Source organism: Pannonibacter indicus, from assembly GCF_001418225.1.
Classification (GTDB): domain Bacteria; phylum Pseudomonadota; class Alphaproteobacteria; order Rhizobiales; family Stappiaceae; genus Pannonibacter; species Pannonibacter indicus.
Genome location: NZ_LIPT01000004.1, coordinates 229323 through 272729, shown reverse-complemented (window position 1 = coordinate 272729; position 43407 = coordinate 229323). Strand labels below are relative to the sequence as shown.

At 63.4% G+C, this 43407-nt stretch carries 39 protein-coding genes and 1 riboswitch (1 of these 40 cut by a window edge); of the genes, 21 read left to right on the top strand and 18 right to left on the bottom strand.

What is annotated here, in order from left to right:
* Nucleotides 1-325, bottom strand: a 325-nt coding sequence (locus ASC48_RS09520) for a transposase (protein WP_072242578.1), incomplete at its 3' end; no start/stop codon positions are given.
* Between the two features lie 243 nt (nucleotides 326-568).
* On the opposite strand from ASC48_RS09520, the gene ASC48_RS09515 reads away from it, so the two are divergent.
* Nucleotides 569-949, top strand: coding sequence for a type 2 periplasmic-binding domain-containing protein (locus tag ASC48_RS09515; protein WP_244270035.1), 381 nt, complete (start codon nucleotides 569-571; stop codon nucleotides 947-949).
* Here the strand turns inward: ASC48_RS09515 and ASC48_RS09510 are convergent.
* Together ASC48_RS09510 and ndk are read right to left on the bottom strand one after the other, a co-directional pair.
* Nucleotides 930-1478: a GNAT family N-acetyltransferase gene (locus ASC48_RS09510; RefSeq protein WP_055455498.1), complete on the bottom strand. Its 549-nt coding sequence runs from the start codon at nucleotides 1476-1478 to the stop codon at nucleotides 930-932. The genes ASC48_RS09515 and ASC48_RS09510 overlap by 20 nt on opposite strands.
* 200 nt (nucleotides 1479-1678) lie before the next feature.
* Nucleotides 1679-2101 carry a nucleoside-diphosphate kinase gene (ndk, locus tag ASC48_RS09505; protein WP_055455497.1) on the bottom strand — a complete coding sequence of 141 codons (423 nt, stop codon included), beginning with the start codon at nucleotides 2099-2101 and terminating at the stop codon, nucleotides 1679-1681.
* 249 nt (nucleotides 2102-2350) lie between these two features.
* On the opposite strand from ndk, the gene ASC48_RS09500 reads away from it, so the two are divergent.
* The gene (locus tag ASC48_RS09500) at nucleotides 2351-4222 is read left to right on the top strand and encodes an ABC-F family ATP-binding cassette domain-containing protein (RefSeq protein WP_055455496.1); all 1872 of its coding nucleotides are present in this window, start codon (nucleotides 2351-2353) and stop codon (nucleotides 4220-4222) included.
* 319 nt (nucleotides 4223-4541) lie between these two features.
* On the opposite strand, the gene ASC48_RS09495 is transcribed toward ASC48_RS09500, so the two are convergent.
* A complete protein-coding gene (locus tag ASC48_RS09495) occupies nucleotides 4542-5486 on the bottom strand; it encodes an AEC family transporter (RefSeq protein ID WP_055455495.1) in 945 nt (314 codons plus the stop codon).
* A gap of 241 nt (nucleotides 5487-5727) precedes the next feature.
* Between ASC48_RS09495 and ASC48_RS09490 the strand changes: the two genes are divergently transcribed.
* The 3 genes from ASC48_RS09490 to hspQ all read left to right on the top strand — a co-directional run bounded on the left by ASC48_RS09490 (nucleotide 5728) and on the right by hspQ (nucleotide 8176).
* Entirely contained in the window at nucleotides 5728-6612 is an 885-nt protein-coding gene (locus tag ASC48_RS09490; RefSeq protein WP_055455538.1) for a lysophospholipid acyltransferase family protein, read from the top strand.
* A gap of 90 nt (nucleotides 6613-6702) precedes the next feature.
* Nucleotides 6703-7749 carry an HpcH/HpaI aldolase/citrate lyase family protein gene (locus ASC48_RS09485; RefSeq protein WP_055455494.1) on the top strand — a complete coding sequence of 349 codons (1047 nt, stop codon included), beginning with the start codon at nucleotides 6703-6705 and terminating at the stop codon, nucleotides 7747-7749.
* Nucleotides 7750-7852: 103 nt separating this feature from the next.
* Nucleotides 7853-8176, top strand: coding sequence for a heat shock protein HspQ (gene hspQ, locus ASC48_RS09480; protein ID WP_055455493.1), 324 nt, complete (start codon nucleotides 7853-7855; stop codon nucleotides 8174-8176).
* 112 nt (nucleotides 8177-8288) lie between these two features.
* Here the strand turns inward: hspQ and ASC48_RS09475 are convergent, their stop codons facing one another.
* Entirely contained in the window at nucleotides 8289-8912 is a 624-nt protein-coding gene (locus ASC48_RS09475; RefSeq protein WP_055455492.1) for an invasion associated locus B family protein, read from the bottom strand.
* A 461-nt stretch (nucleotides 8913-9373) separates the two neighbouring features.
* Here ASC48_RS09475 and ASC48_RS09470 point away from each other — a divergent pair, with 461 nt between their 5' ends.
* From ASC48_RS09470 to ASC48_RS09455, 4 genes are all read left to right on the top strand, one after another.
* The gene (locus ASC48_RS09470; RefSeq protein ID WP_244270034.1) at nucleotides 9374-11101 is read left to right on the top strand and encodes an extracellular solute-binding protein; all 1728 of its coding nucleotides are present in this window, start codon (nucleotides 9374-9376) and stop codon (nucleotides 11099-11101) included.
* A gap of 22 nt (nucleotides 11102-11123) precedes the next feature.
* The gene (locus ASC48_RS09465) at nucleotides 11124-12755 is read left to right on the top strand and encodes an AMP-binding protein (RefSeq protein WP_055455490.1); all 1632 of its coding nucleotides are present in this window, start codon (nucleotides 11124-11126) and stop codon (nucleotides 12753-12755) included.
* Between the two features lie 3 nt (nucleotides 12756-12758).
* Nucleotides 12759-13931, top strand: coding sequence for a PleD family two-component system response regulator (locus ASC48_RS09460; RefSeq protein WP_055455489.1), 1173 nt, complete (start codon nucleotides 12759-12761; stop codon nucleotides 13929-13931).
* Between the two features lie 93 nt (nucleotides 13932-14024).
* Nucleotides 14025-14699 (top strand): DsbA family oxidoreductase, encoded by a 675-nt coding sequence (locus ASC48_RS09455; RefSeq protein ID WP_050471475.1) that lies wholly within the window; start codon nucleotides 14025-14027, stop codon nucleotides 14697-14699.
* Nucleotides 14700-14732: 33 nt separating this feature from the next.
* Here the strand turns inward: ASC48_RS09455 and ASC48_RS09450 are convergent, their stop codons facing one another.
* The 4 genes from ASC48_RS09450 to ASC48_RS09435 all read right to left on the bottom strand — a co-directional run bounded on the left by ASC48_RS09450 (nucleotide 14733) and on the right by ASC48_RS09435 (nucleotide 20313).
* Nucleotides 14733-16262 carry a Ppx/GppA phosphatase family protein gene (locus tag ASC48_RS09450; RefSeq protein WP_055455488.1) on the bottom strand — a complete coding sequence of 510 codons (1530 nt, stop codon included), beginning with the start codon at nucleotides 16260-16262 and terminating at the stop codon, nucleotides 14733-14735.
* Nucleotides 16255-18387 (bottom strand): RNA degradosome polyphosphate kinase, encoded by a 2133-nt coding sequence (locus tag ASC48_RS09445; RefSeq protein WP_055455537.1) that lies wholly within the window; start codon nucleotides 18385-18387, stop codon nucleotides 16255-16257. The genes ASC48_RS09450 and ASC48_RS09445 overlap by 8 nt, the downstream gene beginning before the upstream one ends.
* A gap of 133 nt (nucleotides 18388-18520) precedes the next feature.
* Complete coding sequence (locus ASC48_RS09440; protein ID WP_055455487.1) at nucleotides 18521-19201, bottom strand: P-loop NTPase family protein; 681 nt, start codon at nucleotides 19199-19201, stop codon at nucleotides 18521-18523.
* 20 nt (nucleotides 19202-19221) lie between these two features.
* Nucleotides 19222-20313, bottom strand: coding sequence for an AI-2E family transporter (locus tag ASC48_RS09435; RefSeq protein ID WP_055455486.1), 1092 nt, complete (start codon nucleotides 20311-20313; stop codon nucleotides 19222-19224).
* 231 nt (nucleotides 20314-20544) lie between these two features.
* On the opposite strand from ASC48_RS09435, the gene purM reads away from it, so the two are divergent.
* The gene (gene purM / locus ASC48_RS09430; protein WP_055455485.1) at nucleotides 20545-21633 is read left to right on the top strand and encodes a phosphoribosylformylglycinamidine cyclo-ligase; all 1089 of its coding nucleotides are present in this window, start codon (nucleotides 20545-20547) and stop codon (nucleotides 21631-21633) included.
* The gene (gene purN / locus ASC48_RS09425; protein WP_055455484.1) at nucleotides 21630-22292 is read left to right on the top strand and encodes a phosphoribosylglycinamide formyltransferase; all 663 of its coding nucleotides are present in this window, start codon (nucleotides 21630-21632) and stop codon (nucleotides 22290-22292) included. Before purM ends, purN begins: the two co-directional genes overlap by 4 nt.
* Nucleotides 22293-22301: 9 nt before the next feature.
* Here the strand turns inward: purN and ASC48_RS09420 are convergent, their stop codons facing one another.
* Nucleotides 22302-23726 carry an amidase gene (locus tag ASC48_RS09420; protein WP_055455483.1) on the bottom strand — a complete coding sequence of 475 codons (1425 nt, stop codon included), beginning with the start codon at nucleotides 23724-23726 and terminating at the stop codon, nucleotides 22302-22304.
* Between the two features lie 368 nt (nucleotides 23727-24094).
* On the opposite strand from ASC48_RS09420, the gene ASC48_RS09415 reads away from it, so the two are divergent.
* The 4 genes from ASC48_RS09415 to ASC48_RS09400 are packed head-to-tail and all read left to right on the top strand — an operon-like array spanning nucleotide 24095 to nucleotide 25519.
* Nucleotides 24095-24436 (top strand): NHLP leader peptide family RiPP precursor, encoded by a 342-nt coding sequence (locus ASC48_RS09415; RefSeq protein WP_055455482.1) that lies wholly within the window; start codon nucleotides 24095-24097, stop codon nucleotides 24434-24436.
* 26 nt (nucleotides 24437-24462) lie between these two features.
* Nucleotides 24463-24798: an NHLP leader peptide family RiPP precursor gene (locus ASC48_RS09410; protein WP_055455481.1), complete on the top strand. Its 336-nt coding sequence runs from the start codon at nucleotides 24463-24465 to the stop codon at nucleotides 24796-24798.
* Nucleotides 24799-24830: 32 nt separating this feature from the next.
* Entirely contained in the window at nucleotides 24831-25163 is a 333-nt protein-coding gene (locus tag ASC48_RS09405) for a hypothetical protein (RefSeq protein ID WP_055455536.1), read from the top strand.
* A gap of 14 nt (nucleotides 25164-25177) precedes the next feature.
* Entirely contained in the window at nucleotides 25178-25519 is a 342-nt protein-coding gene (locus tag ASC48_RS09400; RefSeq protein WP_055455535.1) for a hypothetical protein, read from the top strand.
* 56 nt (nucleotides 25520-25575) lie between these two features.
* On the opposite strand, the gene ASC48_RS09395 is transcribed toward ASC48_RS09400, so the two are convergent.
* Complete coding sequence (locus ASC48_RS09395) at nucleotides 25576-26256, bottom strand: energy-coupling factor ABC transporter permease (protein ID WP_055455480.1); 681 nt, start codon at nucleotides 26254-26256, stop codon at nucleotides 25576-25578.
* Between the two features lie 47 nt (nucleotides 26257-26303).
* A riboswitch (cobalamin riboswitch) is annotated at nucleotides 26304-26525 on the bottom strand.
* 270 nt (nucleotides 26526-26795) lie between these two features.
* Here ASC48_RS09395 and ASC48_RS09390 point away from each other — a divergent pair.
* Nucleotides 26796-27956, top strand: coding sequence for a hypothetical protein (locus tag ASC48_RS09390; RefSeq protein ID WP_055455479.1), 1161 nt, complete (start codon nucleotides 26796-26798; stop codon nucleotides 27954-27956).
* 138 nt (nucleotides 27957-28094) lie between these two features.
* A complete protein-coding gene (locus ASC48_RS09385) occupies nucleotides 28095-30257 on the top strand; it encodes a hypothetical protein (RefSeq protein ID WP_141658914.1) in 2163 nt (720 codons plus the stop codon).
* A 153-nt stretch (nucleotides 30258-30410) separates the two neighbouring features.
* Here the strand turns inward: ASC48_RS09385 and ASC48_RS09380 are convergent, their stop codons facing one another.
* On the bottom strand, nucleotides 30411-32183 hold the full coding sequence (locus ASC48_RS09380; protein WP_055455477.1) for an ABC transporter ATP-binding protein: 1773 nt from the start codon (nucleotides 32181-32183) through the stop codon (nucleotides 30411-30413).
* Between the two features lie 98 nt (nucleotides 32184-32281).
* Nucleotides 32282-34063: an aspartate--tRNA ligase gene (aspS, locus tag ASC48_RS09375; RefSeq protein ID WP_055455534.1), complete on the bottom strand. Its 1782-nt coding sequence runs from the start codon at nucleotides 34061-34063 to the stop codon at nucleotides 32282-32284.
* Nucleotides 34064-34433: 370 nt separating this feature from the next.
* On the opposite strand from aspS, the gene ASC48_RS09370 reads away from it, so the two are divergent.
* A complete protein-coding gene (locus ASC48_RS09370) occupies nucleotides 34434-35672 on the top strand; it encodes an MFS transporter (protein WP_055455476.1) in 1239 nt (412 codons plus the stop codon).
* 21 nt (nucleotides 35673-35693) lie between these two features.
* On the opposite strand, the gene ASC48_RS09365 is transcribed toward ASC48_RS09370, so the two are convergent.
* Nucleotides 35694-36311, bottom strand: a complete 618-nt coding sequence (locus ASC48_RS09365) for a ParA family protein (protein ID WP_055455475.1) — start codon at nucleotides 36309-36311, stop codon at nucleotides 35694-35696.
* A 129-nt stretch (nucleotides 36312-36440) separates the two neighbouring features.
* On the opposite strand from ASC48_RS09365, the gene rnd reads away from it, so the two are divergent.
* Nucleotides 36441-37616 carry a ribonuclease D gene (rnd, locus tag ASC48_RS09360; protein WP_055455474.1) on the top strand — a complete coding sequence of 392 codons (1176 nt, stop codon included), beginning with the start codon at nucleotides 36441-36443 and terminating at the stop codon, nucleotides 37614-37616.
* A gap of 131 nt (nucleotides 37617-37747) precedes the next feature.
* Here the strand turns inward: rnd and eno are convergent, their stop codons facing one another.
* Entirely contained in the window at nucleotides 37748-39022 is a 1275-nt protein-coding gene (gene eno, locus ASC48_RS09355; protein ID WP_055455473.1) for a phosphopyruvate hydratase, read from the bottom strand.
* 112 nt (nucleotides 39023-39134) lie between these two features.
* On the bottom strand, nucleotides 39135-39977 hold the full coding sequence (kdsA, locus tag ASC48_RS09350; RefSeq protein WP_055455472.1) for a 3-deoxy-8-phosphooctulonate synthase: 843 nt from the start codon (nucleotides 39975-39977) through the stop codon (nucleotides 39135-39137).
* 221 nt (nucleotides 39978-40198) lie between these two features.
* Here kdsA and galU point away from each other — a divergent pair, with 221 nt between their 5' ends.
* Nucleotides 40199-41092: a UTP--glucose-1-phosphate uridylyltransferase GalU gene (gene galU / locus ASC48_RS09345; RefSeq protein WP_055455471.1), complete on the top strand. Its 894-nt coding sequence runs from the start codon at nucleotides 40199-40201 to the stop codon at nucleotides 41090-41092.
* 157 nt (nucleotides 41093-41249) lie between these two features.
* Nucleotides 41250-41723 carry a DUF4864 domain-containing protein gene (locus ASC48_RS09340; RefSeq protein WP_208975631.1) on the top strand — a complete coding sequence of 158 codons (474 nt, stop codon included), beginning with the start codon at nucleotides 41250-41252 and terminating at the stop codon, nucleotides 41721-41723.
* A gap of 231 nt (nucleotides 41724-41954) precedes the next feature.
* Here ASC48_RS09340 and tgt read toward each other — a convergent pair whose 3' ends face one another.
* Both tgt and queA read right to left on the bottom strand, forming a co-directional pair.
* Nucleotides 41955-43106, bottom strand: coding sequence for a tRNA guanosine(34) transglycosylase Tgt (gene tgt, locus ASC48_RS09335; RefSeq protein ID WP_055455470.1), 1152 nt, complete (start codon nucleotides 43104-43106; stop codon nucleotides 41955-41957).
* Nucleotides 43103-43407: the 3' end of a tRNA preQ1(34) S-adenosylmethionine ribosyltransferase-isomerase QueA gene (gene queA, locus ASC48_RS09330; RefSeq protein ID WP_055455469.1), read on the bottom strand. 814 nt of this gene lie beyond the right edge of the window; the window shows 305 of its 1119 coding nt (coding positions 815-1119); the start codon falls outside the window, past its right edge; the stop codon is at nucleotides 43103-43105. The genes tgt and queA overlap by 4 nt, the downstream gene beginning before the upstream one ends.

The window sequence follows — 43407 nt, the reverse complement described above, 5'->3', positions numbered from 1 at the left end:
CAACCGAATGCCGCCCTTTCTTGGGCAGAGCCGTATCGTCGATGATCAGCCAGGCATCGTCGCCACCAACCAGTCGGTCCGCCTCGGCAAGCAACGCCGCCTCAAGCGGTGCTTCGTCCCAGACCCCGCTGCCGGCAAAGTGATGAAGCCGGTCGTAGCTGACATCGTCGTCCCGTGCAGCCATGGGCTGAACACTCTTGCGATCACCCGGCCCGATCAGCCCCGAAATGTAGGCCGGGCACATCCGGCGCCGCGTCTTGTTCCGTAGCGCGGCGGCAAACGGCGCAAGCCATGCCTCCAGTTCGTTCCGCCAACCCGTTTCCATCACCAGCCTCCTTGAAAGCTGGCTCCCTATGAAGCAGCGATTTTACGCCTTGGGAATCCCAAAAATCACTCTTCTGCCAAAGTAGTGCTAGGAACGCTGCCTGACGGTGGAGGTGATCGTCGACAATTCCCGCGTGCTGATCGAATCCTTCGAAAATGGTGCGCTGGATGCGGTGATCGCCCGCAGCGATGATGGCCGCCGCGATGGCGAGGTGCTGGGGCCCGAGCATTTCGGCTGGTATGCGTGCCCGCCTTCGAGCATCACGCGGGCGAGCCCTTGCGGATTGCCAGCCATCCCTCGGTCTGCACAGTCCGCGAAGTGGCGGTGCATCTGCTCGACGGGGCGGGCACTCCCTGGGTGAAGGTCTTTGCCGGCGGCACCACGGCCGTCATTGCGGCGCTGTCTGCCGGGCTGGCGGTGGCCGCCTTTCCTTGCCGTCTGGTGACGGCTGACATGGTGGAAGTGAGTGAGGCCCTGAACCTGCCGCCGATCCCCTCGCAGTCCATCGTGCTGCATTCGTCGCTGACAGATGCCATGACCCGCGAAACCCTTCGCGCCATCACGGCGGTGTTCAGCGAACACCGCCGCAACAGCAACCGGCAGATCAGCCTTCCGGCAGCGTGAGGCCTTTCACCCATTCCTTGCGCAGCAGGGCGAACTGGAACGTGTTCTCATAGACCGGATCGCCCGCCGCATCATTGCGGAAGCTGATGCAGTCCAGAAACAGGCCTTCCTTGCGCATGCCCAGCCTTTCGCACAGGCGCTGCGAGGCCCTGTTGTGGTCTTCCACATAGGCATAGACCCGGCGGGCCATGCAGGTGGTGAAGAGATGGGTGAAGAGCGCCCGCGCCGCTTCCAGCGCATGGCCTGCGCCGCCATAGGCGGGATTGAAGTTCCAGCCCACGGACCAGGTGTCCTCTTGCTGCATGGCGAAGACATCGCCGATCAGTGCGCCCGTGTCCTTCAGGGTAACCGCGAGATACTCGTCATCCAGGCCGCGTTTTCCGGCCTCCGCTTCGGCGGCCTCAAGGCTCTCCAGCCGCATCGACAGGAAGCAGCTCGCCACAGGTTCGTGCAGATAGGCATAGAGCCCTTCGCCATCGCTGCTGCGGAAATTGCGGATGATCAACCGGGCCGTTTCAACCGGCTGCATGAAAACTCCATGGTCAAACGTCTGTCCGGTGCCGCTGTGCCCGGCCGGGCCAGTGCAGCACCGCCCCGCAGGTGGGGCTTTGTCCGGGAAGTTCAATGACAAGAATGCCGCCAGCGCAGCTATTTGCCTGTATGAACAAGCAAAAAGGCCAGCCCCTTGCGAGGCCGGCCTTTGCTCAGTTTCCGGAAATGTCTGGCTGATCAGCCGACGATTTCGTGACCAGCGAACCAGAAGGCGATTTCTTCGGCAGCGGTTTCCGGAGCGTCGGAGCCGTGCACGGAGTTTTCGCCGATGGACAGGGCGAAGAGCTTGCGGATGGTGCCTTCTTCAGCGTTGGCCGGGTTGGTGGCGCCCATCACTTCGCGGTTCTTGGCAATGGCGTTCTCGCCTTCCAGAACCTGCACGACGGTCGGGCCGGAGGACATGAACTCGGTCAGTTCGCCGAAGAACGGACGGTCCTTGTGGACGGCGTAGAAGGCTTCAGCCTGACGCTGGCTCATCCAAACGCGCTTGGAAGCAACGACGCGCAGGCCGGCTTCCTCGAGCTTGGCGGTGATGGCGCCGGTCAGGTTGCGCTTGGTGGCGTCCGGCTTGATCATGGAGAAAGTGCGTTCGATGGCCATTGGTCTCATCCTTCAGAAATATGGGTGCCGCGCATGCGGCGGTGAAGTGTTTGAAGGCCGCCCTTTCGGAGCGGCCCGCGTTGCGCTGCGCCACATCAACTGACGGGCGCGGAAACTTGGCCGTTCCTATAGCTTTGCCTCGTGCGCCCCGCAAGGGGGCGGTGTGAAAGACATGGGGCCTTTGCGCAAAGGCCCCGGCGTGCAAGAGGCCTCTTGCAATGCGCGGCAAGCTCCCCCAAAGATCCGCCCATGTTGCAGATTTCAGACCTCACCTATCGCATCGGCGGCCGTCTTCTCATCGACAATGCCAGCGTCACCCTGCCCTCCCGCAGCAAGACCGGCCTTGTGGGCCGCAATGGCGCGGGAAAGTCCACGCTGTTCAAGCTGATCACCGGCGATCTGACGAGCGAAAGCGGTTCTGTCAGCGTGCCGCGTCTTGCCCGCATCGGCCAGGTGGCGCAGGAGGCGCCGGGAACGGAGCAAAGCCTGATCGAGGTGGTGCTGGCCGCAGACACAGAACGCGCCTCCCTGATGGCTGAGGCGGAAACGGCGAAGGATCCGGAACGGATCGCCGCCATTCACACCCGGCTTGCCGATATTTCCGCCCACACGGCAGAGGCCCGCGCCGCCGCCATTCTGCACGGCCTTGGCTTTGATGCGGAGGCGCAGAAGCAGCCCTGCTCGGCCTTTTCCGGCGGCTGGCGCATGCGCGTGGCGCTGGCGGCGGTACTTTTCTCCGAGCCGGATCTGCTGCTGCTGGACGAGCCGACCAACTATCTCGATCTGGAAGGCACGCTGTGGCTGGAAAGCTATGTGGCGCGTTATCCGCATCAGGTGCTGCTGATTTCGCACGACCGCGACCTCCTCAACAAGGCGGTTGATTCCATCGTGCATCTGGACCGGGGCAAGCTGACATTCTACCGCGGCGGCTATGACAGTTTCGACCGGCAGCGGCGCGAAACCATGATGCTGCAGCAGAAGGCCAGGGAAAAGCAGGACGCGCAGCGCAAGCACATGCAGGCCTTCGTCGACCGGTTCCGCGCCAAGGCCACCAAGGCCCGGCAGGCCCAGTCCCGCCTGAAGATGCTGGAGAAGATGGAGCCCATCGCCGCGCTGACCGAGGAGAGCGGCCGGCCGATCCATTTCCCCGATCCGCAGGGGCGCCTGTCGCCGCCGATCCTGAAGCTGGAAAATGTCTCGGTGGGCTATGACGGCAAGCCGGTGCTGTCGCGCCTGACGCTCAACATCGACACCGATGACCGTATCGCCCTGCTCGGCTCCAACGGCAACGGCAAGTCCACTTTCGCCAAGCTGATTTCGGGCCGTCTGGCTGCGCTGTCCGGCGAGGTGACCTGCGCCACCAAGCTGAAGATCGCCTTTTTCGCCCAGCATCAGCTGGATGAGCTGCGCCCGAACGAAAGCGCCGTCCAGCATGTGCGCATGCTGATGCCGCAGGCGGCCGAAGCACAGGTGCGCGCCCGCGTGGCCCGCTTCGGCCTGCCGACGGACCGGATGGAAACGCCGGCCAAGGATCTCTCGGGCGGTGAAAAGGCGCGGCTGCTGCTCGGCCTTGCCACTTTCGATGGGCCGAACCTGATCATCCTCGACGAACCGACCAACCACCTCGACATCGACAGCCGCGAGGCGCTGGTACAGGCGCTGAACGAGTTTCAGGGCGCCGTGGTGCTGATCTCGCACGACCGGCATCTGGTGGAAGCCTGCGCCGACCGGCTGTGGCTGGTGGCCGATGGCAAGGTCAGCACCTTCGACGGCGACATGGAAGACTACCGCCGCTATATCCTGCAAGGGCCGGATGCGGTGAAGAAAGCCCGCGAGGACGAAGCCAAGGCGTCCTCCGCCACGGACAAGCGGCGCGAGGCCGCCGAACGGCGCGCCCGCGAGGCCCCCTTGCGCAAGAAGATCGAGGCGGCGGAAAAGGAAATGGCGCGGCTCTCCGACAAGATCGTCATGCTGGACGCCACCATGTCCGAGCCGGATTTCTTCACTCGCGATCCCGAGCGGGCGGCCAAATTCGCCAAGGAGCGGGCCTATATCGAAAAGAAGCTCGTCACCACGGAAGAGGAATGGCTGCTGCTGTCAGCGGAACTGGAAGAAGGGTAAGTCGCGGTCCTGCGGCAGGCACCGTGCCTGCCGCACAGGCTCAGGTCCAATGTTGAGATTTGAGGCTGGGGCGGATTGGCCAAACGGTGCTGAAAGCAGTCCACTCCGCAGCTTCTCACCATGTCATCCCCGCGAAAGGCGGGGATCCAGTACCCCCGGTATTTGCCATCTCATGCGCCGGGGCTACTGGATCCCGGTCTTGCCGCTCCGCGCCAAACCGGGATGACACCGGATAGGCTATTCCCGCCTTACCGGCTTTGCCTCAGCGGCCCTGGATTGCGCAGGCGCGTCCTGAATGACACTGGAGAGTAACGCTCCCCTACAGCCACCCATGCTGGATGGCCCAGATCACGGCGGTCACCGTCACCACGGATGCCATGGTGCCGATCATGACGAGGCTGGAGGCGCGGTTGACGTAGACCTGATACTGCTGCGCAATGACGAAGACATTCGTGGCTGGCGGCAGGCAGGCCATCAGAACGGCGGTGGCGATCCAGACCGGATCAAAGCCGCCGGCCCAGGTCAGCATCAGATAGACCAGCACCGGGTGCAGGATCAGCTTCACCGCCAGAATGACCGGCAGTTCCAGCGGCACCCTTTCAATCGGGCGCTGCGCCACCGTCACGCCCATGGCAAAGAGCGCGCAAGGGGCTGCCGCGCCGCTGAGGAATTTCAACATGGTATCAAGCCCCTGCGGCGGCTTGAAGCCGATGAAGGCTGCGCCGACACCCGCGATCGTCGCCAGAATGAAGGGATGGGTGAAGACACGCACCGCCACCTTCTTCATGGTCTGCGACAGATGCTCCTTTTCCGTTCCGGCCATGGCCATCATCAGCGGCGCCAGAATGAACATCAGCGTGTTGTCGAAGCACAGCACGAAAGCGGTCGGCACGGTGGCGGCAGGCCCCAGCACCGCCATGGTCAGGCCCGGCCCCATGTAGCCGACGTTGGAATAGGAGCCGCCGATGGCCATGATGGTGGATTCGGGGATGCTGCCCTTCGTCGCCAGCACGCCGATGCAGAAGCAGATGGCAAAGACCGTGTAGGTGACAAAGGTGGTCGCGGCCACATAGCTGAGGTCGGTCAGCTGTTCCACCGGCGTCTCAGACAGGAGGCGGAAGAACAGCGCGGGCAGCGCAATATAGATGATGAAGAAATTCATCCACGCCATGCCGGACGGCGGAATCTTGCTGAGCTTGCCCGCTCCGAAGCCCAGAAAGATCAGGCCGAAGAAGGGAAAGGCGAGCGCGATGACATCTTGCATGGCAGGATCCGGGACCTTTGGCCAAGACTTCGGGGCCAAGACGTGAGGGGCCAAGACAGGGTGAGGAATGCGCAGCGTCAGAGGATCTGCCGCTTGCAACCTGCATGTGGCTTGGGTAATCCACGCCTAACCTGTTCGCGCCAGACGGTCAATGAACCCTCTGGCTATGTGACGCACCGGCCGGACACATGTGCCATACGTGCATGCCCTGCCGGCCATGATCCGGATCAGACTGCTGCCCATGACACCGCGCTCCCCGTTCCGCACTCTCGCACTGAAGGCTGAATGGGCCGTGCTGGCAGCTGTTGTGTTCCTGTTCCGCCTCGTGCCGGTGGACCGGGCGTCGGCTGCCATGGGCTTTCTGTGGCGCAAGCTTGCCCCCCTCAACAAGCGCCACAAGCGGGCGCTGAAGCATCTGGAACTGGCCATGCCGGAGCTGACGGCTTCAGAGCGCCGCCAGATCATCGACGGCATGTGGGACAATCTCGGCCGGGTGACCGCCGAAACCTTCCACATCGACCGGATGATCCGCGACGAAAGCCGTTTCGAGCTGCAGGTGGACGCGCGGACCGATGCCATTCTCAACGGCGCTGGCCCTTGCGTCTTCGTGTCGATGCATTCGGCCTGCTGGGAGCTTTGCGTGACGCCCGCCTTCCAGCGCGGCCTGCCGATGGCCGGCGTCTATCAGGCGCTGAAGAACCCCTATTCCGACGCCTTGCTGCGCAGCCTGCGCGGCACGCTCTATCCGCTCGGGCTCTATTCCAAGGGGCATCAGACGGCGCGCAAGCTGCTGTCCATCCTGCGCTCCGGCGGCGTCTTTGCGCTGATGGCGGACCTGCGCGAGCGGCGCGGCGTCAAGGTGCCGTTCTTCGGGCGGGAGGCCTATGCGACGCCGGTGCCCGCCACCCTCGCCCGCGCCTGTGGCGTGCCGATCGTCATTGGCCGCGTGGTGCGTCTGGAAGGCGCCCGCTTCCGCATCGAGGGAATCTGCATCGATCCTGCCTCGGATGGAGACAAGGAGGCCGATATTCTGGCGACGACTGCCGCCATCCATGCCCAGTTCGAGGCCTGGATCCGCGAAGTGCCGGAGCAATGGATGTGGATCCACCGCAAGTGGGAGGATTGATCCGCTGCTCCCGCTTCCGTCTTTCGGTGAATTGCTGCTCCGCACCATGATGCTATAGCTGTGGGTCATGAGGACCGGAGGAGCCGCAGCATGACGAAGACACCACGCGCCTTTTATGCCCCGCTCGCCATTGGCGCGCCGGCGCCCTTCCGCGACCTGCCGGTGCGGCTGGAGCGCATGATCCATTTCGTGCCGCCGCATCTGGAAAAGATCCGTGCCAGGATCCCGGATCTGATCTCCCAGGTGGATGTGATCCTCGGCAATCTGGAAGACGCCATCCCCGCCGATGCCAAGACGGCAGCCCGGCATGGCTTCATCGAAATGGCCAGGGCGAATGACTTCGGCAGCACGGGCTTGTGGACCCGCGTCAACTGCCTCAACAGCCCCTGGTTTCTCGACGACATGCTGGAGATCATTCCGGCGGTGGGCCACAAGCTCGACGTGGTGATGCTGCCCAAGGTCGAAGGCCCCTGGGACATCCATTATCTTGACCAGCTGCTGGCCCAGCTTGAAGCCCGCGCGGGCCTGACGAAGCCGATCCTCATTCATGCCATTCTGGAAACGGCTGAGGGGGTGAAGAATGTGGAGGCCATTGCCACGGCTTCTCCGCGCATGCATGGCATGAGCCTCGGACCGGCGGACCTTGCCGCCTCGCGCGGCATGAAAACGACCCGTGTCGGCGGCGGCCATCCCGGCTATGCGGTGCTGGCGGATGAGGACGGCAGCGGTGCCCCCCGCGCCCGTATGCAGCAGGATCCATGGCACTATACGGTGGCCCGCATGGTCGATGCCTGCATGTCCGCCGGCCTCAAGGCTTTCTATGGCCCCTTCGGCGACTTTTCCGATCCGGCGGCCTGCGAGGCCCAGTTCCGCAATGCCTTCCTGATGGGCTGCCTTGGCGCCTGGTCGCTGCATCCGTCTCAGGTGGACATCGCCAAGGCCGTGTTTAGCCCGGACCCGGCGGAAGTCGCCTTTGCGCGCCGGATTCTGGACGCCATGCCGGACGGCAGCGGCGCCGTGATGATCGACGGCAAGATGCAGGATGATGCCACCTGGAAACAGGCCAGGGTGATTGTTGACCTCGCACGCCTTGTTGCGGCGCGCGACACCAAGTTTGCAGAGGTTTACGGACTCTAGACGGTTCCCTATTATAAGGGAAAGTCTTCACCGCGCGCTGACGCCGCATCGTGCCCCTCCACACCATGGGGTGTCTGCGCCGGTTCAAGCCACGGTGACAGTCATGCGTACGGCAAAATTCAAGATCGGACAGGTCGTCCGGCACAAGGTCTATCCCTTCCGGGGGGTCATCTTCGATGTCGATCCGACCTTCTCCAACACCGAGGAATGGTGGAACGCCATCCCCGAGGATGTCCGCCCGAGCCGCGATCAGCCCTTCTATCATCTCCTCGCGGAAAACGAGGAAACCGAATATGTCGCCTATGTGTCCGAGCAGAACCTCGTGCCGGACAACACGGGCGAACCGGTGCGCCATCCGCAGATCGGTGAGATCTTCGAAGAGCAGGATGACGGCTCCTATCTGCCGCGCTCGGCCGGCCTGCACTAGGCAGGCTGGCGTGCCCGGCTCGCCTGTGGCATCTGCAAGGCCCAAATGAAATGAAAACGCCGCCCGGTTTCCCGCGCGGCATTTCGTGTTCATGTTAGGAAAGACCAGCCGATCAGTTGCCCGACTGGGCCTGTTCCTTCTGCTTGTCGATCAGCTTCTGGCGGGCTTCGTCAGCGCGGCGCTGCAGCTCGCTCTGAAGCTGTTCCTGCTTCTTCTGGATCTCGCCTATATCCATGGCGGCACCGTCATACACCTTGGTGAAGCCCGCGAGCGTCAGTTCCAGCGGAACCGGCTTGGCCTGCTGGTTCAGGGCGGTAATGACGAGCTTGGAGCCCTTCTTCAGCTGCGCGACGAAGGCATCATCAATGACGAGCTCCGAATAGCATGCGTTCGGGAAGCAGATGCCGTACTTGGCTTCCGTCTGCTTGCCGGCATCGACCTGCACGCGCATGCCCGGCTGGATCAGCATGCCGGTCGGCACGGCGATGAGCAGCGTCTTGCGCGCTTCGCCGGCGATCTCGCGAATCGCAACCGACGACAGGAACTGGCCCGTGGCAGTCCGCAGCTCCTGCGTCACAAGGCAGATTTCCTTGTTCACGTTCGGATCGGTATTGCACACCTTGACCCAGGGGGAATCTGCATCGGCCTGCTGCGCCGAAACGGCGGCCGTGCCACCAAGCATGGCAAGCGCAGCGACCGCACAGCCCGCCATCCCCCTCATCAGAAAACTCTTCATTCGAAACATCCTCGATTGTGCGTTCGCTCGTCCAGGCCTTGCGTTCCCCACGGCCCCGCGCGTCCAGCGGAACTGCCGCCGCCACGCTGGCCGACATCACAAGCCCCGATGCCGGAAGATTGCGGCAACAGGGTGACCCTTCACCTGCGCGGGCCCTTGTTTAACCGCATCGTGAGCGGATTTCCAGCATCTCCGGGCGCGGAATGCGCGGGTGGCCACTGGTGTGTTACCATTCCAGCGACAGAATCAAGATGGACATGCATCACACAATGGCTTTTTCCCTGAAAACTGTTTCTGGAAAGACCGGACGCATGGCGGCTTTCCGCCGGTTTGCGCTGGCTTTGCCGGTCACTGTGATGGCGGCGGGCGGGTTAACCTTCACGCAGGATTGCCGCGCTCAGACCCCGGAAGCAGCTGCCGCGGGTGAGGAGAACCAGACTCCCTGGGTCCACGGAATCGCAATGCATGGTGATCCGGCCCTGCCTGCGGACTACACACATTTTCCTTATGCGAATCCCGATGCGCCCAAGGGCGGCACTTTGACGCTGGGGGTGCAGGGCACGTTTGACAGCCTCAATTCCTTCGTGGTGCAGGGCGGCTTCACCAGCGCGCGCGGCATGAAGGAGCGGCAATTCGGGGAAAACATCATCGAAAGCCTGATGGTACGCTCCAACGCCGAGGCTTTCTCGCTCTACGGCCACCTCGCCGAGGCCGTGCGCATGGCCGAAGACCGGTCCTGGATCGAATTCCGCCTGAACCCGAAGGCCAGGTTCTCGGACGGCAGCCCCTTCACGGTCGAAGATGTGATCTTCTCGCTCGACATCATGCGCGAGAAGGGGCGTCCGCCTTTCCGCAACTGGTATGCCGAGATCGCGAAGAGTGAAGTCACCGGTGAAAGAACCGTCCGCTTCACCTTCAAGAACAACGAGAACCGCGAGCTGCCGCTGCTCATCGCGCTGGCGCCGATGTTCTCCAAGGCCGCGACCGATCCGGCCACATTCGACAAGTCCAGCCTGAAGCCGCCGCTTGGCACCGGCCCCTATGTCTTCGCCGAGATCGTCCCCGGCCGCCGCGTCGTGTACCGGCGCAATCCGGATTACTGGGGCAAGGATCTGCCGTCCAAGCGTGGCATGGACAATTTCGACGAGATCCGCATCGAATATTACCGCGACGAGACCACCTTGCAGGAAGCCTTCCGCAAGGGGTTGATCGACGTGCTGCCCTTCAACAACCCCTCCCGCTGGGCCAATGGCTTTGACTTCCCGGCGGCGAAGGAAGGCAAGGTGGTGCGCAAGGAGATCGTCAAGGGCATCCCGCCTGTGATCCAGGGCCTTGCCTTCAACACGCGCCGCCCGGTCTTTGCCGACAAGCGCGTGCGCAAGGCGCTGTCGATGCTGTTTGATTTCGAATGGATCAACCGCAATCTCTACGCGGGCCTTTATGACCGCACCGCCGGCTACTGGGACAAGTCGGAGCTGTCATCCATCGGCCGTCCGGCCAGCGAGCGGGAAAAGGAGCTCCTGGCCCCTTTCCCCGGCGCCGTGGATCCGGATGTGATGGATGGCACCTGGCGCCCTGCGGAAACCGACGGCTCCGGACGTGACCGGGCCGTGCTGCGCGATGCCATGGCCGTGCTCAAGGAGGCCGGATACACCCTCGACGGCCGTGTGCTCAAAGCTCCAGATGGCCAGCCGGTCAGTTTCGAGATCATGACCAAGAACGAGGACGAGGAGAAGATCGCCCTCGCCTATGCACGCAATCTGGATGTGATCGGCATCAAGGCAAACGTGCGTACCGTGGATCCGTCCCAGTTCGAGGACCGCCGCATCAAATTCGACTTCGACATGGTGTTCCACATGTGGAGCTCGTCTCTCTCCCCCGGCGGCGAGCAGATGGGGCGCTGGTCCATGGCCGCAGCCGATACACCCGGCTCTTTCAACATCACCGGCGCGAAAGAACCGGCAATTGACGCGATGATCGCCGCCATGGTGGCATCACACAGTAAGGAAGACTTCATATCGGCCGTCCGGGCGCTTGACCGTGTCCTGATTTCAGGCCGTTACGCCGTGCCCTTGTTCCATCCGCCTGCGGAATGGCTTGGACATTGGACCAGAATCACGTCACCTCAGATAGACCCGATTTACGGTTTCGAAACTACGACGTGGTGGAAAATCGAAGGCGCTAACTGAGACCCGGCAAGGGACCAGGATCATGATTACAACGCCTGCAGACTCCATCGAACGCAACCGCCTCAGCGCTTTCTGGGGCCGTGTGACGCTCGACGAGATCTTCCGCAAGACGGCCGCCGCCAATCCGGACCGGCCCGCCCTTGTGGACGCGCCCGACCGTTCCTCCTGGACCGGCGGTGAAGCCCGCCAGCTGACCTATGCCGAAGCCGAGCGCGAGATTCAGAAGCTCGCCGCCTTCTATGCCGCCGTCGGCCTGTCCACCGACCATGTGATCGGCATTCAGGCGCCGAACACGGTGGATACGGTGATTGCCTTTCTGGCCGCGCTCAGGGCCGGGCTGATCGTCTCGCCCCTGCCCCTGCACTGGCGGCAGAAGGACGTGCTGGAAGCGCTCAACAGCCTCGGTGCCAAGGGCTTGGTGGCAGCGGACAGATTGGAGACAAGGCATGTGGCCCATGCCGCCCGCGATGTGGCGGCCGAACTGTTCAGCCTGCGTTTCGTCTTCGGCCTCGGCAAGGACATCCCCGACGGATTGATCGAACTCGGGCCCGTGCTTGCCGAGATGGGCGACGGCATGCCCGCCCCGCAGCTGTCACGGCCCAATTCGGCGGAACATACGGCAACGGTCACCTGGTCGCGCAATGGCGCCGAGCCGATGCCCGTGACCCGCAGCCACAATCAGTGGATTGCCGCCGGCTTCATGCCTTATCTCGAAACGCGCCTGCCGGATGGGGCGAGCATTGTGGTGCCCTATGCCTTCAGCGGCATGACCGGTGTCGGTGCCGGGCTTGTCCCGTGGCTCCTGTCCGGCGGTACCATGCATCTGCACCACCCCACCTCGCTGCAGCGCCTTGCCGCCCATGCCGAGGCCGTGGAAGCCGATTATGTGCTGACGCCCGGTCCGCTGGCCGAGGCGCTGGATGTGCGGCTGGGCCGCAAATCCACCAGCATCGTAGCCTGCTGGAGCATTTCCTCGCCGCAGGCCACCACCTTCGTGCCGCGCCACCAGCTGGTGGATCTGCACGTGGCGGATGAATATGCGCTGGTCGCAAGGCTGCGCGGCAAGTCGGCCCGCATCCACCCCATTCCGCTTGGCAGCTTCGGCGCCCCTGCCGGAACCGATATTTCCGCCGGTGTCCTGGAAATCAAGACGGAAGGCGGCGAGAACGGCAATCCGCACAAGCTGCTGGCCCGTGGTCCGATGGTTGCCGATGCCGGCTGGAAAGCTGGCCGCAAGGCCGGTCCGGGTCCACTGACTGACGCGGCCGGTTTTCTCCGGACGGGCATTTCCGTGATCCCCGTTGAGGGCGGGCTTGCCGGCTTCGGCATTCCGGGCGAACTGGCCCCCGGCGCCGGCGCGCTGGAAGGGATCGATCAGATCTACGCTGCCTATGACGAGGTGACGGAGGCTGCCGCTTTTTTGGTGGATGATCCGATCCTGGGCGCAAGGCTCCATGCGGCCCTTGTCATGCGTCCCGGCTGCTCGCCCGATGCCCGCGCCTTCTTTGCCTGGCTCGACACCGAACGGGTTGACCTCGCCAAAGTGCCGGCACGTGTGCTGATGCTGCAGGCACTCCCGAGGCTGGAGGATGGCAGCGTTGACAGGCACCGGCTGGCGGCACGGCTTCAGCGCCAGGACCGGCAGGTGGCATGATCAATGGCGGCCTTTGACGGAGATGGCGACAGTGCCCTCCTCTGGCAGGGTCCTGTATGGCGTATTGGCCCGGAGCCCGTCTTTGGGGCTGGCGTTCCCGGCTGGCCGCGTGAGCTGGACCTCCTGACGGCAAGCGATGACGAGCTGACAGAGCTGCCGGCGGCTGTTGTGGTGCGGCTGGACCAGACGCTTGCGCCGCTTGCCCGGCTTGCGAGGGCCGAGAGTAAGCTGCCGGTGGAGGTTCCTGCCCTGCTCCTGTGCGGCGCCGGAAGTGCTGTCGGCTTGCCGCTGCGCCGCTCCCACGGCCTTGTTGACGCGGAAATCCCCGAAGCAAGCCTGTTCCGCATGATCTGTGCGCGCCAGCGTGCCATTCTGCGCAGTGACGAGGCGCGCATCCGCCGGCTCGTTTTTGGCCGTGTGCCGGGCTATGGCTCTGCGCCGCATCAGCAGGGCGGCTCCGGTCTTCTGGTCGTGGGCCTTGGCCGCCGTTTCATCGAGCTCTTCGATGCCCGTGCGCGGAATGTGGATCTGATCGGTGCGTTGTCCGCCGGCATGGCGGAAAACTACCTCTCCCAGCGCGCGTTCGACGCGGTGATCATCGAGGCCGGGATCGACGACAGCCTCGATCTGATCGAGCGCATCCGCCGTGATGCCCGCTTCTCACAGATCCCTGTGCTGGCCTTTGCCGGCGACCGGCAGGAAGTGGCGGCCCTGTTCGAGATGGGCGCCAATGATGTGCTGCATGGTGACCTGACGCGGGCCATGCTGTCAGCCAGGATTGCCAGCGCCATCCGCATGGGCAAGCGCCGCAGGCTCGCCGACCGTCTGCTCGCGGAAAGCCGTGTCTGGCTGCTGCGGCAGGCGGGCGAGGAAGGCCTGCCCCTGCGCCTCTATCAGGCTTATCTGCATCGCAGCGCCGGTCAGGCGGCCTTGCGCGGGCTGATGCTGGATGAGGTGCGGCTGTCCCCGGAAGCAGACGCGGCCAGTATCCCCGTCACCCAGCTCGCAGGCGATCTGTCCGGCACGATCCTCTCCATTGCCGATGCCACCAGCCGGGACGAGGACCTCATCTGCTATGTGGCGGGCCGGGGACCTGTGGCGGTGCTGAAACATGATCAGGCCGGACCGAGCCTGAAGCGGCGCATCAACGCCATTCTCGGCTCAACCCTTTTGTAAGCAGTGCAGCGGATATCCGTTCTGGTTGCCCTTGCGCGGCTCAACAAGTCTGTCTAGCCTGACCCAACATGAGCCAGCAGCCAGGAGGCAGCAATGGCGGAACAACCGCCCCTTACCGTCGATGTCATCTCAGATGTCATGTGCCCCTGGTGCTACATTGGCAAGCGCAGGCTCGAAAAAGCCATCCGGCAGGTGCCGGACCTCAACATCGAAGTGCGCTGGCATCCCTTCCAGCTCGATCCGTCGCTTCCGCGTGAGGGCAAGGACCGGGAGACCTATCTGAATGAGAAATTCGGAGGACCGGCCAAGGCAGCCGCCATCTACCAGAAGGTGAGCGCCGCAGGCGCGGAAGAAGGCATTGCCTTCGCCTTCGACAGGATCCGCGTGTCCCCGAACACGCTCGACAGCCACCGCCTGATCCTCTGGTCCCGCGCGGACGGGCTGCAGGATGACGTGGTGGAGCGGCTGTTCCGGGCCTATTTCATCGAAGGACGCGATCTTTCCAAGGCCTCGACGCTGGTCGATATCTCGGCAGAAGCGGGCATGGAATCCGATCTTGTTGCCCAGCTTCTGGAAACGGACAGCGACCTTGCCAAGCTGCGCAGCCAGATCGAGCAGGCTGGCGGCATGGGCGTCACCGGCGTGCCCTTCTTCATCATCGACGGCCGCTTTGCGATTGCCGGAGCGGAAAGCCCGGAAACCATCTCTGCGGCCCTCCTGCACGCCGATGCGACACGCACGGCCGACGAGCCCGTCACCGTCAACTGACTGCGGGCGATCTGCCACAGTCAGTTCAGTCACTCACGGCAGCGGCAGAACTTCGCCCTTGGCGCCCACCAGCTTGGCGAATTGCACCATACGCTTGCGCAGGCGCTCGCCATCCAGCATCGCCAGTTCACCGGGCAAGGTCAGTGTCAAGCTGTCCTCGTCGCGCTGGATCTGGGTCTTCAGCAGCGTGCCGGGCATGGAGGCGGAGATCAGAGATGCCACACGCAGCGCCGCACCCAGAATGCGCGCACGCTCCTTCAGCCGGGTCGGGGCCAGCTCGCGCAGACGCGGCGACAGGGCGTCGTCAATCAGCCCCTGATGGCGGAAGAACACCGTCATCGCCAGATAGGCGCGGCCCGCATGGTCGATACCGGCAAAGGCTGCGTTGGAAATGATGTTGAGGCTCTGCTCGCCGCGATAATCGGGGTGCGCGCGCCAGCCGATATCGGACAGAAGACAAGCCGCATGGCGCAGGCGCAGCTCGTCCTCGGTTTCATCCACCCCGATCACCGGCATGAGCTGATCGGTCCATGTGATCAGTTCCTCCGCATATTGCGGCGAACGGGCGCGCAGATGCGCCAGCTCACGGGCCGTTTCCAGCAGCGGATCCTGACGGCGGATGGCAGGCGGCAGGTGCTCGTAGAGCAGCCCCTCGCGCACACCGGTGGCCGACATGACCACCCGGTCGGCCTTCATCGCCCTGAGCACCCGTTCCATGACGATGGCGCCAAAGGGCAGCAGCGCACGGCGCTGGCGGGAGATAACGTCGATGAAGTCCAGCGTGTTCACGTCCCGGGTGGAAACCACCCGGCAGAACTCGATCGCCTCTTCCGCCGGAATGGCATAATTGTGCATCACATGCAGCGGATAGCCCGCCTGGAAGAGATGCAGCCGGGCCAGCGAGCGCCAGGTTCCGCCGACCGCATAGAACGTATGGCGCGCCGCGCGGGCAGGCCAGTTGGCTTTCGCCAGCGCATCATCCACGATCTTCTGGGCGCGCGGAATGCGCCCGCCCGAGGCTTCCTGCAGGCGCAATCCGCCCAGCGGGAAGGTTTCCCCCTCGCCCGGGCCGCGGGCGCTGATGCTGACCAGCTCCAGACTGCCACCCCCCAGATCGCCGACAACGCCATGCGGCTTCCAGAAGCCGGCCATGATGCCCAGAGCCGAGTAATAGGCCTCTTCCGCGCCGTTGAGGATGCGCACCGTCTGGCCGGTCACACGTTCCACTTCGGCAACGAAAGCCGCGCCATTGCTGGCGTCACGAGCGGCTGCCGTTGCCAGGACATAGACCGCCTTTACGTCCAGGTGGCTGCACAGGAACCGGAACCGGCTCAGCGCCGCCAGGGCCGAAGCGGTCGATTCTTCGGCAAGTTCCCCGGTGGTGGCAATGCCGCGGCCAAGGCCTGCCAGCACCTTTTCGTTGAACAGGATCGTCGGGGCGCGCGCTTCCCGTTCATAGACGACGAGGCGGACCGAATTCGATCCGATGTCGATCACTGCGACCGGCCCGCTGCCATTGAAACGGCCCCGGGCCGGAGGATGCTTTTCGCTTAAATCAGCCACGCTTTGGCCGCTCCATGAAGGGTTTAGGTCTGTCAGCATTGAGCGATTTGCCACGGCCCGAGAGTGAAGGGTTTGTCATGAAATACCGGTGGGCGTTGAAAGGTTCCTCGCCAGGTCCCGGAATGATGCGCTCGTGGGTGCCATCGGGCAGAATGCGCCAGCTCTGCTGATTGTCCCGCAGGTTGGCGACCATGATCTGGTCCAGCACCTGTTCATGCACCGTCGGCGTCAGCATGGGCGCAAGGATCTCCACGCGCCGGTCGATGTTGCGGGGCATCATGTCGGCCGAACCGATGTAGACATGCGCCTGCGACGAAGGCAGGCCATGGCCATTGCCGAAGCAGAAGATGCGGCTGTGCTCCAGGAACCGCCCGACGATGGACTTGGCCCGGATATTCTCCGAAAGGCCCGGAATGCCGGGCCTGAGGCAGCAGATGCCGCGCACCACCAGATCGATCTGCACGCCTGCCTGACTTGCCCGGTAGAGCGCATCGATGATGCCGGCATCCACCAGCGAGTTCATCTTCATCCAGATCTGCGCCGGCCGCCCTGCCCGCGCGTGTTCGATCTCGGCTTCCGTCAGCTCCATGATACGCTTGCGCATGGTCACCGGCGAAACGGCGAGCCGCTTCAGTTCGGCAGGTTCCGCATAGCCGGTGATGTAGTTGAAGACGCGGGCCGCATCCTGACCGATTTCCGGATCGTCGGTGAAATAGGACAGGTCCGTGTAGATGCGCGCCGTGATCGGGTGATAGTTGCCCGTGCCGATGTGCACATAGGTCTTTAGCTCGCCATTTTCGCGGCGCACCACCATGGAGAGCTTGGCGTGGGTCTTCAGCTCGATGAAGCCGAACACCACCTGCACGCCCGCCCGCTCCAGATCGCGGGCCCAGCGGATGTTGGCTTCCTCGTCGAACCGTGCCTTGAGCTCCACCAGCGCTGTGACGGACTTGCCGGCCTCGGCTGCTTCCGCCAGCGCCTTGACGATGGGCGAGTCCTTCGAGGTGCGGTAGAGCGTCTGCTTGATCGCCACCACATCGGGGTCCTGCGCCGCCTGGCGCAGGTACTGCACCACTACATCGAAGGATTCGTAGGGGTGGTGGACGATGATGTCCTTCTGCAAGATGGAGGCAAGGCAGTCGCCGCCATGTTCGCGGATGCGTTCAGGGAATCGCGGCGTGTAGGGCGTGAATTTCAGGTCGTCCCGGTCCATGGCGACCAGCTGGGACAGGTTGTCCAGCGCCAGCAGGCCATCAACCAGGAAGATCTCGTTATCCATCACGCCAAGCGCATTGGCCACGAAGGCCCTGAGCGAGGCCGGGGCATTGGCATCGATCTCCAGCCGGATCACCGAGCCGCGGCGGCGGCGCTTGAGAGCGGATTCGAACAGGCGGACGAGATCCTCCGCCTCTTCCTCGATTTCAAGATCGCTGTCACGGATAACGCGGAAGGTGCCCTTGCCGCGAATTTCGTAGCCGGGGAACAGGCGGCTGATGAAGAGACCGATCACCTTCTCGATGGTGATGTAACGGACCTCGCCCTCGCCCTGCCCCAGATCCGGCAGGCGGACGAAGCGGTCAATATGGGCCGGCAGGCGGATCAGTGCAGTCATGCCGCGCCCGCCCTTCACCGGCACCAGCTCGAACACCAGCGAGAAGCCGAGATTGGGAATGAAGGGGAACGGATGCGCCGGATCGATCGCCAGCGGCGTCAAAACGGGGAAGATATGGGCCAGGAAGTGGCCTTCCAGCCAGTCGCGTTCCGCCTCAGTAAGGTCCGTCGCCAGCAGAATGCGGATGCCGGCGCCGACCAGTTCCGAACGGATCTGCCGCCACAGGCGCTGCTGCTCGCTCTGAAGGCGCTGGCAGGCCGCGCCGATCTTCTCCAGCTGTTCGGCCGGAGTCAGGCCATCGTCGGAGCGCAGGCTCACATCGGCACGCAGCTGCCCCCTGAGGCCCGCGACGCGCACCATGAAAAACTCATCGAGATTGTTCGCCGAGATCGACAGGAAGCGCAGCCGCTCCAGCAGCGGGTGATCCTTGTTGATGGATTCCTCAAGCACCCGGTGATTGAACTGCAGCCAGGAGAGTTCCCGGTTCATGAACCGGGCCGGCGACTGCATCATCTGCTCCACCGCCGCAGGGTCAACACCATTCGGCGCTGTCCTGGCCTGAGGTACAGGCTGGGCGCCCTCCGCTTGCGGTGCTGCCGGTGTCTCTTCCCTGTCAACCAAAATGCTGCTCCCGTTTCAAATGACGTCAGGCCTTGCCGGACTGCCGCTCCAGCACCTTGCCAGCAAGGCTGCGGGTGATGCGGCAGCCTGCGGCCAGTGCTTCTGCGTCAAGCGCGGCCACCAGACGGCCCGCGACGCCCAGCGAGCGTTCCATGCGCACGACAAGATAGTCCACCACCCCTTGGTCAATGGCAACCTGCCGGTCGGCAAAGAGCTTCACAAGGACACAGCGCAAAAGCCCGTCATCCGGCTCCAGAATTTCCACAGGTGTCGCAGCCCTGAGGCGCGAGACCAGATCCGGCAGCGTCAGCGGCCAGCTCGACGGCCATGTGCGGCTGGTAATGAGAAGGCTTGCCCCTGCCTGCCGCACCGCATTGATGAGGTGAAACAGCGCCGTCTCGTCAAAGCCCCGGTGCGCATCTTCCACGGCAACAGCCCCGGCCGCCACCAGATCCGCCACCTTTTCAGAGGTGAGGTCACGGGCCTGGATCACCACCGCCCCCGCTAGCGCCCGCCAGATCTCTACCAGATGCGTCTTGCCGCTGCCCACGGGCCCCGCCAGCACGGTGACGGGGGCCGGCCAGTCAGGCCAGGACTCGATCATCTCCAGCGCGGCATGATTGGCCTCGCCTTCCAGGAAATCATCCCGGCTCAGGGCCTGCTCATGCGGCAGGATCAGGGGCAGCTGGCGCGGTGTGTCAGCCATGGTCTCTTGGGCTTTGAACTCTACTCGTCAGAAGCTCCGGACTGTTCCGGAACACCCGTGCCCTTGTACAGGGCACTGGCTAGGTACTGCCTCAGCGCGAAACGCGCAAGCACACCCACCATGGCAGCCGCCGGAACAGCCACAAGCATACCAACAAATCCAAAGAGATATCCAAAGGCAAACAGGGCAAACATCAGCCAGACCGGATGCAGGCCGACGCTGCTGCCCACAAGCTTCGGCTGCAGGATGTTGCCTTCCAGAAACTGCCCCACGGCAAACACGGCTGCCACCGCTGCAATCCAGTGCCAGTCGGGCCAGAACTGCACCAGCGCGACCGACATGGAGGCGATGAACCCGAGCGCCGCGCCGACAAAGGGAATGAAGCTGACAAGCCCCGCACCAATGCCGATCAGCAGGCCGAAATTCAGCCCCAGCATCACCAGCGAAACGGCATAGAAGAGGCCCAGCAGCAGGCAGACGGACACCTGCCCGCGCACGAAACCGGCGACGGCATTGTCCATCTCGCGCGCCAGTTCACGGATGGTTTCCACATGCTGGCGCGGCAGCCAGCTGTCGATGCGCTCGATCATTTTGTCCCAGTCGAGCAGCATATAGAAGGCAACCACAGGAGTCACCACGAAGAGCGACAGGATCGACATCAGCGCCTGTCCGCCGCTCCAGACCGATTTCAGCACGCCGCCAATCCATGTTGCGGCCTTGCCCATGATGTCGCCAAGGGACGACTGCATGTCCTCGACCTTCAGGCCGCTGAACTTGGTGAGGCGGTCGCCCAGTTGCTCGGTCAGGAGGTCCTGCAGCGAGCGGACCAGCGAGGGAAGCCGGTCGACAAATCCCAGCATCTGGTTGCCCAGAACCGGCACGAGCAGCACCAGAACCACGATGAGAAAAATGACGAACAGCAGCAAAATCATCAGCGTGGCGGCAAGCCGGCTGAGGCCCCGGCGCTCGAACCAGTCTGCCACAGGATCCAGCAGATAGGCCAATGCCATCCCGGCTACGAAGGGCAGCAGCACCGCGCTGAACACCAGCATGAACAGGATGAAGGCCAGGAGAGACAGAAGCCAGAACTGGACCTGCCGGCGTAACGTCATGAAGCAACTCCGTTATGCACCGCAACACAGGGCATATGAGCGCGATAGGGGCAGTTTCAGGCCGCAAGGTCAAGCCGGAAGCTGTCCGCCACCTCCCTTGGCCGCCGCCGTCCACGGCTCATGCAGGCGCAATCGGCGGTTTTTCGTGATGTGCAGCCTCTCAGCCGTTGCAAGGCGGCCGAAAATCGGGCATTGCGCTGGCAAACCGCAACCGGCACGGAGACTTGACCCATGAGCGCGCAGGACAGCCAGGGGAAGAACGGCCTCACCTATTCCCAGTCAGGCGTTGATATTGACGCAGGCAACGCTCTGGTCAAGCGCATCGCGCCGCTGGTCAAGGCCACCGCCCGCTCCGGCGCGGACAGCGCCATCGGCGGCTTCGGCGGCATCTTCGACCTGAAAGCCGCAGGCTTCTCCGATCCGCTGCTGGTTGCCGCCAATGACGGCGTTGGCACCAAGCTGAAGGTCGCCATCGACACCGGCTGCCATGATACCGTGGGCATCGATCTTGTTGCCATGTGCGTCAACGATCTGGTCGTTCAGGGTGCCGAGCCGCTGTTCTTCCTCGACTATTATGCCACTGGCGCGCTGGATGTGGACACGGCAACCGCCGTCGTCGGCGGCATTGCCGAGGGCTGCAAGATCGCAGGCTGCGCGCTGATCGGCGGCGAAACGGCGGAAATGCCGGGCATGTATGGCAAGGGCGACTATGACCTTGCCGGTTTCGCCGTCGGCGCTGTCGAGCGCGATGGCCTGCTGCCTCGCACAGATGTGCAGGAGGGCGACGTGCTGCTTGCCCTCGCCTCCTCCGGCGTCCATTCCAACGGCTATTCGCTGGTGCGCAAGATCGTCGAAGTCTCCGGCCTGACCTATGAGGACGCCGCCCCCTTCGCAGATGGCCGCAAGCTGGGCGAAGCCCTGATGACGCCGACGCGCATCTATGTGAAGCCGCTGCTGGCCGCCCTCAAGGCCACCTCCGGCATCAAGGCGCTGGCCCATATCACCGGCGGCGGCCTGCCCGAAAACCTGCCGCGCGTGCTGCCGAAGGGCACCAATGCGCGCATTGATCTGTCCGCCGTTTCCGTTCCCCCGGTCTTCGGCTGGCTCGCCGCCACCGGCAATGTCGCCGAAAAGGAAATGCTGCGCACCTTCAACTGCGGTGCGGGCATGGTCGTGGCCGTTTCCGCTGACAGCGTGGAGGCCGTGAAGGCAGCCCTTGAAGCGGAAGGCGAAACCGTTGCCGTGATCGGCCGCATGGAAGCCGGGGCCGAAGACGAAAGCGAAGTCATCTTCGACAATCACCTCAGCATTTTCGCATGACCGTCAGCCGCAAGCGCACAGCCGTTCTGATTTCGGGCCGGGGCAGCAACATGCTGTCGCTGATCGAGGCTGCGAAGGACCCTGCCTATCCGGCGGAGATTGTCCTCGTTGTCTCGAACCGGCCGGATGCGGGCGGCATTGCCCGGGCGGAGAGCTTCGGCATTCCCGCCAGGGTTCTCGATCACAAGACCTATGGCCGCGACCGGGAAGCCTTCGAGCGCGAGCTGGACGCCATGCTTGTGGCTGAGGACATCGAACTGGTGGTGCTTGCGGGCTTCATGCGGCTGATGACGCCCTGGTTCGTGGAACGCTGGAACGGGCGGATGATCAACATCCACCCGGCCCTGCTGCCCTCCTTCAAGGGCCTGCACACCCATGAGCGCGCTCTGCAAGCGGGCGTGCGGCTGCATGGCGCGACGGTGCATTTCGTCTCGCCCGGCATGGACGAAGGCGCCATCATCGCGCAAGGCGCCGTACCCGTGCTGTCCGGCGACACGCCCGAAGCACTGGGAGCAAGGGTGCTGAGCGTCGAGCACCAGATCTATCCGCAGGCGCTGGCACTGGTTGCCTCCGGTCAGGTGCAGCTGGAAGACGGCAAGGCCGTCTGCCGCGCTGCGGCTGAGGATGCCGAAGGCCGCCTCACCGCGCCGCGCTGGTAATTGTAGTTCTCACAACTCCAGCCCGCCCGTCTCGATCCCCGCCGCTTCCTCATAGGCCAGCGCAAATTCCAGCGTCTGCCGGTCCGCCCTCGGCGGGCCGATGAGCTGGACGCCGGCCGGCAATCCGCCTGCCCCAAAACCGGCGGGGACGGCGGCAACGGGAAGTCCTGCCAGCGCCGGGCCGATGACCACTTCCATCCAGCGGTGATAGGTGTCCATTGTCCGCCCGGCAATTTCACCGGGCCAGGGCAGATTGACATCGAAGGGAAACACCTGCGCCGACGGCAGGATCAGGAAGTCGTAGGTCTCGAACATGCGCCGCATCGCCGCGTGCCATCTGGTGCGCACCACGGACGCGGTGTGAATGTCTTCCGCACTCTTGCCCAGGGCCAGCTCGAGCTCGTAATGCATCTGCGCATTCAGTTTCGCCCGAGCCTCCGGCTTTTCGTAGAAACCGCGCAGGCCATGGGTGACGGAGAAGCTGCGCAATGTCAGCCAGCACTCCCACAGCTTTGCAAAGTCGAATGGCGGCGTGGCTTCCACCACCTCGCAGCCCATCGCAGACAGCACGTCCAGCGCCTTGCGGCAGACCTCCAGAACGCCCGGTTCAAACGGCAGATAGCCGCCCAGATCCCCCAGCCAGGCCACCTTTCTGCCCGTGAGATTGGCAGCTCCGCGCAAGGCAAGGTCTTCATCGGCGAGCGACAGCGGATCAACCGGATCATATCCGGCCTGCGTTTCCAGCAGCCGCGCCATATCGGCCACCGTGCGCCCCATGGGGCCGTTGATTCCAAGCTGGCTGAAGAACAGATCCGGGCTCTTGCCATTCGGCACCCGGCCAAAGCTGGGGCGGAATCCGTAGACATTGTTGAAACCAGCCGGATTGCGCAGCGAGCCCATCATGTCCGAGCCATCGGCCACGGGCAGCAGCCTTGCTGCCAAGGCCGCAGCCGCACCGCCGCTGGAGCCCCCGGCACTGCGCGCCGGATCATGCGGATTGCGGGTCGCCCCATGGACCGGATTGCGGGTGTGGGAGCCAAGGCCGAATTCCGGCGTGTTGGTCTTGCCGATGAAGATGGCTCCTGCCGCCCGCACCCGCGCCACGTGAATGGAATCAACCGGGGACACATAGCCGGGAAACAGCGGCGACCCCCAGGAGCACGGCAGGCCCTTGACCTCCGCCAGATCCTTCACCGCCTGCGGCATCCCGTGCATCCACCCGCGCGATTGCCCATCCGCCAGCTCCCGGTCGCATGCGCGCGCCTCTTCCAGCAATTCCCTTGCAGGGCGCAGATAGATGAGCGCGTTGATCATTGGATTGATCCGCCCGATCCGCTCCAGATAGGCCTCCATCACGGAGACGCAGGAGATCTGCCGTTGATGAATGGCAGCGGACAGCTGGACGGCGGAAAGCGTTGTAATGCCGGTCTGCATGATGGTTCGGCGGCTCCTGATCCTTTGCGCGGCCTCGCGGGCGCTGCAATCGTCCTCCAATCCGGCGGCACTTGTCGAGGCCATGATTGCGGCAGAGCTGCCCCAACGCCCGCTTGAGCGTGATTTGGAATTTTTCAGGTCCAATCAGCAGAAGCTGCCAGCCATGCAATAGAAAAGAAACATCAGAAAGCGGACGTGAACCGAGTAATGCGCCGCTCGATTTTCCAGAGTTGTTTTTCATCTCCCGGTTTCCCTGCGATTCCCGCAGATAAACGGCAGAGAAATACGATATTTCAAAGATCAATGCTTGGATTTTGCGGCGGCACTGGCCGCCACAAGCAGCAAGCAAAACGGAATAGGCCATTCACATGACCAGTTCAACAGACCCGATGGCTCGCGTCCGCCAGCATGTTGAGGAAGCGCTGCTGGCGAAGGCTGGCGAAGATGCCGCCTTCCGCACCCTGCTGCTGAGCGATCCGCGCGCTGCCCTGAAGCAGCTGCTTGGCGTGGACCCGATCCCCTCGCTCAAGATCCGCGTCATCGAGGAACAGGCCGGCGAGGTCACCCTCGTCCTGCCCCGGGCGATTTCGCAGACCGATCTGCCGGAGGAATTGCCGGATGAGCTTCTCGATTTTGCCTCTGGAGGCAATGCCAAGGAATGCTGGTGGAAGTTCAACCAGTGGGCCTACAAGCAGGACTGGCTGCCCTGAGAAAGCAATCTTCAAAGGACAACACCATGACGTATAAGACGGTTCCCATGGCATCGGTACGCGCCCACATCGAGTCGGTGCTCGTCGAAAAAGCGGCCTCTGACGCAACCTTCCGCGCTCTGCTGACAAGCAATCCGCACGCTGCTCTCCGCAAGCTGCTGGGCGTTGACGCGCTCCCCTCGCTTAAGATCACCGTGATTGAAGAGCAGCCTGGCGAAATCACGCTCGTTCTGCCCCGCAAGATCGCTCAGGACGAGCTGCCGGACGAGCTGCTCGATTATGCCTCAGGCGGCAATGCGCAGGAATGCTGGAACCAGTTCAAGAACGACTGGCTCTTCGGCCGGTTCGACAAGAAGAAGTAACCACTCATCACTTGATCAGAAAGGATATTCAGATGACGTCCATGACCGAAGCCGTTGCCGGTGCACGTGCGCACATTGAAGCCGCGCTCGTTGCCAGGGCAACCTCAGACACGGCCTTCCGCGAGCTGCTGAAGAGCAACCCGCATGCCGCCATCCGCGAGATGTTCGGCAATGACCCGATCCCGTCGATGAAGATCAGCGTCGTCGAGGAACAGGCCGGCGAAGTGCTTCTCGTGCTGCCGCGTTCGATCGCCGAAGACGAGCTGCCGGATGAACTGCTCGATTATGCCTCGGGCGGCAGCCTCGACAAATGCCTGCGGGATATCGGCTTCTTCAAGCCGATCGAAGGCCGCGGCCTCTGGTAAGGATGGAGAAGACAATGAGCGGTATCATCGCCTATCCGTTCGAGAAAGCCCGCGCGCTGCTGGAAGCCGAACTTCGAGCCAAGGCACAGTCTGACACGGCCTTCCGCGCTGCGCTTCTGAGCGATCCGCACGCAGCGCTCGTGGATCTGCTCGGCACGGATCCGGTGCCCAGCCTTGCGATCCGCGTTCTGGAAGAGGCCGCTGGAGAAATCGTGCTGGTGCTGCCGCGCCGCATCGAAGCCGATGAACTGCCGGACGAGCTGCTCGATTACGCCTCCGGCGGCGCCTACAAGGGCTGCAAGGGCGACGACTGGACCCAGGACAAGCTGGGCCGCATCGGCATCGATCCTTTTTGATCAGATCAATTGCATGGAGGCCGGGAGTTCCCCGGCCTCTTTCTCATGCCAAAGGTTCAGCCCGCCGCATGAAGCCTTGCGTTGAACAGCGGGCTGCGGCTCAGCTGCTTCAAGGCTTTTGCACCGGCCAGCACGCCAAGATCCACCAGCGGCTCCAGAATGATCACGGTCATGTAGGCCGCACCGAAGCTGGCCACATCCGCCAGGTTCTCCGCTGAGAAGCCATGGCCATAGATGGCCCAAAAGGCCACCCAGGCGACGATGCCGCCCTGATAGGCGGTGGAAAGCGCCAGCGCCTGCGAATATTTCAGGTCCACATAAGGCGTTGACGGCGCAATGATTCGCTTCGCCAGCAGGCTGATGCCAAAGAGCGGCACCAGCAGCGTGGTGACATTCATGCCGTATTGCGGCAGATCGAAGGGCGCAAAGAACAGCCCCTGGATCAGCAACCCCGCCGCAAGGCCGATGGCGGCAGCCCCTGCCCCGAACAGCAGCAGCAGTGTCGAGCCGAGAATCAGATGCACCTCGGACACGCCCACGGGGTGATGCGGCAGCACCTCGAAGAAGCAGAACACCAGCGCAGTCGTCATGATGCTGCGCAGGAGAAGCGGAATGGCGCCGCCATTGGTCCGCAGGTCGTCAACGGCGAGTTTTGCCGCCAGCCCGAAAGCCGCTGCCGCCGTGCCATAGCTCAGGATGATCTTCGCGCCTTCAACGACGCCTTCTTCTATATGCATGCTCGTTCCTTTCTGCGCCCGCCGCGCATGGGACTGGGTGGGGCTTTGCGCCCGGTGATGTGATGGACAGGTATCCTGGCTCACGGCTCACCGCTTCGCCTGCCTTCCCAGCCTTTTGGGGCCAGTGGCATCGGGGCGTCGCTCGCCGTTTACAGTTGCGGGGGCAGCCGGGGAATCAGGTCTTGCCTCATGTGCAAGCCCTTCACCCCGTTCCCTGATTTTTGCCGCAGCAGACCTCGTCTGTGCAGCCCATCAGCGGCACTCTAGCTCATGCGGAAACAATGCCAAAGCATTTGTGCAGGCCCGCAAGGCCTCAACACACCGCCAAAAAGTATGAGCCTGGGGCGGCAAAGCGCCGTGAAATCGCCCCCTTTGACAGATCATTTCACAAAGCCGTTATGCCGGAGTAGTTTAACCTGCCTTACGGACGGTCATGTTCCGGCCAAAGACCCGTGTGTGACGCAAGTCACGGACCCGGATGGCAAGGTTGGGACATGGTTCCGGCGGTTTAGATTTCAGTTCTCAATCTGGAGCTTCAAATGCGATCCTTTCTGATGCGCGGTGTCAGCGCTTCTGTCATGACCCTGGTGCTGGCCCATGGCGCACTGGCCTTCGAAGCGACCGGCAATGACATTGCCGACGCCTTCCTGAGCCGTCTTGAAGCCGGGGACGTGAAGGTTCTGTCGGTCGGCGGCGTATCCGAGGATGGCAGCGAGGTCACCATTGAAGACGTCGCCCTTGAAGGCAAGACTCAGGATGACGGCTCGGGCTCCATCGGCATTATCACGCTGACCAACGGTGTGGTGCAGGCTGACGGCACCATGACCCTGGACGGGCTCGCCTTCGAGGAAGCCTATCTGGAAGACAAGACGGGCACGGCCGTTTCGGTGGCCTCTTTCGTCGCCAGCGAGGTGGTCCTGCCCCCGGCTGACGGCTCCAAGTCCTTCGAGGATGTGGCCGATTACAAGAGCATCGAGGCCGAAGGCATCGAGATTACGGAAGGCGACAGCACCAAGGCGCGCCTGGAATCGGCCTATGCCGCCATCAACAGCCGCGAAGACAACCTGCCGACCTCGGGCGAACTGACCCTTTCCGGTCTGACCATGGCCGTATCGGAAATGGATGCCTCCTCGGCAAAGCAGCTGACCGATCTGGGTTACGAGACCGTCACCGCTGATCTTTCGACCGACTTCAAGTGGGACCCGGTGACCGGGGTTCTGGACCTGCAGAAGCTGGACATCACAGCCGCCGACATGGGCGGTGTTTCCCTCGCTGTCCAGATCGGCGGTTTCACCAAGGAAGTGGCCGAAAAGCTGTCTGCCGCCAAGGACAACAGCGAAGAAGCCATGGCCATTCTCCAGGGGCTGACGGTCAACTCCATGCGCCTGCGCTTCGACAACGGCTCCATCGTCGACCGTCTGCTGGACCAGCAGGCCAAAACCGCCGGTTCGGACCGCGCAGCAGTCGTAAGCCAGCTCAAGACCGGCCTGCCGATGATGCTTGCCCTGCTCCAGAACCCGGAGTTCCAGGCCAAAGTGGCAACCGCTGCTGCCGAGTTCCTGGACAACCCGGTGTCGCTGCAGGCTGATGCCAAGCCGTCTGCACCTGTCTCCATCGCGCAGATCTTCGGCACGGCCATCATGGCACCGCAGGGCCTGCCGCAGATCCTCGGGATCGACGTAACGGCCAACAAGAAATGAGCGCCGTTTGACGGTCCCGCATCCGGCGATGGCCCCCATCAACGGAAGCACAGACCGGACGCCTGATTTCAGAACCAGCCAGCGCGGCGGTTTGACTGAACTGCCGCGCTTTTCATTTTTACAAAAGGAGGCCAAGCCTTGTTGCCGACCCCAATCTTCACCCGCTTCAGCGCCCGCACCGCCACGATGGTGCTGGTCATGTCGCTGCCCTCGCACGCTTTCGCCAGCCAGGCCAGCGTGCTGGTGGACCGCTGGATGGCGGATTTCACCAGCATGGGTGCTTCCGTTGCCAGCTATGAACGCGCCGAAGACGGTGCAACCGGCAACGATGTCACCATCCATGGCGTCAAGATCGAGTTCGCCATTCCGCTGCCCGGCGGCGAGGACAAGGTGGACGTGAAGTTAGGGATTGATGCCGTTTCCTTCGAGGGCCTGACCGAGACGGACAAGGGCTACGAGGCCGCCAGGATTTCCGTGCCGGGAACGGCCCGTGCAGACGTCGAGATCCCCGGAAAGTATTTTGACACGGCCAGCACCGGCCAGACCAAGCTGGAAATCCCCGGCCCCGAAGACGAGACCGCAGATGCACCGGCCGAAGGCGAAGCTGGCGAAAGCTCCGAGGCTTCCGAAGCCGCCGCACCGGAGGCAAAGCCTGCCGAACCGGTGAGGATCATCCTCAGCCAGACCGGCTATGTGGCCGAAGGCATGGCCTGGAGCCGCATCCCCGATGTGCCGGAAGATCCGCAGCGCCCGGTGACCCGTTACTTCGACATTGCCCGCACGCTGCTGGACGGCAAGGGTGACCGCTATCACATCGAGACGATGACACTGGAGATGACCGGCCCGGACGGCATGAACCAGAAGACCGTCTACGAAGACTATGCGATGACCGGGTACAAGGATTTCCGGATCGACGAGTATTCGGTCGGCAAGACGGTCCAGACCCAGGACTTCATGCCCCTGGAACCCGGCGGCCAGATGGCCCAGATGACCATGACGATCGGCAAGCAGGTGGTGAAGGACATCGACTTCATGCCGCTGCTGACCCTGATCGGCCAGGGCTCCGACCCGAGCCGCTTGACCATCATGGGCAGCCAGACCGTTGAAGAAATGACCGTCAGCGTCGCCAGCGTCGACGTCAAGATCGACAGCCTCACCGCTGATCCCATAAGCATCACCAAGGCGGAAACCCTGCCCCTTTGGCCTTATCTTGACCAGCTGGTGCTGGATGAAGATGCCGTTGACAGCGACGAGGCCGGCAAGGCAGCCCTCGCCTCGCTGCAGTTCTTCAAGGCCGACGGCATGGCCGTCAATGGTGTCAGCTTCACCGCTCCGGACGTGAGTGGCGGTCTCGGCAAGTTCGAGATGAAGGACATCAGCAGCAACGGCCTCGGCATTGTTGCCTTCGACGGCCTCAAGGCCGATGTGACGAAGCCGCAGGAAAAGGTCGAGATCAATCTTGGCCGCATCGCGGTGGGCGAGATCGACTTCCCGCTGATGGACTCCCTGGTGCGGATCTCCATTGCCAGCATGAGCGGCATGGAGCCCTCCGTGCAGGACATTCTCGATGCCCGCCCGATCATCGGTCTGGCCGAAGTTCTGGGCGTCTCGGTCAAGGCGTCCGCCATCGGCGATCAGGAGATCGCTCTGGACACCTACCGCCAGACCGAGAAGGGCCACATCAACCGCATCCCGACCGAGGCTGGCCTCGTGATCAAGGGTCTGCGCTTCCCGGCGGCGATTGTGCCCGACCCGCAGTTCCAGGAACTTGCCGCGCGCCTCAACATCACCGAAGTGGTCATCGACCAGAACTTCGAAATGAACTGGGATGAGGCAACAGGTGACCTGACGCTCAAGGACCTGAGCCTTGGGATGAAGGATGGCGGCAGGATCCACATGACCTTCACCATCGGCGGTATCCCGAAGTCCGTCTTCGAGAACCCCGCCATGGCGCAGCTGGCCCTGGCAACCGCAAGCATCAAGTCTGGCCGTATCGAAGCTGAAAATCTGGCTGTCCTGTCGGCCTTCATCGGCGTTCAGGCGGACGAGGCGGGCCTCACGCAGGAAGAGCTCGCCGCAGGTCTGATCGACATGATGGCACAGGACATGGGCCCGCTCACCGGCACCCGCTTCGGCGAGGAACTGCTGGAGGCAGCCCGCACCTTCGCAGCCGATCCGAAAAATCTCGTGATCGAAATGGCCCCAAAGGCACCGGTCCCGGTCACCCAGCTTCTTGGCGCAGGCGCCACCGCTCCGCAGACCCTTCCGGACCTGCTGGGCGCAAGCGCCACGGCCAAGTAATCCCCCTTCCCCGGCAAGTCACGCTCGCCAGGAACAGCAAAGCTGACACAGCAAACAAGAATGCCGGGCAGATCCCTCTACCCGGCATTCTTCTGTTTTCCGGCCGCGCTGTATCATTTCCCGGCAATGCAGGCTCCTTGAAAGAAGCCCGCGTCACCCTTTCGCCGTGTCGCGGAACTGCAGATCGTAAAGCCGCCGGTAGACGCCATCATGGGCCAGAAGCGCTTCGTGCGTGCCGGTTTCCACCACGCGTCCCCGGTCGAAGACGGCGATGCAATCCGCATCGCGCACGGTGGAGAGGCGGTGGGCGATGACAAGCGTGGTGCGGCCCTGCATCAGCCGCTTCAGCGCACCCTGCACCTTGGCTTCCGATTCCGCATCCAGTGCCGAGGTCGCCTCGTCCAGCAGCAGGATCGGGGCATTGCGCAGCATGGCGCGGGCGATGGCGATGCGCTGGCGCTGGCCGCCGGAGAGCCGCCCCCCGCCCTCTCCCACCAGCGTGTCATAGCCCTGTTCCATCGCCTCGATGAACTCATGCGCATTGGCATCCACCGCCGCGCGGATGATATCCGCATCCCCGGCACCGGGGCGGCCAAGGGCGATGTTGTCGCGGATGGAAAGGTCGAAGAGGAACGTATCCTGCGTCACCAGCGCAATGTGATCACGCAGGGAGGCCAGCGTCACCTGCCGGATATCTTGTCCGTCGATGAGAATACGGCCGGTGCGGATGTCGTAGAACCGCTCCAGCAGCGAGAAGGTCGTGGACTTGCCGGCCCCCGAAGAGCCGACCAGCGCGGTCACCTTGCCCGCTTCTGCCACGAGATCCAAACCGTTCAGCACGGGCTTATCACCATAGGTGAAATGCACGCCCTCAAACCGGACCTCGCCCTTGCCGGTCTTCAGCTCAACCGCATCCGGCGCATCCTCGAAGGCGGGCGGGCGGTCCAGCATCTCGAACATGAGGCGCACGCCGACCAGATTGGAGCTGAGGTTCACATGCAGGCGGGCGAGGCGTTTCACCGGTTCATAGGCGAGCAGCAGCGCGGTGATGAAGGAGAAGAACCCTCCCGGATCCTTGCCCTGCTCGATGACGCTGAAGCCGCCATAGAGAATGACCAGCGCAATGGCAAAGCCGCCGAGAGATTCCATCAAGGGTGAGGTGCGGGCCGTCAGCGCGGCAATGCGGTTGGCGCGGCGCTCCACATCGGTGATCGCCTTGTCCATCTCGGCGCGCATACGCTCTTCGACACGGAAGGCCTTGACCACCCGCACGCCGATCGCGGTTTCCTGCACGGCGGAGACGATCTTGGTGGTGGAAACGAACTGGGACTTGGCGTGCTTGCGGACCCGCCGGACCAGCAGCGACACACCGAAGACGGCGGGCGGCATGATCAGCAGCGCGATGGCGCTGAGGCCAGGGTCCTGAATGACCATGACGGCGACGAGCCCGACAACGCTCAACAGATCGCGTCCGAGCGACAACACCACCATGTCCAGCACGCTGCGGGCGGCTTGCGCGTTGTGCGAAAGCCGCGTCGCCAGATCGCCCAGCGGTGTGCGGTCGAAGAAGGTCATGTCCTGGCGGGTGATGGTGCGGAAAAGGCGGCGCTGGCAATCGGCTACGATGGCATTGCCGATCCGGCTCATCGTCACCTGCTGTCCGTAGGTCGAGATCCCCTTCACCGCGAAGATGGCCATCACCGTAAAGGCAATCAGCCGCACCATGGACTGGTCGCGGTTCACGAAGACCTCGTTGATCACGTCGCGCATGATCCAGGCGCTGGCCGCGGTCGAACCGGCTACGAGCCCCATGAACAGGAAGGACAGAAGATAGCCCGGCACATGGGCGCGGGCATTTTCGGAAACGAGACGCCGGATTACGGCATAGGTGCCGTCCGGGTCCTGAAACCAGGTCTTGACGCTCACGTTTCACGCCTCTGGTCTACTGCGGCCTGCGCCCATTGCACAAGGATCACCGCCGGATAATACGGCTGCGCCCGCTTTTGGGCGGGCGCAGCATCAGATCACTTGGCCGGGAGGTTAAGCCGCAGATGCAGCTCCCGCAGCTGTTCGTTGCTGGGCGGCGTCGGCGCGCCCATCAGAAGATCCTGCGCCTGCTGGTTCATCGGGAACAGCGAGACTTCGCGCAGGTTCTTCGCACCCACCAGCAGCATGATGATGCGGTCCACACCAGCGGCCATGCCGCCATGGGGCGGAGCGCCATACTGGAAGGCGCGGTAGAGGCCGCCGAAGCGCTTTTCCACATCCGCAGCGCTCAGCCCAACCTTCTCGAAGGCCTTGACCATCAGCTCCGGCGACTGGTTACGGATCGAGCCGGACGCAATCTCGAAACCATTGCAGACCATGTCATACTGATAGGCCTTGATGGTCAGCGGGTCCTGGTTCTCCAGCGCCTCCAAGCCGCCCTGCGGCATCGAGAAGGGGTTATGGGCGAAGTCGAGCTTCTTCTCGTCCTCGTTCCACTCATAGAACGGGAAGTCGACAATCCAGCACAGCTCGAACCGGTCACGGTCCACGAGGTTCAGATCCTCGCCTGCGCGGGTGCGTGCTTCGCCGGCAAACTTGTAGAATTTCGCCGGATCACCGGCGACGAAGAAGGCGGCATCACCGTCCTCAAGGCCGAGCTGCTGGCGGATCGCTTCGGTGCGCTCCTCGCCGATGTTCTTGGCGATGGGGCCAGCACCTTCCAGCACATCGCCTTCCTTGCGCCAGAAGATGTAGCCGAGGCCCGGCTGGCCCTGCCCCTGCGCCCAGGAATTCATCCGGTCACAGAAGGCGCGGCTGCCGCCGGTCTTTGCCGGAATGGCCCAGACCTGGTTGCGCTCGTCTTCCAGCATGCGGGCAAAGATCTTGAAGCCGGAACCGCGGAAGTGGTCGGACACTTCCTGCATGACGATCGGGTTGCGCAGGTCCGGCTTGTCGGAGCCGAACATGCGGATCGAATCGTCATAGGCGATGCGGCGGAAGGTCTGCGTCACCGGCTTGCCTTCGGCAAATTCCTCAAAGATGCTGCGGATCACCGGTTCCATGGTGGTCCACACGTCTTCCTGCGTGACGAAGCTCATTTCCAGGTCGAGCTGGTAGAACTCGCCCGGCAGACGGTCGGCGCGCGGGTCCTCGTCGCGGAAGCACGGGGCGATCTGGAAATAGCGGTCGAAACCCGCCATCATCAGCAGCTGCTTGTACTGCTGCGGCGCCTGAGGCAGCGCGTAGAAGGTGCCCGGATGAATGCGGCTCGGCACCAGGAAGTCACGCGCACCTTCCGGCGAGGAGGCGGTGAGGATCGGCGTCGAAAATTCGGTGAAGCCGCCCTTGGTCATCTCGCGGCGCATGGCGGCGATGATCTGGGTGCGCTTGACGATGTTCTTGTGCAGCGTGTCACGGCGCAGATCGAGGAAGCGGTACGTCAGGCGGACGTCTTCGGGATACTCCGGCTCGCCGAACACCGGCAGCGGCAGCTCCTTGGCAGCGCCCAGCACTTCCATGTCGCGGATGAACAGCTCGATCTCGCCGGTTGGCAGGCCTGCATTCACCGTCTCTGCCGTGCGGGCCTTCACCTCGCCGTCGATGCGGATGCACCATTCGGAGCGGACGGTTTCGGCCAGTTTGAAGGCTGCGCTGTCCGGGTCGACCACGCACTGGGTGATGCCGTAATGGTCACGCAGGTCGATGAAAAGAAGTCCGCCATGATCGCGCACGCGGTGAACCCAGCCCGACAGGCGAACGGTTTCCCCAACGTGGCTCGCGCGCAATTGGCCGCAAGTGTGGCTCCGGTAGCGGTGCATGCAGTCCTCGACAATCTCGGCAATGAACAAGGAGCGCGCCCGCAAAAGGGCACGCAATCGTGCGAGCGACAAGCCACGTTGTGCCGCCAAAGTCAAGACGCAGGCGGGTTTCCTCCCCCGTTCCAGCCCTTCCGGGGCATGCCGCGCCAGAGCCTTGCGCGCCAACCGATCACTTTCCGTGAAGTGTCCATTCACCTCGTGAACTGTTTTCACCGGCAAACGCAGAGTACAAAGGGAGAATAGGGAATGGCAGGCGGCCTGCGGCCTTTGAGCCGGGGCCGGCACCGCCGCACACAGAACTGACCAGAGGTCCAGGAGCGCAGCAGCAAAGCGCCGGCCCGCAATCGCAACGCGCCTTCCAGAGAAACCGATGTCAACGATCCGCCCGCTCATTCCCCTGCTTGCCACCGCCGGCATTCTCATCGGCGGCAACGGGCTGCAGGGAACCTTCATCTCGCTGCGCGCGCTGGAGGAAGGCTTTTCACCGCAGACCATCGGCGTCATCGGCACGGGCTACAACATCGGTTTTGCCGTCGGCTGCATCTACATCACGCGGATCATCCGGGCCACCGGCCACATCCGCGCCTTCTGCGCCCTGGCCGCGATCGCCGCCGCCGCCTCCATGCTGATGCTGCTCTATATCGCGCCCCTGCCCTGGTTCCTGATGCGCCTCGTTCAGGGGCTTTGCATCGCCGGACTGTTTGCCGTGGTGGAAAGCTGGCTCAATGCGCGCGTCACCAATGCCAACCGCGCCCGCACGCTTTCCATCTACCGCTTTGTCGATCTGGGCGCGGTAACCTTGGGCCAGTACATCATCCCGGCGGTCGGCGTCAGCGGTTTCGAGCTCTTCGTCATCATCGCAATGACGCTGACGCTTTCGCTGGTGCCGATCTCCCTCACCGACCGCACCAGCCCGGCGGTGCCCGAACATGTGCGCTTCGATGTGCGGGTGCTGTGGCGCGTGTCGCCGCTGGCGACCATCGGCTGCATCGTTGTGGGTTTCACCAACGCCAGCTTCCGCTCGCTTGGCCCCGTCTATGCGGACGGCATCGGCATGACGGTCACCTCCATCGCCACCTTCATGAGCGCGGGTATCTTTGCCGGTGTGGTGCTGCAATATCCGCTGGGGCATTATTCGGACAAGCTGGACCGGCGGCTGATCATCCTCATCGCCACTTTCGGCTCCTTCGTCTCCGGCATTTTCCTGGCGCAGGTGGCGGGCGAAAGTGTCTGGCTCAATTATCTGGGCATCTTCGCCTTCGGTGCTTTCGCCATGCCGCTCTATTCCCTGTGCTCGGCCCACGCCAATGACCACGCAGCCCCCGGCCAGCATGCACTTGTCTCGGCCGGAACTCTGTTCTTCTGGTCGGTCGGGGCCATTGCCGGACCGCTCTTTGCTTCGATGCTGATGGGCCGATACGGGCCGCATTCCCTCTTCTGGTACACCGCCGCCGTGCAGGGGCTGTTCATGGTCTACACGGTGATGCGGATGATGCAGCGCGAAGGCGTTCCGGCCGAAGGCCGCCGCAGCCGCTTCCACTCCCTCCTGCGCACCTCCGCCTTCTTCGCCAGGCTGCCCGGATCTGGAAGCGCAAAGGAAAAGCCTTGAAGGAGCTTTACACTTGGCCGGTCAATCAAGCGCCTGAATGAGCGGATGCCATTGCGCCAGAACGTCAGCCGGAGCTGCCGGAGGATCAAAGACGCTGGTTCCGCTGGCAGCATGGCGGGCATAGATCACCCGGCCGGTAATTTCGGTCAGCAACGGATAGCCTGCTTCCTGCGCCTGCTGCTGCAGCAGAAGCTGATCAGCCCGGCTGCGCCGGACCCGGTTGGCCACGACGAGAATTTCCGCCTTGCCCTTGCGGATGCGTTTCATTTCCGCGAGCCGTTTCAGGAACGCCGCCGTCGCGTCCCAGTCGAAGGCCGACGGCATCAGCGGCACGACAATGTCATCGGCCTCCGCCACAAGATCCTTTGCCCGCTCACCGCGCAGGCCGCCGGGGCCATCGATGAAGATGACCCCCTGGCTGAAGGACGGCATGTCATGCTCTCCCTTGCTCCAGTCGAGCCCATGGATCACCGGCAGGCCTTGCGGCCGCCGCTTCAGCCAGCCAAGCGACGAGCGCTGCCGGTCGGCATCAGCGAGAAACACCCGCTCGCCCCGCACGGCGAAGGCAGCCGCAAGTGTGGTGGCAAACGTGGTCTTGCCACAGCCGCCCTTGCTGTTGACGATGAGAATCCTGCGCATGAAGCTGTCCTCCGTAACCTGAGCTTTACGCAGGTGTTTCCCTCATGCAACCTTGCTGGCGCACATTACAAGAGGCTGACGGTTTCATGGCGACAAGATGGCAAGTCTGCGGTATAGACCAGAGTTACCATGAATCTGATCACGACCACATCTGACCTCGCCGACGCCTGCAAGCGCCTTGCCGCCCATGATTACGTGACTGTGGACACGGAATTCCTGCGCGAGACGACATTCTGGCCGAAGCTCTGCGTTATCCAGCTGGCTGGCCCGGATGACGCCTTCATCGTCGACGCACTGGCCACCGGGCTTGACCTTGCGCCCTTCTTCGAGCTGATGCGCGATCAGTCCGTCATCAAGGTCTTCCATGCCGCCCGGCAGGATATCGAGATCGTCTATCATCTTGGCGGCCTGATCCCGACGCCCCTTTTCGACACTCAGGTCGCGGCAATGGTCTGCGGCTTTGGCGATTCGGTCTCCTACGACCAGCTGGTGCAACGCATCACCGGTGCGCGCATCGACAAGTCGTCCCGCTTCACCGACTGGGCCCGCAGGCCCCTGACCCAGAAGCAGCTGGAATATGCGCTGGCAGACGTGACCTACCTGCGCGATGTCTATCTGTTCCTCAAGGCCAACCTTGCCGAACAGAACCGCATCAGCTGGGTCGGCGACGAAATGCAGGTGCTGCTGTCGGAAGGCACCTACCGCACCGAGCCGGAAGACGCCTGGCAGCGCCTGAAGATGCGCGTGCGCAAGCCCATCGAACTCGCCGTGCTGATGGAAGTAGCCGCCTGGCGCGAGCGCGAGGCCCAGTCCCGCGACGTGCCGCGCTCCCGCGTGCTCAAAGACGATGCCATCTACGAGATTGCCGCCCAGCAGCCGGTGAATGCGGATGCCCTCAGCCGCCTGCGCACCATCCCGCGCGGCTTTGAACGCTCCAAACAGGCCGAGGACATCCTCAAGGCCGTCAATGCCGCCATGAGCCTGCCCAAGGAGAAGCTGCCGAAGCTGCCCAAGGGCCGTCAGGCGCCCGATGGCTCTGCCGCGGCGGTGGACCTTCTGAAGGTGCTGCTGAAGCTCGTCAGCGAACAGCAGGGCGTTGCCGCCAAGGTGATCGCGACGGTCGAAGATCTGGAGCAGATCGCCGCCGATGATCAGGCCAGCGTGCCTGCGCTGGAAGGCTGGCGCCGCGAAATGTTCGGCGAGATGGCCCTGAAGCTCAAGCGCGGCGAGATCGCCCTCGCCTTTGACGGCCGACAGGTCGTGGCGCTGGAGCAGCCCGCCAAGTCAAAGGCCGCTGCGGAGTAATCCGGCAGGCAGTCTGACTATAGAAAAGCCCCCGGCGCCGCGAGGCTCCGGGGGCTTTTTTGTTCCTCCAACGCCCCCCTTCCGGTTCGGGGGGGCTCAGCAGTCCGTCAGACTGATAGCCGTCAGGCCAATCAGGCCTTCAGGATGGAGCGGCCGGCAAAGCGGGCCTGGGAGCCCAGTTCCTGCTCGATGCGCAGCAGCTGGTTGTACTTGGCAAGCCGGTCGGAACGGGCCAGCGAGCCGGTCTTGATCTGGCCGCAGTTGGTGGCAACCGCAAGATCGGCAATGGTTGCGTCCTCGGTCTCGCCCGAACGGTGCGACATGACGGCGGTGTAACCGGCCTTGTGGGCGGTTTCCACGGCGTCCAGCGTCTCGGTCAGGGAACCGATCTGGTTCACCTTGACGAGGATCGAGTTGGCGGTGGCGCTGGCAATGCCCTGGCGCAGGCGGCTGGTGTTGGTGACGAACAGGTCGTCGCCCACCAGCTGCACGCGGTTGCCGCACAGCTCGGTCACGGCCTTCCAGCCGGCCCAGTCGTCTTCGGCCATGCCGTCTTCGATGGAGATGATCGGATAACGGGCGGAGAGATCGGCGAGGTAGGCTGCCATCTGGTCCGAGTCCAGTGTCTTGCCTTCACCGGCCAGAACGTACTTGCCGTCCTTGTAGAACTCGGTGGAAGCGGCGTCGAGCGCGAGGTAGATGTCTTCACCCGGCTTGTAACCGGCCTTCTCGATGGCCTTCATGACGAAGCCGATGGCAGCGTCGGTCGATTCGAGGTTCGGCGCAAAGCCGCCTTCGTCACCCACGTTGGTGTTGTGACCGGCGTCCTTCAGGGCCTTCTTCAGCGTGTGGAACACTTCCGCACCCATGCGCAGCGCCTCGGAGAAGTTCTCCGCGCCCACCGGCATGATCATGAATTCCTGGAAGTCGATCGGGTTGTCCGCATGGGCGCCGCCGTTGATGATGTTCATCATCGGCACCGGCAGCAGGCGGGCGGAGGCACCGCCGACATAGCGGTAAAGCGGCAGGCCGGAGGACTGGGCAGCGGCCTTGGCAACGGCCAGCGACACGCCGAGAATGGCGTTGGCGCCGAGCCGGCCCTTGTTCGGGGTGCCGTCCAGCTCGATCATGGTCTGGTCGATATGGATCTGGTCTTCCGCATCGAGCCCGCCGATGGTGTCGAAGATCTCGCCGTTGACGGCATCGACGGCCTTCAGCACGCCCTTGCCCAGGTACCGGGTACCGCCGTCGCGCAGCTCGACAGCCTCATGCGCACCGGTCGAAGCACCGGAAGGCACTCCGGCGCGGCCAAAGGCGCCGTCTTCCAGCAGAACGTCCACTTCAACGGTCGGATTGCCGCGGCTGTCCAGAATTTCGCGCGCCGTGATATCGACAATAGCGGTCATTCGTATCTCCTCGAGATCGGCCCGGCCGGCCTTCCGGCACGGGCAAGGTAGGTTCCGGACATTCGTCCGGCCATTTCAAAGCTGCAAGCGGCGGCCCGCCGCAGGAGCAAACTCAGGACTGCGCGGCGGCCTTCACCACGCGGTCAATGTCGCGCACCATCTTCAGCAGCGCGCCAAGATCCTTCAGCGGCACCATGTTCGGACCATCGGACGGAGCATTGTCCGGGTCGTCATGGGTTTCGATGAAGAGCCCTGCGATGCCTGCAGCGGCAGCCGCACGGGCGAGAACCGGCACCATGGTGCGGTCACCGCCTGTGGAAGCGCCCTGCCCGCCCGGCTGCTGAACCGAGTGGGTGGCATCGAACACCACCGGCGCACCGGTGCGCGCCATGATGGGAAGAGAGCGCATGTCCGTGACAAGCGTGTTATAGCCGAAGGAGGCGCCGCGCTCGGTGAGCAGCACATTCGGATTGCCGCTCCCGACGATCTTGGCCAGCACGTTGGCCATGTCCCAGGGCGCCAGGAACTGGCCCTTCTTCACATTCACCGTCCGCCCCGTGCGGGCAGCAGCGACGAGAAGGTCCGTCTGGCGGCAGAGGAAGGCGGGGATCTGAAGGATGTCAACAACTTCCGCAACCGGCGCACACTGGGCCTCGTTGTGGATGTCGGTGATCACCGGCATGCCGAAGGTCTCGCGCACCTCGGCGAAAACCGGCAGCGCTTCTTTGAGACCGATGCCACGCTTGCCCGTCAGCGAGGTGCGGTTTGCCTTGTCGAAAGAGCTCTTGAAAACAACGGGAATGCCGAGATTTGCGGCAATTTCCTTCACCGCCGCTGCCATCTCCAGCGCGTGGGCGCGGCTTTCCATCTGACAGGGACCGGCAATGAGGGAGAAAGGCGCGTCATTGGAGAATGTGACGTTGCCAACAACGACTTCCTTGTTCGGAGTCACCATGCGCAGATCATCCTTTGGGCGTAGGGGCCAACGGGGTCTGCATACAGGCCTTTTGCCCCTGCCGCAACTCCGCAGAACCCCAAGCACCCCCGTTTCGCATTTGCGAAAAATTTGATATTCAGGAGGTGTTGCCTGCAATCCTGCCATGTTTCGGCGCCAGCGTGAGCAACCTACAGCATATTGACCGGACAAACAGTCCACGTGTTTCAGGAGTATTTTCCATGAGCAGACCGATCCGCAAGGCCGTATTGCCGGTGGCAGGTCTTGGCACGCGTTTTCTTCCCGCGACCAAGGCCGTTCCGAAAGAGATGCTCACGATTGTTGACCGCCCGATCATCCAGCACGTGGTGGACGAAGCCCGTGCCGCCGGTATCGAGCACATTGTTTTCGTCACGGGCCGCAACAAGCACGTCATCGAAGATCATTTCGACATCAATTACGAGCTGGAAGACACCCTGCGCCGGCGCAACAAGGCCGCCGCATTGGAACTTCTCGACAAGATCCGCCCGGATGCCGGCACCACAAGTTTCACCCGCCAGCAGGAGCCGCTGGGTCTGGGCCATGCCATCTGGTGCGCCCGTGACATCATCGGTGACGAGCCCTTTGCCATTCTGCTTCCGGACGTGATCGTCAAGTCGCAGAAGAGCTGCCTCGCCCAGATGGTGGACGTCTACAACGAGCGCGGCGGCAACATCATCGCCGTTGAAGAAGTGCCGGAAGACCAGACCCACCAGTACGGCATCGTCAAGCTGGCCAGCGGCGGTCCGCGCGGCCGCGCCATGCCGATCGAAGGCATGGTGGAAAAGCCGGCTCCGGGCACCTCTCCGTCCAACCTGATGATCACCGGCCGCTACATCCTGCAGCCGGAAATCTTCAAGCTGCTCTCCGAACAGGAGAAGGGCGCAGGCGGCGAGATCCAGCTGACCGACAGCATGATCAAGCTGATGGAGAGCCAGACCTTCACATCGCTTCAGTTCGAGGGCCGCTCCTATGACTGCGGCTCGAAAATCGGCTTCATCGCCGCCAACATCGCCTTCGGCCTGGAGCAGTCCGATATCTCCGGCGAACTGATGACGATCATGTCCGACCTGACCCGCGCCAAGGCCGCCGAATAAGCAGCTGTCCGGAAGCAGAGCAATTCAAGGGGCGGAGCGATCCGCCCCTTTTCTCTGTCCAAAACTTGGCACCTCCCGAAAACGTGACGAAACAGACAGATCTCTTTGCCGTTTCCTGGCGTAATCTTCCCATGTTCCACACGCGAGGAGACGCGCCATGAACAAGGTGGCCAGAAGGGTGATGTGGGGGGGGATGTGGGTTCTATGCGGCAGTCTGGCCCTTGTGCTGTCCCCGGACCCGGCAGCGCTGAGGCTCGGGCCTCAGGCGGTCCAGGCCGAAGAGGCCTCGGGCCAGGAGTTCCGCCAGCTCATTCAGCAGCAGATGCAGGCCTTCCGGCGCAATGACGCTGCGGGGGCCTTTTCATTTGCCACGCCCGGATTGCAAAAGCAGTTCATGACGCCGGACATCTTCATCAACATGGTGAAGGAGGTCTACATGCCGGTCTACCGGCCGAAGAGTGTCAGCTTCGGCAAGCTGCGCCAGACGAAAAGCGGCCCCGTGCAGGAGGTCTTCGTCACTGGGCCTGATGGGGACGACTGGCTGGCGCTTTATTCCTTCGCACAGCGGGAAGACGGCACCTGGGGCATCTCCGGCTGCATTCTGCGCAAGGACAAGGGCTTTCAGGCCTGAGGCTTTCTCTGGAAGTCAGCTGGCCTGCGGCGCATGGGGCAAACAGCACGGCCCGCATACCTTCCTCACGCGCCGTCCCGGCCTTCGAGCCGGGACCTGTCGGGGACGCAGTGACATTCCATGTCAAACCTATGGGCAGCAGACCTTAGGCACGATGGGGCGAACGTGACGCCAACCTAACAGGCCCCGGCACAAGGCCGGGGCGGTGCGGGATGTGCGGTCCGAGGTCCGTCACAGCGGCGGCAGGTCGCCCCTGGCCCAGCCTTCCTTGACGCTGAGGCGGTGCTCCTCAAAACGGCCGGCCTCGATGGCATCGCGCATGCCCTGCATCAGCTGCTGATAATAGGCAAGGTTGTTCCAGGTCAGCAGCATGGCCGCCAGCCCTTCACCGGCCTTGACCAGATGATGCAGATAGGCGCGGGAGTAGTCGCGTGCGGCCGGGCAGTCGCTTTCCTCGTCCAGCGGGCGCGGATCATCGGCGTGGCGCGCATTCTTCAGGTTGATCTTGCCCCGGCGGGTGAAGGCAAGGCCATGGCGGCCGGCCCGGGTCGGCATCACGCAGTCGAACTGGTCGATGCCGCGGGCAACGCTTTCCAGAATATCGTCCGGCGTGCCGACGCCCATCAGATAGCGCGGCTTGTCCACCGGCATCACCGGCGTGGTGACTTCCAGCATGCGCAGCATCACCTCCTGCGGCTCGCCCACCGCAAGGCCGCCGACCGAATAGCCCTCGAACGGCATGGCTGCAAGGCTTTCGGCGGAGCGGATGCGCAGATGCGGCACGTCACCGCCCTGCACGATGCCATAGAGCCCCTGCCCCTTTTCAACGCCGCCCATGGCCTCGAACTTGGCGCGGGAGCGCTCGGCCCAGCGAAGGGACAGTTCCATCGCCCGCTGCACTTCCTTTTCAGGCGCCGGCAGGCCGATGCATTCGTCCAGCTGCATCTGGATGTCGGACCCGAGCAGCCCCTGAATTTCGACGGAGCGTTCCGGCGTCAGGTGATAGCGCTGGCCGTCGATATGGCTCTGGAACTTCACGCCCGTCTCGTCCAGCTTGCGCAGCTGCGCCAGCGACATGACCTGAAAGCCGCCCGAGTCGGTCAGGATCGTGTGCGGCCACTTCATGAAGTGATGAAGGCCGCCCAGGCGGGCCACACGCTCCGCACCGGGGCGCAGCATCAGGTGATAGGTGTTGCCCAGCACCACATCGGCGCCAAGCGCCCGCACCTGATCGGTATACATGGCCTTGACGGTTGCCTGCGTGCCCACGGGCATGAAGGCGGGCGTGCGCACGAGGCCGTGCGGCGTGGTAATCTCCCCGCGCCGGGCCATGCCATCGGTCGCAAGCAGGCGGAAGGAGAAGCGCTGGGTGTCACCGGTCATCGGTCGATCTCGTCCTGGGCGGCGATGCTTCCGGCAGCGGGAAACAGCAGCGAGCTGTCGCCATAGCTGTAGAACCGGTAGCCGCCGGCAATCGCATGGGCATAGGCCGCGCGCATGGTCTCGAGGCCGCTGAGGGCGGACACCAGCATGAACAGCGTCGAGCGCGGCAGGTGGAAATTGGTCATCAGCGCATCAATGGCGCGGAAGCGGTAGCCCGGCGTGATGAAGATGCGGGTCTCACCCCGGAAGGCGGCAAGCCCGCCAGAGCCTTGCGCGGCGCTCTCCAGAATGCGCAGCGAGG

Excerpts from the sequence above, each read along its gene's own strand:
- ASC48_RS09510 (WP_055455498.1), bottom strand. The coding sequence starts at position 1,478 with ATGCAGCCGGTTGAAACGGCCCGGTTGATCATCCGCAATTTCCGCAGC.
- ndk (WP_055455497.1), bottom strand. The coding sequence starts at position 2,101 with ATGGCCATCGAACGCACTTTCTCCATGATCAAGCCGGACGCCACCAAG.
- ASC48_RS09500 (WP_055455496.1), top strand. The coding sequence starts at position 2,351 with ATGTTGCAGATTTCAGACCTCACCTATCGCATCGGCGGCCGTCTTCTC.
- ASC48_RS09495 (WP_055455495.1), bottom strand. The coding sequence starts at position 5,486 with ATGCAAGATGTCATCGCGCTCGCCTTTCCCTTCTTCGGCCTGATCTTT.
- ASC48_RS09490 (WP_055455538.1), top strand. The coding sequence starts at position 5,728 with ATGACACCGCGCTCCCCGTTCCGCACTCTCGCACTGAAGGCTGAATGG.
- ASC48_RS09485 (WP_055455494.1), top strand. The coding sequence starts at position 6,703 with ATGACGAAGACACCACGCGCCTTTTATGCCCCGCTCGCCATTGGCGCG.
- hspQ (WP_055455493.1), top strand. The coding sequence starts at position 7,853 with ATGCGTACGGCAAAATTCAAGATCGGACAGGTCGTCCGGCACAAGGTC.
- ASC48_RS09475 (WP_055455492.1), bottom strand. The coding sequence starts at position 8,912 with ATGAAGAGTTTTCTGATGAGGGGGATGGCGGGCTGTGCGGTCGCTGCG.
- ASC48_RS09470 (WP_244270034.1), top strand. The coding sequence starts at position 9,374 with ATGCATGGTGATCCGGCCCTGCCTGCGGACTACACACATTTTCCTTAT.
- ASC48_RS09465 (WP_055455490.1), top strand. The coding sequence starts at position 11,124 with ATGATTACAACGCCTGCAGACTCCATCGAACGCAACCGCCTCAGCGCT.
- ASC48_RS09460 (WP_055455489.1), top strand. The coding sequence starts at position 12,759 with ATGGCGGCCTTTGACGGAGATGGCGACAGTGCCCTCCTCTGGCAGGGT.
- ASC48_RS09455 (WP_050471475.1), top strand. The coding sequence starts at position 14,025 with ATGGCGGAACAACCGCCCCTTACCGTCGATGTCATCTCAGATGTCATG.
- ASC48_RS09445 (WP_055455537.1), bottom strand. The coding sequence starts at position 18,387 with ATGATGCAGTCGCCGGCCCGGTTCATGAACCGGGAACTCTCCTGGCTG.
- ASC48_RS09440 (WP_055455487.1), bottom strand. The coding sequence starts at position 19,201 with ATGGCTGACACACCGCGCCAGCTGCCCCTGATCCTGCCGCATGAGCAG.
- ASC48_RS09435 (WP_055455486.1), bottom strand. The coding sequence starts at position 20,313 with ATGACGTTACGCCGGCAGGTCCAGTTCTGGCTTCTGTCTCTCCTGGCC.
- purM (WP_055455485.1), top strand. The coding sequence starts at position 20,545 with ATGAGCGCGCAGGACAGCCAGGGGAAGAACGGCCTCACCTATTCCCAG.
- purN (WP_055455484.1), top strand. The coding sequence starts at position 21,630 with ATGACCGTCAGCCGCAAGCGCACAGCCGTTCTGATTTCGGGCCGGGGC.
- ASC48_RS09420 (WP_055455483.1), bottom strand. The coding sequence starts at position 23,726 with ATGCAGACCGGCATTACAACGCTTTCCGCCGTCCAGCTGTCCGCTGCC.
- ASC48_RS09415 (WP_055455482.1), top strand. The coding sequence starts at position 24,095 with ATGACCAGTTCAACAGACCCGATGGCTCGCGTCCGCCAGCATGTTGAG.
- ASC48_RS09410 (WP_055455481.1), top strand. The coding sequence starts at position 24,463 with ATGACGTATAAGACGGTTCCCATGGCATCGGTACGCGCCCACATCGAG.
- ASC48_RS09405 (WP_055455536.1), top strand. The coding sequence starts at position 24,831 with ATGACGTCCATGACCGAAGCCGTTGCCGGTGCACGTGCGCACATTGAA.
- ASC48_RS09400 (WP_055455535.1), top strand. The coding sequence starts at position 25,178 with ATGAGCGGTATCATCGCCTATCCGTTCGAGAAAGCCCGCGCGCTGCTG.
- ASC48_RS09395 (WP_055455480.1), bottom strand. The coding sequence starts at position 26,256 with ATGCATATAGAAGAAGGCGTCGTTGAAGGCGCGAAGATCATCCTGAGC.
- ASC48_RS09390 (WP_055455479.1), top strand. The coding sequence starts at position 26,796 with ATGCGATCCTTTCTGATGCGCGGTGTCAGCGCTTCTGTCATGACCCTG.
- aspS (WP_055455534.1), bottom strand. The coding sequence starts at position 34,063 with ATGCACCGCTACCGGAGCCACACTTGCGGCCAATTGCGCGCGAGCCAC.
- ASC48_RS09370 (WP_055455476.1), top strand. The coding sequence starts at position 34,434 with ATGTCAACGATCCGCCCGCTCATTCCCCTGCTTGCCACCGCCGGCATT.
- ASC48_RS09365 (WP_055455475.1), bottom strand. The coding sequence starts at position 36,311 with ATGCGCAGGATTCTCATCGTCAACAGCAAGGGCGGCTGTGGCAAGACC.
- rnd (WP_055455474.1), top strand. The coding sequence starts at position 36,441 with ATGAATCTGATCACGACCACATCTGACCTCGCCGACGCCTGCAAGCGC.
- eno (WP_055455473.1), bottom strand. The coding sequence starts at position 39,022 with ATGACCGCTATTGTCGATATCACGGCGCGCGAAATTCTGGACAGCCGC.
- kdsA (WP_055455472.1), bottom strand. The coding sequence starts at position 39,977 with ATGGTGACTCCGAACAAGGAAGTCGTTGTTGGCAACGTCACATTCTCC.
- galU (WP_055455471.1), top strand. The coding sequence starts at position 40,199 with ATGAGCAGACCGATCCGCAAGGCCGTATTGCCGGTGGCAGGTCTTGGC.
- ASC48_RS09340 (WP_208975631.1), top strand. The coding sequence starts at position 41,250 with ATGAACAAGGTGGCCAGAAGGGTGATGTGGGGGGGGATGTGGGTTCTA.
- tgt (WP_055455470.1), bottom strand. The coding sequence starts at position 43,106 with ATGACCGGTGACACCCAGCGCTTCTCCTTCCGCCTGCTTGCGACCGAT.